Consider the following 56977-nt stretch of genomic DNA (forward strand, 5'->3'; position numbering starts at 1 on the left):
AGGCATGCATATCACCCTTTCGACGGAGTGACGGACGATGCGTGGAGACGACCTGCGGCAGGACATCCTGTTCAGCTCCCTCTCGCCCGAGGCCCGGGTACCCCAGAATCATCCCCTGCGCCCCATCCGCCAGCTGGTGGATCGCATCCTGGCGGCACTGTCGCCGGCGTTTGCCCGGCTCTATGCCCGGACCGGACGGCCTTCGGTGCCGCCCGAGCAGCTGCTGCGCGCCTTGCTGCTGCAGGTGCTCTACACCATCCGCAGCGAGGGCTGCTGTCGGACGAGCACTTCACGGTGGACAGCACGTTGCTGGAGGCCTGGGCCAGCCTGAAGAGCTTCCGGCGCCGGGATCAGGAACGCCCCTCCCCGCCGGACGACCCGGGCAACCCCACGGTGGACTTCCGTGGGGAACGGCGCAGCAACGCCACCCATGCCTCGACCACGGACCCCGAGGCCCGTCTGGCGCGGCGGGGCGACGGGCGAGAAGCACACCTGGCCTACCAGGGCCACGTGCTGATGGAGAACCGCCATGGCCTGGTGGTGGCAGCATGCGTCACCCCAGCCGCGGGCACCACGGAGCGGGAGGCGGCTGTGGCGCTGGTCCAGCAGGTGGCGGGCCGAGGCCGCATTACCCTGGGGGCGGACAAGAGCTACGATACGGCGGCGTTCGTGGCGGCCCTCCGCCGGCTGGAAGTAACCCCGCATGTCGTCCAGCAGACCCGAGGACGAGCCAGCGCGATCGACGCCCGAACCACACGCCATCCCGGCTATGCCGTCAGTCAGCAGAAACGCCACCGGGTGGAAGAGATCTTCGGCTGGCTGAAGACGGTGGGGCTGCTCCGCAAGGTCCGACACCGCGGGAGAGCCAAGGTCCACTGGCTCTTCGTCTTCGCCGCCGCGATCTACAATCTGGTCCGCATGCGCAACCTCGCCGAGGTGGCCGCATGAGGCGGACCACGAAGGGAACACACGGTCAGGAACTGCAGACCACCCCGCAGAGACCGGGGAGCAACCCCGGTCGGCGAGGCATGCCCACACCGCGGAGATAACCGAGGAGGCTGGGATGGCAGCAAGCTCGTGCATCAACATTCGTTCTTCAGCACCCTGTTAGGTACGAATTCCAACCTATTCAGCCTTTGGGCACTTCGCCAACTTGCCTTTGTTTGTACTGCTCTACTGTCTATGGCTACTTTGGCTCCTCTTTCTCCTCTTTAAAGACTCAGGCTCAAGAAGGAAGCGCTGGGAGAGTTTGGCCCTAATCTGCGTGTTCGCGCTGGTCTTCTCAGGCTACTGGACGGTCACTAGCGCGAGTTCATATCCCCGCCAGCTGGGGATCTGGCAGGGCGCGATCGTAAGAGACATTGAAGAGCGGGGCCACGTTGAGTTTGGCCGTCCTCCAGTAGCTTACGAGCAGTTTCCTGCCAGCCACCTGTTTGTGCTTGCACTATTGATGGCTGTATAAGTAATGCCCTAGGGCGGCGCCGTCAAAAAAGGAGCTTGGCATGCCGGAAGAAGCTCTGGAGCAACCGGGGCCGACGTTTGAGGTGGCGCACTTCTTGGCGGGGCGCGCGGTGAATGTCGGTCACATGATTGGGCGTGAAGTTCGGGAGGCGGCCGTACTTGAGATACGCCCAGAGGTGGTCGACGGGATTGAGATCGGGAGCGTAGGGTGGGAAACATTCGACGTGCCAGTGGGCGCGGGCAGCCAGCCACTGGCGGACCTGGCCGTGCCGGTGCGGGCGGGCCCGGTCCCACAGCACGACCACCGGACCCCGGAGGTGGTTGAGGTGGCGGAGCACCTGGAGGATCTGGGGCCCCCGGACATTTTCCCGGGGATAGAGCGCCAGGTAGAGGGTGAAGCGTCGGCGCCGGGGCGACACGCTGAGCACGCCGAGGCCGGAGACTTTCTCGTGGGACCGCGTCCGGATGGGCAACCGCGGGGGTACCCCGCGGAGAGCCCAGGTGCGGCGCAGGACCGGGGCCATCAAGAAGCCCGTTTCGTCCAGGCAGAGCAGCCGGGCACCCAGGCGAGTCAGTTTTTTTTGATCCGTGGCCAGTCGTGCCGCAGCCAGCAGCGGACGCGGCGATCGTCGCGCTCCTTCGCGGTCCGTTGGGGCCGTTGCGGCGTGAGCCCACAGGCGCGCAGGAGGCGTCCAATATGGTCCGGATGATACGCAACGTGGAACCGCTCCCGGATGAGCTGCGCTATCCGCGCACACGTCCACAGCGCGGTGCGGAAGCCGCACGCCTCCGCCCCCTGGAGAATCCAGCGGACCAGGGTGCGGCGCTGCCGCGCGGTCAACTTGGGTGGACGGCCCGGCGCGGGGCGTGCCTGCAATCCGGCACGACCCTTCCGGCGGTAGGCACGCTTCCATCGACGCACCGACCGGCGATCTACCCCCAGGCGCTCCGCGACCTCGTGCGGGAGCAGCCCCTTGTCGAGGAGGGCGATGGCGCGGAGACGGCGGCGTTCCAGTTCCGCGGGACTCCCCTGTGGACGCATGCGCAGCACCTCCACAGCGATTTTAGGACATTACTTATGCAGGAATCAATAGCTTCAACATCAGGTCTGAGTAATATGTTGTCCGTCAGTATGGAACACCTCGCTTGGGGCGTTAGTAGAACGGGTCTCGCCCCCTGGGTCATCGGACAAGCCTACAGATGGGTTCCCATCACCCTCCTCAAATCCCATCTTGACAGATCCCTGCGCAGGCCCCCCAAGGACACAGCCTTGACCTACGCCATCGGGCACATAGTCCTCAGGAAAGAGCCCTGGGTCATTGAACTATACAATGTGACGGACCCGATCGGGCCCTACCCCGCCCACTTCCGTCGTTTTAGAGGCACCATTGAGAAGGCTTTCGCTTCCAGGTGGTGCAGAAAGGTCGTGTGTATTTCCGAGCACGCTAGGAGGACAGTCCTGGAAAATTTGGACTGCTCTGCCTTCGCCCACAAGGTAGAGGTGCTGTCTCCAGCCATCGCCGCGAAGAGCGGCATCAGAGACTACAGCGATAACGGAAAAGTCCGGCTCCTCTTCATGGGCTCGGCCAACATGTTTGGCGAGTTTGCCGTCCGGGGCGGCAGGGAGGTGTTGGAGGCCTTCCGGATCCTGTGTCAGCGTTATCCCAACCTGGAGCTAACGATAAGGTCGGAGGTCCCTCCCGATGTGAAGAGACAGATCGTCAACAATAAGGCCATCAGGCTACTCGACAAGATATTGCCTTTCGAGGAGTTACAACGGGAATGGTCGAAGAGAAATATTTTTCTTTTCCCTGCCTACTATGGTGCATGGCGCATCATCCTTGAGGCGTTCAGCTATGGGTTGCCCGTTATTGCCACCGATGTTCACGACAATTCGGAATACGTGGCCGATGGCCGAACCGGGTTCCTCCTCTCGAGGCCGAGCCATCTACCCGAATACCAGGGGCTCCCCGTGGCGGGTCTCACTGCCGAGTTGAGGAGGGCTACCGCAAAGCCGGACACCAAGCTAGTGGAGGATCTGGTTCAGAGGACGGCCACCCTTATTGAGAACCCAATTCTACGCCGTCAGATGGGCGAAGCGGGCCGCCGGGAGGTAGAGAACGGCAAGCTCTCTCTCCAGCGGCGCAACGAGAAGCTCAAGCGCATCTTCGACGAGGCTATTGGTGCTGACAGGTGATCACCGCTGCCGCACCTGCTAGGACTGAGAGCCCACGATCTCTGACCCCAAGATATCGCCCATTCTTGTGGGCAGGACTGGCTACCGCGACGGCAGCCCTGCTTTCCTTTCCCACCCACTTCGCGCTGGAATACCACCCCGTCCAGTCGATCCATGTCTTCGACAACCTACCTCTCTTTGGCGCTCTCTATTATCTCTGGACTACTCTGCTACTCTCCGTGCTGCTAACCACTAGGGAAGAGCATAGGGCGGTACGGGAAGGGGTAGCCATCGCCGCCCTGTTCACGCTAGTGTTCGTCGGGTTCTGGTCCCTCGTGGGCGGCGGAACGGTGCCCGGAAGAGATACCCCCGTGCAGGCCGCCTCGGTGCGCCACATCGTCGAGGCTGGGCATGTTACGGACGATCTGGCCAACCCAAATCTGTACCTCAACTTTCCCGGCTTGCCCCTCATCCTAACCACCACGATCCGCGTCACGGGGCTAAGCATCCATACAGTGATCACCTTAGTCACAATAATGGCCAACGCCCTCTTCGCCGCTCTTCTGTATCTCCTTGCGATCGGGCTCCTCGGCTCCGTGTATCGGGCGGGGCTTGCAGCCATTCTGATAGTCCTCAGTAGCCCCTACAGTGGGCTAATGTCGGATCTCTACCCAGGCAGCTTTTCCCTGGTGTTGCTGACGCTTCTTTTATGTCTGACACATAAGTTGGAGGGCGAGGGCCGGCAGCGAAGCACGAACACTTTCCTGTTCTTGCTTGGCATCGGTATCCTCGCGCTCGCCATGACTCACATGGTCACCTCATTTGTGTTTGTAGCAGTTGTTGCAGCTTTTTCCGTATTGAAATGGTTGCGTCACCATGGCAAAGGGAGGGGCGCCGGCTTCTCCGTGCTACTTATCGCCGTTGTTATCGTTCTTTCATGGCAATTGTTCTACTCGACTGCCATTCTGAAGAACAGCACTATCCTGGTTAGGAATTCCTTGACATCCATTGATCGCTTCATAGAATACATCGGTACGATCTTCGAGACCCAGCTCGGAGCCAGGGTGCCCGGCTGGGCCACATATACCCAGTATTTCTGGCTCCTGACTGTGTTTGCTCTGGGCACTCTCCTGGGACTAACCAACGTGGCCCGTGTCCGAACCCTCCATCCAAACGACGTCCTTCCCACGGCCGGGGTCGTAGGAACGATAAGCCTCACCTGGGCCGTCACGTTGGGGACGGCCGTTAAGGGAGGCGCCGAGTATTATCGCTTCCTCATGTACGCAGGTATCTTTACCGTGCCTCTCATCATATCGTTGTTCTCAGGCTCAACCCCGACACCCGGAGCGGGATTCACCATTAACCGACGCGGTGGAACTTTAGGATCTATCCTATTGGTCGTCGCTGTTGGCATCCTCTCTCTTCCATCATTCCTCTCTTACAACAAGATCGCTGCCTTCGCGAGGGTCTATCCATTCGAGTTGTCCGCTGGTGAGTTTCTTGAGGCGTCATATGGCGACAAAGAGGGGGTAACGTTGTACTCGGACATAGCGTCGGCACTCGCAATAGCAATCTACAGCGCGCCAAAGGCTACATTCGTGTTCGAAGGAGAAGCGGTGGAGTCGAAGAGCAGCGCGCAGCTCTGGAAGAAAGTGGAAGCTCTGCTCGATAGTTTCGAGAGCCGGGGGATCACAGAGGGCCCGTCTGTGTTCTTGCTTTGTCTGCCGAGGATGCAGGGCACTTATGCCTACTTTTGGCAGATAGACGCCTATGACCCTCACTGGGAGATGGTCGGTCGGAGGATGAGTCAGCAGAGTCTCATCTACAGCAACGGGGACACTCAGGTGTATGCACCATCCCGCTGAGGGGATATTCCCGGTCAGTACACAACCACCCGGTGAGGACCAAGCCGCGGTGAGGGGCCAGGAGAGAGGTCGGACGGCAGAAGAGAGTCCCAAAAGGAAACAAGGCGGGCGACGTTTGTCCTGGGAAGAACTTAGCCAAGCATTCCGCCCGTGTGTCCCCTTCACGGCGCTAAACACCGTCTGGCGATACCTGGACGGCGAGGCGAAGAGCATCCTGGATGTCGGCTGTGGGAGAGGACGCCCCATGGCCTTCCTTAACCGCAATCGTCGCCTTCTTGCTGTTGGTGTCGACGCCTTCTTTCCCTATCTTCAGGAGGCAAGAGCTCTGGGCGTCTATGCCGCCCTTGTGCTGGCGGACGCTCGCAATCTGCCCTTTCGCCCCCAATCCTTCGATGTCGTACTCATGATGGAAGTGTTGGAGCACCTGGACCGGCCTGATGGGGTTGCGCTGTTGGCCGCAGCAGAGGAGATTGCCATCCGGCAGGTCATCATTACGACACCGGTCGGTCACTATGAGCAACACGAATACGATGGCAACCCACTTCAAGAGCACCGACATATCTGGGAACCGGGCCAATTGCGCGCCCTGGGTTATCGGGTGTATGGTCACGGGTTGCGCAATCTGGGCGGACTTTCAGGAGTCCAGTCTCCCCTGCCGCGGGCTCTGCGGCCCCTGGTGGATGTCCTGTGGGTAGCTGCTGGGCTTGTTACACGCCGAAGACCGGATTGGGCAGGAAACGTGGTGGCTGTCAAGAGGCTTGTATGAAGGTGTAAGGTGTGAGTTTCGCACACTCAGGGCCTCTATTGGCGAGATGCGTGCCCCGGCCATCTGTCCGATGCTATGTGACCGAAACCAAAGGAGAAGCGAGTCGCCCAAGTGCGTGGGTTCTGTGGCCGAGGAGTGCAAACAGGAGATGAAGCTGAAGCTCGCCAGATGGAGAGTTGAGTCCCCAATGGACGCCTGCATGCAATTCGGAGGAAGCCGTTAACAGGGCTCAGCCGATGCAGTCGTTCATGTGATGATGCCTTCCACCAAGTTACAAGTCTCCGTCATCATCTGCACGCTGAACGAGGCAGAGAATCTTCCTCACGTGCTTCCCAGGATCCCTGGCTGGGTGGACGAGGTGATCATTGTTGATGGCCGGTCGACCGACGGAACCATTCAGTTGGCCGAGCGGCTCTGCCCCCGGGCTCGCATCCTTATGCAGCCCGGACGGGGCAAGGGCAACGCCCTCCGTTACGGAATCAGTCAGGCCAGCAGCGAAATCGTCGTCACGTTGGACGCGGACGGCGAAATGGACCCAGCTCTCATTGGAGCCTTCGTGGACGCGCTGCGGGCTGGTTACGACTTCGCCAAGGGCTCGCGGCTGGCGTCGGGAAAGCCCAGCCGCATGTCGTCATTTCGCTACCTGGGGAACCGGATACTGACGCTGGCCTTCAATCTCCTTTACAGCACGAAATTTACTGATGTCTGTTCAGGATACAATGCCTTCTGGCGGGAAGCCTTCCTGCGTATCCCACTGACCTACGACGGCTTCCACATGGACCAACAGCTACTAGCTCGAGCCATGAAGAGCGGCCTGCGTATCATCGAAGTCCCCCATCACAGTGAGGGCCGGATTGCCGGGCGCAGCAAGACCATAGGCCTCAAGCAGGGGGTCATCGACCTGTGGGTGCTCGTGAGGGAGCGTCTCTGTGCGTAGCCTCCCTCCTCTCCTCTCAGTGGTCGTGACGACCTACTCCAAAGACCGGCTACCCGATCTCTTCGCGCTCCTGGAGAGCCTTAAGGTCCAGACCTATCCTCATCTGGAGATCCTCTTTGTCGGTGAGGGCTCGGAACAGCTTTGCGAGAAGGTACAGGACTATACTGAACACCACACCATGCCCAACGTCACTGCTCTGTTCAACAGCGGCGAGCCCGGCCTCTCATCGGCGCGCAACATCGGCATCCGCCGCGCCGCCGGCGAGATCATTGCGTTCCTTGACGATGACACACTCGCCTTTCCCGACTGGGCTCATCACACTGTCGCGGCCCTGGCCCGGGAAGCCGTAGCCGGTATCACTGGGCCCGCGCTGCCCCTGTGGGAAGACCCGCAGATGGACTGGTTCCCTGAAGAACTCTACTGGATCCTCTCCTGCACGGGATGGAGCGGCTGGGATCAAGTGCGCGATGTGCGCAATGCCTGGGGGATGAACTGTGCCTTCCGCCGGCAGGTCTTCGAGACAGTCGGACTGTTTCGGACCCAGACGGGCTACCACAAGGGCCTGTTCGCCGAGGACAACGAGTTCTCGCTCCGGGTCCGCCTGCGGACTGGGAAGCGGATCCTCTATGTCCCGCACGCAAGGGTCTGGCACCGAGTTAGGCGTTATCGTCTGAGTTGGTCCTTCATGCGGAAGCGAGCGTACTGGATCGGGCGTTCTCGGCGGCACCTCCTGCAGGTCTTCGCCCCCCACCAAGAGGGTCCGGCCTTTCTGCATCAAGAACACGAACTGCTGCAGCGGATCGTCAGGCGGCGCATCCCGACAGATCTGGCCAATGTCCTGTCGGACCCATCCCGCGCCATGCGTCGTCTTGCCGTCACCGCCTGGGCCCTCCTCTTCGTGGGGCTGGGTTATTACACACCCACCAGGGCAGATGGCGCCCAGCTTCAGCCGACCTGATCCCGGGAGGTCAGAGTCTATGAGGTGTCTTGTGACTGGCTGCGAGGGATTCCTTGGGTCCCATCTCGCGGATCTGCTCGTGGAGAAGGACCTGTCGGTCTGCGGCATGGTTTACGCCGATGCCGCCAGTCTCCGGCACCTCGAGCACCGGATGACGACGCTCTCGTGTGATCTTCGCGATCGGCACCAGGTCCGAGCCATCATCGACCAGACCCGCCCAGAGATGGTCTTCCATCTAGCGGCGCAGAGCTTCGTCAGCGTCTCCTGGGAAGACCCGGAGGAAACGCTGAGGACGAATGTCTTCGGCACCTTCTACCTCCTGGAGAGCCTGAAGGATCTGGGGCTCAATCCCACCACTCTCATCGTGGGATCGAGTTCCATGTACGGCCCCTCGACCCAAGAGGAGATGCCGCTCGGCGAGGACACGGCCTTCCGGCCCACCAGCATATACGCGGTCAGCAAGGCGGCGGAAGACCTCCTGGGGTACTTCTACGGGAAAGTCTACGGCATGCGGATCATTCGCATCCGTCCCTTCAACATGACTGGACCGCGCAAAGTCGGCGATGCTTGCTCGGACTTCGCCAAGGGCATCGCGGAGGTCGAACTGGGAAGGCGGGCTGTGCTCGAGGTGGGGAACCTTGCAACGACCCGAGACTTCACCGATGGACGCGACGCCGCGCGGGCTCTGTGGACTTTGGCAGAGCGGGGTGTCCCTGGCGAGACCTACAATCTGTGCTCCGGCAAAGCCTACACCATGCGGCAGGTGCTGGAACTGCTTATCCGGTTGGCGGGCCGGTCAGTGGATTACCGGATAGACCCCGCCAGATTCCGCCCATTCGACGACCCGATCTACGTCGGAGACAACTCCAAGCTCCGGGCTCTTGGCTGGCAACCCGAGATCCCGTTCGAGCAAACGTTGACCGACATGCTGGACTACTGGCGGACCATACTGCGTGAGGCAGGGACTCCGGTCCCGTCGGGAGATTGAGCCGTGAGTACGGCCACTGATAGCTTCTACGAGCGGCGATTCAACACGGGTGGCCTGGACGAGGAACGCGTGCGACGGTGCCTGAGGATCTTCCAGCGATTCCCCTGCAAGACAGTGCTCGACGTCGGGTGCGCCGATGGGGAGATCACTGCGGCCATCCAGACGGTGACGCGGGCCCGGGAGGCCTACGGTGTGGAGATCGCCGCACCGGCTGTGGCTATGGCCCGCGAGCGCGGGATCAAAGCCGTGCAGATAGATGTGAATCACGCGGACCTTCCATTCGACCGCGAGTTCTTCGACGGCGTCTACTGCGGGGAGATCATCGAGCATCTATTTGATCCCGGCCATCTCCTGCGAGAGATCCGACGCGTCCTGAAGCCAGGTGGCATCTGTGTCCTGACAACGCCGAATCTGGCGGGCTGGCCCAACCGCATCGCGCTCTTCCTGGGCTACCAGCCCTTCCCGACCGCCGTGAGTCCAAACCACGAGTGGGCCGGAAAGCTCCTCTTGAAGAGTGAGGAAGGACAGTGGGGCCACATTCGAGTCTTTACCCTGAGAGCGCTCGAGGAGCTGGTAGCCCTTCATAACCTCAGCATCCTCTCCGTCGAGGGATGCCCCGTGACCATCAACACGCGCCATTGGTCGGCGGGGGTCATCACACGTATCGACCGGTGGCTAGCCAGATTCCCTGCTGTGGCGAATCGTGTGATCCTGGTGCTGAGAAAGCCATGACGCTAGCCGGGAAAGTCGCGATCGTGACCGGTGCCGGGCGGGGAATCGGCAGGGCGATTGCCCTGGCTCTGGCTCGCGAAGGCGCCGATCTGGTTCTGGGATCCCGTACGCTGGCTGAGACGGTTGCTGTTGCCGAGGAGGCCCGGGCAGTTGGTCGGAGGGCTGCGCCACTGAGTGTCGACGTCGCCAACCATCACGACGTGCAGCGGCTGATCGCCACGGCCGTCGGGGAGTTCGGCAGAGTAGACATCCTCGTGAACAACGCTGCGGTCCAGGGCCCCATTGGGCCTCTGTGGCAGAACCCTCCTGACGAGTGGGCGCGCACCATCCAGATCAACCTTGTCGGCGTCTTCTATTGCTGCCATGAGGTGATCCCGGTCATGCGGCGGCAGGGGGGAGGCAAGATCATCAACCTGTCCGGCGGAGGGGCCACGGCGCCTCGGCCGTACTTCTCCGCGTACGCCGCGTCCAAGGCGGCCGTGGTCCGGCTCACGGAAACCCTGGCCGAGGAGCTCAAGGAGGACAACATCCAGGTCAACGCCATCGCCCCGGGCGCGGTCGCCACGCGCATGACCGACGAGATCCTGGCGGCGGGCGACGCCGCGGGCCCGCGCGCGGTCAGCCAGGCGATGGCGACCAAGCGCGACGGCAGCACTCCAGACAACGCCGCTGCCTTGGCCGTCTTCCTGGCCTCGGAGGCATCGGGGCGCCTGACGGGTAAACTGATCAGCGCGGTATGGGACGACTGGCGGTCGTTTCCCGCGCGCCTGGAGCAGATCATGACCACAGACCTTTACACCCTCCGGCGGGTCATCGAGGCGCGGCCATCGCAGGGGTAGCTGTGTGAAGACCGTGGTCACCGGCGGAGCCGGGTTCATCGGCTGTCACCTCGTGCGTCGCCTTCTCGACCAGGGGCGCGAGGTCGTGGTCGCCGACGATTTCTCCCGCGGGGACGCCCGCCGCCTCCGCGAGTTCAGCGTCGATCTAGACCCGCGCCCCGTGGACCTGCGAGACTATCACCAAACGCATGAGGTCATTGCTGGAGCCCAATCGGTCTTTCACCTCGCGGCTCGGGTCGGCAGCGTGGAGTTCCTCCATGGGACCGACCGGGCCGAACTGGTGGCTCTGCAGACCAATCTGGTCATTGACGCCAACGTCTTCAGGGCCTGCCTGGAGCACAACGTACCGACCGTTGTTTATGCATCCAGCGTCTCCGTCTACCCCATCGCTCCCCAGCAGTCCATGGGTGCTGTGTTTGCCGAGGACGATGCCGCGTCCGTTGACCCCGAGGGCGGCTACGGTTGGGCCAAGCTCATGGGTGAGATTCAGTTGCGGTGGATGACGGGGATTCGGAGCGGGATCGCGCGGCTCTTCAGTGTCTACGGCGAGGGCGAGGAGCCTGACGAAACGTCTCATGTCGTTCCGGCGATCATCCGTAAGGTGATCCTGACCCCCCGCGGCGACTTCCCAGTCTGGGGCGACGGCGCCCAGACCAGGGACTTCCTGCACGTGGCCGACGCGGTGGAGGCCTTGATCCGGCTGGAGAGCGCGGCGGCGTTTCCTCCCGTGGTAGTCAACATCGGCTCGGGCGCTGCGGTGTCCGTCAGGGAAGTGGTGGACAAGATTGTGCAGATCTCTGGAAAGGATGTCAGGCCGGTCTTCCTGGGCAGCGGGCATGTCGGGCCTCGAAGCCGGACGGCGGACATTACCAGGATGAAAACCATCTTGCACTGGCAGCCACGGGTGAACCTCGACGACGGGTTGCGGCGCACCTATACGTGGATCGAAGAGCGACTCGTCCAGCCTCTCCAACCGTGAGAGGCTAGTGTGCCACTGCTTCCTCCATCCAACCTCCTCGAGGCCGTGCGCAAGGCGGGGCTGGATCCCGTGGTGGTGGTCGCAGGGTCCAGCTCGGAGCATGCTCCCACTGCGGATCAGGCTCCAATTCGCGAGGACCATCCCTTGCTGCCCGACAGTCCGTACGGGGCGAGCAAGGTAGCGGCGAGTCTCCTGGCTTTGCTGTACCACCGTGCGTACCGGATGAGGGTGATCGTGGTCCGGCCTTTTTTCGTTATTGGGCCCCGGAAGGTGGGCGATGTGTGCTCCGACTTCGCCCGCCAGGTCGTCGCCGTGGAACGGGGGAGGCAGCCGTCCTTGCAGGTGGGGAACGTCGAGGCGGTGCGGGACTTCCTGGATGTGGGGGACGCGGTGCGGGCGCTCTGGCTCCTGGCCCGGAAGGGAGAGCCGGGAGGAATCTACAACCTCTGCTCGGGGACGGGCACGAAGGTCCGGGGCGTGCTGGAAATGTTTCTGGCGATGGCTTCGCGGCCTATCCCGGTGGAGCAAGACGCCGGCCGGTTCCGCCTGGTGGACAAGCCGTTTGTCGTGGGGGATAACTCTCGTCTGCGGGCCCTGGGGTGGGCCCCGCAGGTGGCGCTGAGACAGTCGGTGGCAGCGATCCTGGACTACTGGCGCAGCCTGTCGTGAGGTCCTAGGGTAGGCTATGGCCGTCCTCCGCTCGCTGGGTTTGACCACACCGGCCCTTCCGTGGCGCTCTGCCATCTACAGGGATTCCTTCTTCCTGATGACGGCGAACGTGGCGAACGCCGGGTTCGGGTTTCTGTTCTGGACGGCGGCGGCCCGGTTGTACCAGTCGCGGGAGGTGGGGTTCGCGGCGGCGGTCATCTCGGCGGTCGGGCTGCTGGCCATGCTGGCCGTCCTGGGGCTGGATTACGCGCTGGTCCGGTTCCTCCCTCACAGTCCGAATCCGCACGCGATCATCAGCTCGTCGCTGACGATTGCTGCGGCCGGAGGGCTGGTGCTGGCGGCGGTCTTCATCGGAGGCCTGGGGGTCTGGTCGCCCGCGCTGCTTCCGGTACGCGAAAGCCCGGCGCTCGCCGCCGGCGTAGCCGCTGGGGTGGCGCTGACGGCGGTTGCAGGGCTCCTGGCCTCCGTCTACCTGAGCCGGAAGCGGGCGGGGTTCGTGCTGGCGCAGGCGGCGGTGTTCGGCACGGGGAAGGTCGTGGCCGCGGTCATGTTCGCTGTCATGGGGCTGCATGCGGTTGGGCTGGTGGGCGCGTGGGTGGTGGGATCGGGGGCGCTGGCGGCGGTGGGGCTTGGTGTTTTCCTGCCGCGGGCGTTGGATGGGCAGTACCGATTCCGGCCGATGGTGGCGCGAGAGGTCGTCAACGACATGGCGCACTTTGCGTTTGCGAACTATGTCTCCGCGGCGTTGTGGAGCGCGCCGACGTTGCTGCTGCCGATCCTGATCACGAACCTGAAGGGTCCGGAGACGAACGCGTACTATTACGTGGCCAGCAATGTGGGGGGATTGCTGGTGATGATCCCGACGGCCATCGCGATGTCGTTGTTTGCGCACGGGTCGCATGATGCGACGGACCTGGTGCGGCGGGCCGTGGAGGCGGGGAAGGTGTCGCTGGCGCTGCTGGCGCCTGCGCTGGTGGGGGTCTTCCTGCTGGGGGAGAAGGTGCTGTTGATCTTCGGCCGGGCGTACTCGGTGGAAGGGACCAGGCTGCTGTGGGTGCTGGCACTGAGCACACTGCCGCTGACCGTGAACTTCCTCTACTTCAGCGTGCGGCGGGTGCAGCAGCGCATGGCCGGCGTGGTCGCCAGCACGGTGTGGATCCTGGTCGTGACGCTGGGGCTCAGCGTGGTGCTGCTGCCCAGGCTCGGGTTGCCGGGGGCCGGGGTGGCGTGGTTCGCGGCGCAGGCCTCGGTCGCCGCGGTGATCCTGGGGCGGTTTGCCCTCAGCCGGTGAGAGCGGTCTTCCTCGACCGAGACGGGGTGCTGAACCGGGCGCCGGTTCGGGCGGGGCGGCCCCTGTCGGTGCGCGGGCCCGAAGAGGTGGAGCTGCTTCCGGGGGTGCCCGAGGCGTGCAGGAGGCTGCGCGAGGGAGGGTTTGCGCTCATCGTCGTGACCAACCAGCCCGACGTGGCCCGGGGGGCGCTTCGGGTGGAGGCCGTCGAGGCCATCCACGACCTCTTGCGCGCCCGGCTGCCGCTGGATGAGGTGCGGGTCTGCTACCACGACGACGCGGACGGGTGCGACTGCCGCAAGCCGAAGCCCGGGATGCTGCTGGAGGCGGCCCGGGCGCGGGGGATCGACCTGGGCCGCAGCTTCATGGTGGGGGACCGCTGGCGCGATATCGAGGCCGGCCGGCGGGCCGGATGCCGGACGGTGTTCATCGACTACGGCTACGACGAGCCGCGGCCCGAGGGTGCCGACTTTCGGACGGACTCTTTGTTGCAGGCTGCGGAGTGGATCCTTCACGATCGATCATCTTGACTTCGGCATCTAGGTCAGGCGTTCGATCTGCAGCCCGCGGAAACGACGGAAGTCGCGGTCCTCGGTGAGCAACACGCGGACGCCGTGCTCCCGGCAGAGCGCCGCGATCTGCGCGTCGAAGGCCAGGTTGCCCGTGGCGCGCGCTTCGCGAGCGATCTCCCGGAACAGCGGCCAGTACGCTTCGCCGGGAGTCAGGACCAGGAGGCTAGGGCTGGCGAGTAGGGCCTCAAGGGCGCTGAGCGCTTCTTCCAGGGGAGAGGGTGGTCTCAGCACCCGCGGATGCGTGACGACGCGGACAAATTCGCCCAGGCAGAAGATCGGCAGGCCCCATGAGGACGGTCCCTCGGCCAGTTCCGTCAAGCGCCGGAGCGCTGCCGCATGCAGCGGGAGTTCCTCTCGATGAGCATAGATGAGGATGTTGGTATCGACCGCGATCAGCGGCGCCCCTCCATCGCTTCCAGGAGTGCGTCACGGTCGGCGATGTCCACAGCAGGGGGGGCTTCCCCGCGGCGAACCGGCCACTGCAGCCGGTAGGTCCGACGGTGCCCACGCCGGGACAGGAAGATTCTCAGCGCTTCTTCGAGCAAAGAGGTGAGGGTGCGGCCTTCCCGGGCGGCCCGCTTCTTCGCCTCCCGGATCAGGCTGTCGTCGAGATTGAGCGTGGTGCGCACGATTCCCTCCGGCTCCGGTGTGTAGGCACATACGAGCATATCATTTCATGCATAGGTCTGCAAGCTGCGGACGGGAATGCGAAGATACATATCATCAGCGCGGACAGGCACCTCGATGTGATCGAGGGCATTACGCGCGTCGATCCTCAGGAGGCGGTAGAGCGGAAGCGCTGACCGCAGCCTCTCTGGCCCTGGTTGTCGCCGGCCTGGTTCTCCTCCCTGCGGCGCCCGCACAGACGGCGGAGGGGGGCGAGCTGGCGTACGTGCCGCTGGAGCACCGGTCGTACCGGGTGCTCGAGCGGATGGCGGCGCTGGGGCTGGTGCCGCTGCGCGCGATCTCGGCGCGGCCGATCACCCGCGAGGAGGCGCGCAGGCTCGTCGAGGAGGCCTGGCTCAGCCTCCCGCGGATGTCGCCGGAGGTCGCGCGACTTGTCCGGGACGATCTGGAGGCGCTGCGGCGGGAGTTCGCCGCATCTCCGGCGGTCGAGGCGCGGATCGGCGTCGGCAACTCCTCCTCTCTGGCCGCCCACTATCCCCTGGGCGGTGTCCTCTTCAGCGGGCGGCTGGCCACGGACAGCCCGGCCGGCGTACCGAGGTCGGAACTGTATGCGTCGTTCCGGCTGGGTTCGGTCGAGATGCAGCTGGGCCGGGCTTCGGTCTTCTGGGGGCCGAGCCTTCGGACCGGCCTGCTGCTCTCGGATGCCGCCGGGACCCTTCCGCTGTTCCGGCTGACGGCGGATCTGCCGCGGGCCCGGCTGACGAAGGTCCTGGCCTGGCTGGAGCGATCCGGTGGGACGCCCGCCGGCGACGTGGCGTTCTTCGCGACGCGGCTGGATTACGACCTCAGCCCGGCATTCCGGCTGGGGTTCAGCGAAGCCGTCGTCACCCCCTGGGGCGGGCCCCTGACCTTCTACCATCTGCTGCAGCCCATCCCCGTGCTCTCAGGGGTCATCGCCTCCTACGACCTGCACGACGCCCTGGGGCAGAGCCGGAATATGTCGGTGGCGGTGGACTTCGACTGGGTGCCCCGGGTGGGCGTCCGGCTCTACGGGGTCGGCTACATCGACGACGCGCCGGAGCGCATCGCCGAGCGGCGGGCCCGGGTCGGCCTCCTGGGCGGGGTCTCCCTGGCGGACCCCTTCAGGAACGGACGGACGAGCCTGCGCCTCGAGTACTCGGCCGTCACCAACGGGACGTACAGTTACGCCCTCGGTCTGGAGCACGCCTATCGCGGACGAAGCCTGGGGCACTGGCTGGGGCCGGACGGCGACGACGTCTACCTGGAACTGACGCACAGGCTGAATCCGGCCACGGACCTGCTGGTCTCCTTCGCCTCCAGCCGGCACGGCGAAGGGCGGATCGGTCAGAGCCCGCCCCCGCCGGAGGCGTGGTTCCTCTCCGGCGTCGTCGAGCACCGTCAGACGCTCGGCCTGCAGCTGCAGAAGCGATACGGTCCGTCCCTGGAGATGAAGTACCGCGCGGAACTGTCCCGCGTGGCCAACCGCGGCAACCGCTCCGGCGAGGAGGCCTGGGAGGGGCTGCTCGGGGTGGAGTTCACGTACCGGTGGCCGGCCGCCGCGGCCCCGTCGTCGCCCGCGTCGGCGCCCGGCCGGCCGCTGTCCGTTGACGCGCCGGCGACCTCGATTCAACTGCGCAGCTGGTCGGCCGCGACGGCATCGCGGGGGCCGCTGGCCGGTCCTCCGTCCAGTAGAGGATACGCGGGCCTGACCGTTCGCCGGCCGCTCGGCACCTTTGCGCTGACGTTCGATTACGACGGGGCCGAGGGGGAGGCGTTCTGGTCGGCCGAGGTCCACTACCCGGTTGCCCGGTTCCGGGACGGCGCGGTGTCGGTCTTCGCGGGGTGGGGCGGCCTGACGAGCGGAACCGTCGCCGCCTCCGGCCCCCGGCTGGGCGCGGCGTTTGACTACCGACTGGCCTTCGGGGATCGCACAACACCGCTCTACGTCAGCGGCTCGCTGTCCTCGCCGCTGCTGCGCGGGATCTGGGCGCCGCGCGAGGGCGGGGCGCCCTTCTACCTGTGGACGTACTACGCGGGCCTGGGTTGGCGCGCCGGGCGGTTCAACCTCGAGGCGGGCTATCGGGGCGCCGTGGCCGAGCGGCGCGTGGGAACGCCCGAACTGACGGTGATGCGGTGGGACGGCTACTACGTGTCGCTGCAGTACGGGATTCGGTAGCTTCCGGCTCCGGTCAGGGGACCAGCACGAAGCCGGCCGTGACAAAGTGCCGGTCGAAGCCGAAGGCCTGCGTGATGCCCGTCCGCCGCATCGCCGCAAAGCTCACCGCGTCCGTGGACGAGAAATCCTGGTCGCTGTATTGACGCAGAAGGTCCCGAGCGTCCCCTTCCAGATCCGCGTCGGCGGAGATCAGGGCCAAGCGGGGAGTCCACTGCAGCCGCTCCAGCAGCGCCCAGGCGACAGGGAATCCCACGGCGCGGCGCAGGAACGTGTAGCTTTCGGCGATCACCAGGTTCGTCGCCACGACGCGGCGGAACCGGCGGAGGATATCCGGCCAGGCGGCAATCGCCCGGCCATGGTGCGTGTCGTCCCGGGACACCAGCGCGATCCAGCCGCCGGTGTCCACGAAGATCTCAGCGCCTGCGGCCTTGTGGACTCCGCGCTTGGGTGAGGTAGGCATCGTGTCGCTCGGCTCCGTCTCTCGGGCCGCCGGAGGCGGCCAGAGTGGGCAGTTCCATGAGCGGATCGTGTTCAGGAGGCAGGGCTTCCCGGATCACGCGGTCCGCCCCGTCGCGAAGCAGGCGGGCCACCGAGACGCGGCGGCGGCGGGCGATCTCGCGGAGCACCCGGTGCTGATGCTCCTCCAGGTAGACTTGGACAGGCTTCTTCCTTGGCGACATAATCGCGCCCCTATGGATGCTACGTCAAATCATTGGATATTACAAAACGTGCCAGCACACTTCGCGGCCTGCCGGCGCCCCCGTGGTCTGCCGTAATCTGCTGCGCAGGAAAGCCCGGACCGCCCTGACCGTCGCCGCCGTGGCCCTGAGCATCGGGGCGACGGTGGCGCTGCTGGGGATCAGCACCGGGCTGGTGCGGCAGGTGGCCGCGGTGGTGTCGGAAGCGGGCAGCGAGCTCACGGTCGTGCAGCGCATCCCCAAGGGGCTGACCTTCGGCTACGTCGGCACGCTGCCCGAGGCGATGGTCGCGGAGCTGGCGGCGACGGAAGGCATTGCGCGGGTCGGCCCGGTGCTGTTCATCCCCGGCGCGCTGACGCGCGACGTCATCTTCCTCATCTACGGGGTCGAGCCCGGCGGACTCGAGTTGCGCCGGGCGCGGCTGCTGGTCGGCCGCACGCTGCGCGAGGACGACGGATCCGCCGTCCTCCTGGGGGCCCGGGCGGCGGAGGGGATGGGCAAGGGGGTAGGGGACAGCCTGGAGATCGCCGGCAAGACGCTGCCGATCGTCGGCATCTACCGGACGGGCGTCAACCTGGAGGACGGCGGGGCGATGATGAGCCTGCGCGGGGCGCAGGAAACCTTCGGCGCGCTGGGGCGGGTCTCGCTCATCAAGGTGAAGGCGGCCGATCGCGCCCGGGTGGAGGCGCTGCGGGCGGCCATCGAGCGCCGCTATCCCGAGGCCTCGGTCCTGACCTCGGAGGAGTTTGCCGCCGACCGCCTCAACCTGGAGGCGGCGGTGCAGGCCGGGTGGGCCGTCTCCCTCATCGCCGTCCTGCTGAGCGTCTTCGCCGTGGCCAACACCATGGCGATGAGCGTCCTGGAGCGCGCCCGGGAGATCGGGATCCTCAAAGCCGTGGGATGGGGCCGCGGCCGGATCGTCCTGCTGTTCTTCGGTGAGTCGCTGGCTCAAAGCGCCGCCGGCGGACTGGCCGGGGTGGGCCTGGGGCTGGCGGCGCTGCGCCTGCTGAGCAAGACCTACCTCACCCTGCCTCTCCCCACCGCGGCCAGCCCTGCGCTGCTGGCGGGAGCCCTGGCGCTCGCCCTGGCCGTGGGGGCCGTCGGCGGACTGCTGCCGTCCTGGCGCGCGGCGCGGCTCGATCCCGTGCAGGCGATCCGCCAGCTCTGAACTGGGGTTCTGGGGGAGGTAGCCCTGCGGGGCTATACTGATGCCGAATCCGCTCGTCGTCCTCCGCCGGGTCACGAAAATCTATCCCCGCGGCATCGTGGCGCTGCAGGAGGTGGACCTCGAGATCGGCCGCGGGGAGTTCGTGGCGATCGTCGGGCCCTCGGGCAGCGGAAAGTCCACGCTGCTGCACCTGGTGGGCGGGCTGGACCGGCCGTCCTCGGGGGAGATCCGGGTCGGCGGCATGGTCCTGAACGGGCAGCGCGACCTCACCCTGTTCAGGCGGCGGATGGTGGGGTTCGTCTTCCAGTCGCACCATCTGATCCCCGTGCTCACGGCTCTGGAGAACGTCGAGCTGCCGATGGTCGCCCTGCGTCTGCCGCCGGGGATCCGGCGGGAGCGGGCCGCCCACCTCCTGGCCCGCGTCGGGTTGAGCCACCGGATGGCCCATCTACCCGGCGACCTCTCCGGCGGAGAGTGCCAGCGCGTGGCCGTGGCCCGGGCCCTGGCCAACGACCCCGCCCTGCTCCTGGCCGACGAGCCCACCGGAGAACTGGACAGCGAGACCGGCCGGGCCGTGGTCGCGCTGCTGGAGGAACTGAACCGGGAGGGGCGCACCGTCCTCCTCGTCACCCACAACCCGCAGGTGGCCGCCGCCGCGCGCCGGGAAATCGAGTTGCGCGACGGGCGCATCGCGCGCGACGTGAAGAAGGAGGCGGCCCGTTTCGGGCCGGGTCTGCGTGTCTAGCGCCCGCCGACCGCGAGGAGCTCGATCCGGTCGTCGTGCAGGGTGAGGCGGCGGATGCGCAGATCCAGCGGGTACCGGGAGAGATCGAGGACGGGATTGACCTTCAGGAGTTCCCGCTCCACCGTTGACTCCGGGACCGCGCCGCCGGCGACGGTCATCGCGGTCACGGCGACCCGCACGATCCGCTCCCGTTCCACGATGACCCGGCCGCGCGCCTCGGTCGGGTAGAGCCGGTCGTCCCGCCGCACCGTCGCCGTGATCGTGAACTCTCCGGCGTGGAAGCGGATCCGCGGCTCGATGATCGCGGAGGAGATCCGGGCCAGGGCCTGGGCCATCGCCGCGGCGGTGCTCCCGGCGACGAGGGTCGCGCCGCCGACCCGGCGCACCCGCGCCTGCTGCTGCGCCAGCGCCGGCGCCTCCAGGGCGAGGTCGGAGGCCTGGAGCAGGAACTGACCCTCGATGCCGCGCAGAAAGACGGGACGGCCGCCGACGGTCAGGCTGTCCAGCACCAGGAGATCGCCGGTCACGCGGGCGCCGGTCACAGAGACGGTGAAGACCGAGGGCGGATCGAAGTAGCGGAGCAGCAGCGCCCGAACGAGCTGGGCCGCGGCGTCGTCGGAGAGGGGTTGCGACCGCCCGGTGGAAGACGCCGCGGCAACCAGCAGGAGCAGGAAGAGCCCGCCGATCAGCGCCGCCGGCCTGACCTTCATATTTCCCCCAGGCGGAGGGCGCCTCAATGGTTTCAGACCTTTCACGTCGAGGTGGATGATGATCCGATCAGCAACGGTCCTCGCCCTGACCATTTTTCTCATGGCCGTGACGGTTTCCCCTGCCGCGGCCCAGTACGCCGCCTCGGGGGGGAAGAACGCCATCCTGGGGATCTACCTGACCGCCGGCCGGATGGTGACCCTGGCTCCCTGGACGACCCTGACCCTCGGGGCGACCTATTCGGAGACCCTGGGCACCGAGCCGCTGGTCTCGCTGGGGTACTCCCGCCCGCTGTCGCCGGGTTGGCACATCGCGTTTGTCGCGTCCTCCGGCGGGATCGGAGGAGACTACCGGGTGGACCGCCTCCCGGAGATCAGCCTCTCCCGGGGGGCCCGGCTTCCCGGCACCGGTCTCTCCTACGGTCTGGAACTGGGGGTGGGAAACTACACCGTCCGGCCGAACGGCCTGACCGGCTACCGACTCCACGCCGCGGCCCGGCTCAGCACGCCGGCCTATCCCCTGGGACGCTTCGCCAGCACGGCCGTCGAGATCGGCTACCGGCAGTTCGCCTACACCGCCGCCGCTCACGGCGCCGGATGGGGAACGGCCCGCCTCACGATCACGCCGGCCCCGCCCCTCTCGCTGACCTTTTCCTACCTGCGGCAGATCCCGTCCGGCTCGAGCCCGCTGCTGTTCGACGCGATGGGAGAGGAGAGCACGCTGAGCGGCAGCGTGTCCTTCCGGGTGCTGCCGGCGGTGACCCTCAGCCACACCCAGGCCTACAGCTACCTCAGCGGGGCCGTCGTCGACCGCATCTACGGGCTGTCCGTGACGGTGCCGCGAGGCCCCACGATTTCGGTGAGCTGGGACACGGTGGATCAGACCGGATCGCTCTCCTTCTCCTGGTAGGCGTGTTAAGGCATCGGTACTCAACAACAAAGAGGGACTGCGCGACCGCGTCGCGAACGCCTCACAACGGCGGGTCTGTCTTCAGCGGGTCTGTCCTTATCCGAAGGCACAGCAGTCATTCGAGGCGTCTATGGACTCTTTCAATGTCGCGGCCTCGCTGCAGTGGTTTGCCGTACACACGAAGCCCCGCGAGGAGGGGCGCGCGGCCCGGCTCCTGGGTCTCAAGGGCATCACGACCTTCCTGCCCCGCCTGCTGGTGAGCCACCGCCACGGCTCCCGCCGCTGGCAGGCCGCCGAGCCGCTGTTCCCCGGGTATCTCTTCGCCAGATTCCTCTCCGACGCCCAGGTCCTCTCCGTCGTCCGCTGGACGCCCGGAGTGAAGTACGTGCTGGGCGACGGCAGGAGTCCGGCGCCGGTGCCCGAGGACGTCGTCGCCTACCTGCAGGCTCGGGCCGGCGAAAGCGGAGTCATCGTCCCTCAAATGCGGTTTCGTCCGGGAATGCGCGTGCGCATCCGCGCCGGGCCTCTCGAGTTCCTGGAAGGGATCATCGATCGCCCCGTCCCGGGCCGTCAGCGCGTCCGCGTGCTGCTCGAACTGCTGCGGACCGTCGTGTCGGTGGAGGTGGACGTCGACGATCTGGAAGAGGTCTGAGATTTTCGCCGTTCCCCGCGCGGGGATCAGCGACCCGCGAGGGGGATGTCGCGGACGATGGCATATAATGATGGGGACTGTATCCGGCGCGCCGGGTGGTCGGGCCTGATCGTCCACCCGGCGCGGCGAAGAGACCTGAGCTCACTCAGGTCGGAGAGATCCGAGCGGGACGGTTCGGCGTGCGCAGCCTCAGGCGGATGGTGCTCTCTCTGGCGGTCTTCGCCTGCGTCTCATTGTTCCCGGCGCGCGTGCAGTCCCGCAGCGACCCCGCGCCGCCCTCCTTCGAGGAGATCATCTTCAACCTGAAGGCCGCCAACACCGGGCTGGACACCTTCGAGGCGGAGCAGGTCATCGAGGTGCGGCTGTGGCTGCTGCGCTTCCGCGTCCTGACCACGGTGTACGCCGCGCGGCCGGGCCGCTACCGCATCGTCGTGCGCGAGGCGCCGCGGTTCCTGCGTCCGCTGGGCACCGTCTTCCAGCACCTGGGCAGCCCCGACGACCTGCTGGCCCTCTATACGCCCGAGGCGATCGCCTACACCGACGACGGCGAGCGCCGGCTGCTGCGCGTGGCCGTCGTCCGAGGGTCCCGTCCGGCGAACCCGCCGGCGGGGGAGATGGTGGTCGATCCGGTGCGCTGGCTGGTGGAACGCCTGCGGCTGCGCTACGACTGGGGCGACGTCTTCGCCGAGTACGTCTACGGCCGGATCGAGGGCTACTGGCTGCCGCTGCAGGTGCCGGTGCGCATCCCGCGCTACGGGATCGAGGCGGTGGCCACCTTCCGGAACTACCGCCTCAACGTGCCCATCCCCGACGCCGTCTTCACCTCCGCCCTGCCCTGAAGGTCCCCGCGACCTGATCCCACCGGAGACCCGATCGCGCGGTCCCTTAGAATCGGAGATCTCTGAGCAGCGGGATCAGGATGGCGGTCAGGATGAGGGCGAGGAGCCAGGAGAACTGCGTGTCCATCCGCCGGTGCCGCGCGCCCAGGTTGGCGCGCAGACCCGACAGCTCCGAGCTGACCTCCGCGCGCAGGGCGGCCAGTTCGCGCTCGACGCCGGCCAGGCGTGCGTTGATCTGCTCGTAGGCTCCTTCGAGCCGTGCCATCCTGACCTCGAGCGCGTCGAGCGCCATGGCTGCGGAAGGTCACCCGTGTCCCACGATAGCACAGATCGGTGGGGGGCCGCTCTGCCGCCCAGAGGTCAGCCGGGGAGCCGCCGGACCGCCGCGCACCGGCCGGGCGGGGGGATGCTAGACTTGAACGGGAACAACGATGGCTCCCCGGATGGCCGTCCCCGTCGAACTCGGCAGCGTGACCGACAGCCGGTTCTGGATCGTCTGGTCCGACGGCCACCGCTCGACCTACACCTGGCAGCGCCTGCGCCTGGCCTGCCCCTGTGCGCGCTGCAAGGGTGAGTGGGGCGAGCGGCCGGATGGGCCCACCGAGGCCCAGATCCCGGCGACGATCCGGGCGATGCGCATCAGCCGGGTCGGGGCCTACGCCCTGCGCTTCTCGTGGATGGACGGTCACGACACCGGGCTGTATCCCTTCCCCCTGCTGCGCCACGAGCTCTGCGAGTGCGAGGAGTGCACCGCCCGGCGCGCCGGCGCCTCGCGCCCCGATTGAGGCCCGCGCGCCCGTCGCTGGCCGCCGGCGACGGCGCTGTGTTAGCATGAGGGGTGACATCGCCCGAGGAGACCGCCCGTGTTCCGACGCGACGCCCAGCCCACGCCCGAGCAGGTGCGCGAGGCCCTGAAAGACGTCCAGGATCCCGAACTGCGCCGCAGCATCGTCGAGCTGGATATGGTCAAAGCGGTGGCCGTCACCGACGGCCGGGTGCGGGTGGAGGCCCTGCTGACCATCGGCGGCTGCCCCCTGCGCGAGACGATCGTCGAGTCCATTCGGGCCCGGGTGGCCGCCCTGCCCGGCGTGCGGGACGTCGAGGTGCACCTGGGCGTGATGAGCCAGGAGCAGCGCCAGGCCCTGATCGCCAAACTGCAGGGCGGGGCGGCGGCGGCGGGGCCGGGCTCGTTTCTGGGTCCCGACTCGCCGACCCGCGTCATCGCCGTGGCCAGCGGCAAGGGCGGGGTGGGGAAATCCACCGTCACCGTGAACCTGGCCGCGGCGCTGCGGGAGCTGGGGAGCACGGTGGGCATCCTCGACGCCGACGTCTACGGCTTCAGCATCCCGAAGATGCTGGGCGTGCACGGCCGGCCCACGCTGATCGACCAGATGATCATCCCCCTGGAGAAGGACGGCATCCGGGTCATCTCCATGGGCTTTTTGCTGCCCGACGAGGACCAGGCCGTCATCTGGCGCGGGCCGCTGCTGCACAAGACCCTGACCACCTTCATCGGTGAGGTGCACTGGGGCGGCGACCTGGACTACCTGCTCATCGACCTCCCGCCCGGCACCGGCGACGTCTCCATCACCATCGCCCAGACGCTGCCCCAGGCCTTCATGGTGCTGGTGACGACGCCCCAGGAGGCGGCCGCGCAGGTGGCGCGGCGGGCGGCGAGGATGGCGGAGAAGGTGAACATGGAGGTCGTGGGCGTCGTGGAGAACATGTCTTTCTTCCAGCCCGCCCCCGATGCTCCCCCGATCTATGTCTTCGGCCGCGGCGGCGGCGCACAACTCGCCCGGGAACTGGGCGTGCCGCTGCTCGGTGAGATCCCGCTGGATCCGGCCGTGCGCGAGGGCGGCGACACCGGCCGCCCCATCGTGCTGGCCCGACCCCGCTCTCCGGCGGCGGCGGCCTTCCGGGCCGCGGCCGAGAAACTGCGCAACGCCGTCCCGGTCCCCGCCCGGGCGTAGGAGGCAACAAGCGATGGCGACCGTGGCACCGCAGGTGTACCGCAACTACGTCAACGGGAAGTGGACCGACGCCCGCAGCGGGCAGACGATGACCTCGATCAACCCGGCCACCGGCGAGACGCTGGGCCTGGTGCCCCGCTCGGGACCCGAGGACGTCGCCGAGGCGGTGGCCGCAGCGAAGGCGGCCTTCGAGAAGTGGCGCAAGGTGCCGGCGCCGCGGCGGGCGGAGATCCTCTTCCGCGCCGCGGAAGAGCTGGTCCGGCGGAAGGAAGAGTTGGCCCGGCTGATGACCCAGGAGATGGGCAAGGTCCTGGCCGAGACCCGCGGCGACGTGCAGGAAGCGATCGACATGACCTACTTTATTGCCGGGGAAGGCCGGCGGCTGCACGGCTACACCACCCCGAGCGAGATGCCGAACAAGGCCGCCTACTGCATCCGCGTCCCGGTGGGGGTGGTGGGGGTGATCACCCCCTGGAACTTCCCGATGGCCATCCCCTCCTGGAAGATCGTCCCGGCGCTGCTGTGCGGCAACACCGTGGTCTTCAAGCCGGCCACCTACACGCCGCTGGTGGGGATCCGCTTCGCCCAGATCCTCAACGAGGCCGGGCTGCCCCCCGGCGTGCTCAACGTCGTCACCGGCAGCGGGGCCACCGTCGGCGACGCCATCGTCGAGCACCCGGACGTGGCCATCATCTCCTTCACCGGCTCCACCGCCACCGGGCTGGCCATGGCCGAGAAGTGCGCGCGGCTGGGCAAGCGCATCTCGCTGGAGATGGGCGGGAAGAACGCGGCGATCGTCATGGAGGACGCCGACTTGGACCTGGCCACCGACGCGCTGATCTGGAGCGCCTTCGGCACCACCGGCCAGCGCTGCACCGCCTGCAGCCGGATCATCGTCCAGCGGGGGGTCCGCAAGGAGCTCACGGACCGACTCGTCGCGCGCGCGCGGGCGCTGCGCCTGGGCGACGGGCTGGAGCCGACCACCGACGTGGGGCCGGTGGTCAGCGACACGCAGCTGGAGACCATCCACGGCTACGTCGAGGTGGGACAGCGGGAAGGGGCCCGGCTGCTCACCGGCGGCCGGCGCGTCACCGACGGGGCGCTGGCGCGGGGCTTCTTCTACGCCCCGACCATCTTCGACAACGTGCGGCCCGGCATGCGCATCGAGCAGGAGGAGATCTTCGGGCCGGTCACCGACCTGATCGAGGCCGCGGACCTGGAGGAGGCGGTGCGCATCCTGAACGGCGTGCAGTACGGGCTGTCCGCCTCCATCTTCACCCGCGACGTGAACACGGCGATGCGCGCCGTGGACGACATCTTCACCGGCATCGTCTACGTGAACCACGGGACGATCGGCGCCGAGGTGCACCTGCCCTTCGGCGGCACCAAGCACACCGGCAACGGCCACCGCGAGGGCGGCAGCCAGGTCCTGGACGTCTTCTCCGAGTGGAAGGCCGTCTACATCGACTACAGCGGAAAACTGCAGCGGGCGCAGATCGACAGGGACTGATCCCCGGCGGGCGCGGGGCTCCCGCGCCCGCCGCCGATTCCCGGTGCGACTGCTCGCCGCGCTCGTGATCTTCGGCTCCGTTGCCGTCGGGGGTGCCGCCGCCCCCGTCGCCGGCGCCGCGGCGCGGCCGGCGCCGGATGTCTTCGAACTGCAGGCCGCGGAGGTCGTCGTCAGCGGCGGCGGCCGCCTCATCGAGGCCCGCGGCGACGTCCGGGCCACCGACGGGAGGACCACCGTCCGCGCGGGGGCGGCGCGCTACAGCGCGGCGGAGCGCCGCGTCCACCTGAGCGGCGGCGTGGCCGTCGTCGGTCCGGAAGGGTCGCTGCGCGCGGCGACGGTGATCCTCGCGCTGGATGCGGACCGCCGGATCGGAGCGGTAGACGCCGTCGGCGGCGCGGAGCTGATCACCGGCGGGCGCGTGCTGCGGGCCGACCGCATCCGCTACGCCGTGGGGAGCGCGGAGGTCACCGCCACCGGGAACGTCACCGCACTCCTCCCGCCGGATCTCTCCGCCGCAGGACGGCGGCTCGCGCTCCGCCGCGGGGTGGCCACCCTCACCGGCCAGGCGAGGCTGCGGCACCGCGACGGCGTCCTGGAGGCGGACACCCTGGAGGTGTCCGAGGCCGACCAGGTGGCGCAGCTGCGGGGCAACGTCCGCAGCCGGTGGCAGGAGGTCTCCATCACAGCGCAGGCGGCCACGCTCTATCACCGGGAGCGGCGGGCCGTCTTCCGCGATCGGGTCACCGTCACCTCCCCCGGACGGACGCTGCGGACCGCGCTGCTGACCGTCTACTACGCGCAGCGGCGGATCGTCGCCGAAGGGGAGACGACGATCCGGCTGGAGGAGGAGGGCCCACCGTGAAGGCCATGGTCTACACCGCGCACGGCGGACCGGAGGTGATCGAGGCCCGGGAGGTGCCCGAGCCCGCCGTGGGGCCCAACGACGTGCTGGTCCGCGTCCGGGCCGTGGCGCTCAACCACCTGGATCTGTGGCTGCGCCGGGGCCTCCCGCGCCTGCGGCTGACCTTCCCGCACATCGCCGGCGCCGACGCCTCCGGGGTCGTGGTCCGCACCGGCAGCGCGGTGAGGACGGTGGAGGAAGGGCAGGAGGTCGTGATCGCCCCCGGCATCAGCTGCGGCGTCTGCCGGGCCTGTTTGGCCGGCGAGGACAACCTTTGTCCCCGCTACTCCATCCTGGGCGAGCACCGCCCCGGGGCCCTCGCCGAGTTTGTGGCCGTGCCCGAGGCCAACATCCTGCCCAAGCCCCCGGGGCTGACCTTCGAGGAAGCCGCCGCCGTCCCCCTGGTCTTCCTCACGGCGTGGAACATGCTGGTCACCAACGCCCGCGTGGGGTTCACCGACACCGTCCTGTTGTGGGGTGCCGGCAGCGGCGTGGGCAGCGCCGGGCTGCAGATCGTCAAATGGTTCGGGGCGCGGGTCATCGCCGTCGTCGGCGCGGCGTGGAAGGTGGAGCGGGCCCGGCAGCTGGGCGCCGACGAGGTGATCGACCACCGCCGGCAGGACGTCCTCGAGGAGGTCCGCCGGCTCACCGCCGGCCGCGGGGTCGAGGTCGTCTTCGACCATGTGGGGGCGGCGACGTGGGAGACCTCGATCCGCGCCCTGGCCCGCGGGGGGCGCCTGGTCACCTGCGGGGCCACCAGCGGCGCCGAGGCGACCACCGACATCCGCTACCTCTTCGGCCGCCGGCTGACCATCTTCGGAACCTGGATGGGCACCAAGCGCGAGCTGCACCAGGTGATGGCCCTGGTCGCCCAAGGCCGGCTGCGCCCGGTGGTGCACACGGTGCTGCCGTGGGAGGAGCTGGCCCGGGCCGAGGAGATCCTGGAGCGCGCGGAACAGTTCGGCAAGGTGGTCCTCCGCCTGGCGACGTAATATAACGCTGAGATAAGACGACGCTCCCCCCGGACAGGCAACTTCCGGCATGCCGATCTACGAGTACCGATGCCGACAGTGCCGCAGGCGGAGCAGCGTGCTGCTGCTGAGCTATAAAGAGCGGGTCGACCCCGTCTGCCCCCACTGCGGGAGCCGCGACCTGGCGCGGATCATGTCCCGCTTCGCCACCGTACGTTCGGAAGAGGCCCGGCTGGAGTCGCTGGCCGACGACCCGGAGCTGGCCGACGTGGACGAGAAGGATCCGCGCAGCGTGGCCCGCTGGATGCGGAAGATGGGCCGCGAGTTCGGGGACGAACTGGGCGACGACTTCGAGAGCGTCGCCGAAGAGGCGGCCGCCGCCGCGGAGTCCGGCGACGGCGCAGAGGAGGCGCCCGGCGAGGAAGGACCGGGGGGCTAGCCGGCCGGCTCGGAGCCCACCCAGACTTCGCCGCCCTCCCAGACTTCCTTCTTCCAGATCGGGACCGTCTGCTTGAGGGCGTCGATGGCGAACCGTCCCGCCTCGAAGGCGTCCCTGCGGTGCGGGGCGGAGACGGCGATGGCCACGCTGACCTCGCCGACCTGCAGCACGCCCAGCCGGTGGACCATCGCCACGCGCAGCACCGGCCACCGCGCCGCGGCCTCCGCGGCCACGCGCCCCATCTCCCGCAGGGCCAGCGTCTCGTAGGCCTCGTATTCCAGGTGATCGACCCGCGCGCCGCGGCGGTTGTCGCGGACCGTGCCCAGGAACAGCACCACGGCGCCGGCCTGAGGATGGCGCACCGCCTCCAGCACGGCGGCGAGGTCGATGGGCCCCTCCACCAGGGCCAGGTGCGGCGCCGGGCCTTCGCCCCCGCTGACGGGCGGGATCAAGACCAGCTCGTCGCGCTCCCGCACGACGGTGTCCCCCCCGACATAGGCGTCGTTGACGGCGAAGGCGACGGGCCGGGGCAGGCGGGCCAGGGCCGGAAAGCGCGCCTGCAGCAGCTCCCAGACCTGCGCGGCGGTCGCGCCGGGAGGGATGTCCAGGACCACGTGCTTCTGCCCGATCGCCTCGCGGTAGGAGGCGAAGGCGCGGACGGAGATCTGCACACCGGCATTGTAGCAGAGAACCGCAGGACCCGGGCGCGGCTTGACCGACGTGAGGGCCGCCGGCTACAATGCAAAGTAGAGACCATCAAGGGAATAAAGTCCATAGAAACCAGTCACAGTCGCCGACGGCGCCGGGGGGCGCGCGCCGGTGCCTTTGGAGGTCGGTCGTGGAGCGCGTCAGCATGGTGGAAGCCAAGCGGGACCTCTCGCGCCTGGTGAACAAGGCGGCCTACGGGCACCAGCCCGTGGTGCTGACCTCCCGGGGCCGGCCGAAGGCCGTGCTGGTGGCGCATGACGATTTCCAGGCGCTGCTGGGAGAGCGGGGGGGACGGCTCCTCCGGCTGGGCGGACGATGGCAGGGCACGCCGCCCGTCTCGGCCCAGGACCTGCGCCGCCTTCGGGGGGAGCTGTGGGGGAGGCTCTCCCGGTAGGCCCGATGTACACCACCGACACGCACGGGCTCCTGTGGCACCTGCAGGAATCCAACGGGCGGCGCGGCCGGACGCGCCGGCGGTTGAGTCCCCGCGTCCGCAACATCTTTGCCCGCGCCGACGAGGGGCGCGAAACCATCCTGATCCCCGCCATCGTCCTGGTCGAGCTCGTGTACCTGGCCGAACGCGGGACGGTCCCCGCGGCGCTGGTTGATCAGCTTCTCGCCGACCTGGGCCGACCGGTCGAAAACTACCGGCTGGCGCCCCTGGACCTGTCGGTGATCCGCGCCCTCCGGGAGATCCCGGCCCTGCAGGCGCCGGAGATGCCGGATCGGATCATTGCCGCCACCGCCCGAGCGACCTCGTCCCGTCTGTTGTCTCGCGACGAGTCCCTGCGCAGGATCGCCGGTCTGGAGGTCGTCTGGTGAGCGGGAACCGTCTTCCCGTCTCCGGCGTTTCCCGAAGGGGAGGCCCCGGATCGGGATGGCGTACACGATGCGCTGGATGCTGAAGACGACTCCGGCCCTCGTCGGCGCGCTCCTGGCGCTGGCGGTCGTCGGCGCCCTGGCCGCGCCGGCCGCGGCGGCGTTCCTCTCCACGGGGCAGGAGATCCGCATCGGGCGGGAGGCCGCCGCGCAGCTCGAGGCCGAGGTAGGCGTCGTCCGCGACCCCGTGCGCACCGCCCAGATCGCGGCGATCGGCGCGCGCCTGGCCGCCGCCAGCGGTCGCCCGGAGCTGCCCTGGACGTTCAAGATCCTGAACACGAACCAGATCAACGCCATCTCCCTGCCCGGGGGGTTCATCTACGTGACCCGGGGGATGCTCGGATTCGTCAGGTCCGAGGACGAGCTGGCCTTCGTCCTGGGGCACGAGGTAGGCCACGTGGACCGCCGCCACCACGTGGCGATCATCGAGCGCGACTTCTTCTTCGGGCTGGTCCTCTCGCTGCTGTTCGGGGGTGATCCCACCAGCGGCCAGATCGCGGCCCTGCTGCACACCCTGCTGCGGCGGGGGTTCAGCCGCGAGGCGGAGTTCGAGGCCGACGAGACCGGGGTGCTGCTGACCCACCGCGCCGGGTTCAACGCCGGCGCGGGCCTTGTGTTCATGGAGCGGCTGCGGGCCGCGGAGGGCCGCGACCCCTCGCAACTGGAGGTCCTCCTCAGCACCCATCCCGCCCTGGCCGACCGCCTGGCGCGGGTGCGGGAACAACTGCGCCGGCTCGGCTACCGGGTCGGGATCCTGCGGGCGGCGGCGTGACCGTCCTCGATCCGTACACCGGGCCCGGCACCTACCGCAAAGCCCAGCTGCACTGCCACACCACCGCTTCCGACGGCCGGTTCCGGCCCCGGGAACTCCTGCGGATGTACAAGGAGTCGGGGTATGCCTTCGTCTGCCTCACCGACCACAACCGCGTCACCCGCGAGGCCGGCCTGGACGACGACACCTTCCTGGCCGTGCCGGGCTCGGAGGACACCGTTTCGGCGGCGACGATCTTTCCGCTGACGCTGCTCGGCCCGCACCTCGGCCGGCTGTTCGTGGACGCCCCGACGCGCCGCGGCACCGCCCAGCAGCGCATCGACGCCACGGCGGCCGCCGGCGGCCTCCTCTCCCTGTGCCATCCGTCCTGGACGGGCAACCTGTGGACGGGCCGCTGGCCGCTGGCCGCCGCATCCGGCCTGCGCGGCGTCCACCTCGTGGAGATCTGGAATCCCCACTCCGATTCCGCCCGCGACCTGGAGCTGTGGACGGCGCTGCTGCGGCAGCGGGGACCGCAGGCGCCGCTGTGGGGGGTGGCGGTGGACGACTGTCACCACGCCCGGCAGTTCAACCGCGGCTGGATCATGGCCAAGGTCTCCGCCGTGACCGCCGCCGCGCTGCGCGACGCCCTGCGGCGCGGAGCCTTCTACGCCACGACCGGCGCGACGGCGGAGTTCGGGGCGGAGGAGGGGACGGTGTGGGCCCGGGGGGTGAGCCCGGCCGGCGCCCGGGTGCGCTTTCTGGACGCACGGGGGGTTCTGCGGGCCGAGGTCGAATCACCAGAGGGTCGCTACCCCGTCCGGGCGGATGAGGAGTTTATCCGCATCGAGATCGTCGGCCCCGCGGGAGCGCGGGCGTGGTCGCAGCCGTTCTGGGTGTGTCAGGGAGGGAGGCCGTGATGCGGGTCGTGTTGGGGATCGTGGCCGTGCTGAGCCTGGCCGTCGGCGCCGCGGCGCAGGCGCAGGTGACCGTCAAAGGAGACGCCCGGGCCTGGCAGGAGGTGGCCGCCGCCTACGAGCGGTTGGCCAGGCTGCGGACCTACCGGATGAAGATGAAGGTCGAAGGACAACCGATGACGATGGTGGTCGAGCACGTCAGCCCCGACCGGACGCGGACGCTGATGCAGGCCGAGGGGTTCACCATGGAGATGGTGAGCGTCGGCGACCGGATGCAGTACCGCACGGTCACCGGCGGGACGTCCGGGCCCTGGCAGTGCCAGAAGCCGCCGACCGCCGCGCCGACGGCGGAGGACGCCAGGAACGCGCGCGGCGAGGTGACGATCAGCCGGCTGGGTGAGGTGACGGTCGAGGGCGTGCGCACCCAGGGCTACGACTACTCCTGGACCAGCCAGGGGAAGACGGTGCGCCAGCGCCTCTACGTGGCGGGAGACGGGCTGCCCCGGCGCCTGGTGGTCCTCGACGACGCGGGCAAGCCGCAGATGACCATCGACTACTACGACTTCAACGCGCCCATCACCATCGAGTTCGCCCGGTGCGGGTAGCGTCTCATCCGGCCGGCGGGAGGGCAGGTACCGGAGGGCACATCCCAGACAGATCGCGAGGAGGGAACCCCGTTGTTCGTCGCGGAGATCGCCTACATCCTGTTGGGCTTCATCCTGCTCGTCTACTTCATGCGCCAGGCGGGAGGATAACCCCCCGCTCCGCGCCGTCTCGATCCGCGGGAATGCGGCCGGCCCATCCGGCAAGGACCGGTCTGGATGCGTGGGAGATCGTAGAACCGGTCGAGGCATCCGACGCCCGGTCTCCTGAGACGCCTACCGGGCCGGGAGGAGGCGGGTCACCTCCTGCGCGATCTTCTCCACCGCGCCGCCTCCGCCCATCCGCTCCCGCCCCACCGCGCCGCGGCGGGCCGCTTCCTCGGGGTTGAGCAGCAGCCACACCGCCGCCCGCGCCGCGTCCTCCCAGTCGAGGGCGTCGACCAGCGCATCGCCGAGCAGCCGTTTCTGCAGGGCGAGGAACCGCGGCGTGTACTGCACCGCCCCGTCCAGGGAGAAGGCCACCACGGGCCGACCCAGGCCCGCCGCCTGCTCGTTCGCCGTCCCGGCCAGCCCCACGACGATCGTCGCCGCCCGCACCGCCGCCCCGAAGTCCCTGGTCAGGAGCACCCGCGTCTCCGCCCGTTCGATGAATTCGCCCGCCGCCTCCCATCCGGCGGCCTGCGCCCGGCGCACCGCCTCCACCACGGGGATGGTCTGGGAGAGCGCGCAGACGAAGCGCGCGCCCACTTCGTCGTTGATCTGCACCGCGACTTTGAGCACCTGCGTCAGGTTGTACAGGGCATCGCTTCGGCTGCCCGGCAGGAGCAGGACGACCGGGGCGCCGGGGGCCAGGGGCAGGGCTCCCCGCGCCGGAGGGATGCAGTCCATCAGCGGATTGCCGTCGTAGCGCGCCCGCACGCCGCGCCCGGCCAGGGCCTCCGCCGTCTCCCGGTCGCGGGTGAAGACGACGGCGGCGCGACGGCGCATCTGCCAGATCTCCAGCAACCTGTGGGGTTCGGTGCGCTGGGACTTGGCCGTGGCCACGAACACCGTGGGCGTCCGCGCCCGGGAGGCCATCCACAGGCAGAAGACGTCGCCCACCGCCACGGTCACGGCGTGCCGGCCGGCCTGGCCCCGCAGGGTCCGGCGCTGCGCGGCCAGCAGTTTCGCCCCGCCGGCGCGGAGGTCGCCGGCCAGGTCCCCGCCGCGCAGCGCGAAGCCGCCCGAGGGCAGGGCCTGTCGCGGGTCGAGCAGAGGGACGTCGCCGTAGACGTCCCCCGTCCCCACGAGGGGGTAGGCCGCAACCGGGGCGGCCTCCGCCAGCGCCTGCGCGAGGGCGGCGCCGACGGCGTCTTCGCCGCGGCCGTTGCTCACGATGAGCACCGACCTGACCAGACCCCGGGGTCCTGTGGGGTTCGTCATGTGTCCGCGCCGGACCGGCGCAGCGCGGCGAAGACGCCGTCGTAGTAGGCTTCCCACAGCAGGTAGTTGTAGCACTCGCTGCAGATCCACAGGTGCTCTCCGGCTTCCGCCCAGGGGAGGACGGCGCGGATGACCTTCCCCAGGACCCCGGTCCGGTAGACCAGCCACTTCAGCGGCAGCAGCAGGGGGTGGATCTCCAGGAAGAAGCCGAGGCCGGTCCGGCGGTTGTGCTTCCGCCAGAAGTAGACCGCGCCTTCGCCGGCCTGGCGCAGTTTGGCCCGCGTGCGCTCCAGGGTCTCCACGTCGTCGTGGTAGCCCAGGGCCTGGGGATCGTAGAAGAACCGCACCCCGCGCGCCCGCAGGCGCAGCCCCAGTTCGATGTCCTCCCACCCGTATCCCGGGAACCCCTCGTCGAACCCTCCCGCGGCCCACAGGTCCTCGGCGCGGAGGGAGAGGTTGCGGGTGATGACGTGGTAGGGGGAGAGATCCCGCCGGCGGCGGAGGGTGAGATCGGGCACGAGCTCTTTGGTCTTCATGAAGGGGGTGCGCTTGGCGTCGGGGTGGATGAGCGTGCGGCCCTGCACGCCGATGGGTCGCGCGGGATCCGTGTAGTACCGGGCGTGCCGGGAGACGAGATCGGGGGCGGCCAGGATGTCCGAATCCAGATAGAGGATCACGGGCGCGGAGGCCAGCCGCGATCCGGCGTTCCGCGCCGCGGCGCGGCCGCGGTTGGGCTGCCACCGATAGGTGAGCTTCACGGGAGAGGCCAGGGAGCCCACGAACTCGTCGGTGCCGTCGGTGGACCCGTCGTCGAGGACGACGATCTCGAACCGCTCCGGCGGGTAATCCTGGGCGAAGAGGTGCTGCAGGGCGCGGGCCAGCACCGGCCGGTTGTTGTGCGTGGGGATGACCACGCTGAGGTCAGGCACGGCCGCCTCCGCGCGCGGCGAGGATCCCGATGACCAGCCACATTCCGGCCCCCAGGTGCACCGACAGGAGGGTGCCGTCGAAGAGCTGGTGGGTCATCATGGCCAGGAACACGGCGATCACGACCGCAGACAGGATCCGCGCCTCTTCGGGGGCGCCCCGCCACCAGCGAAGGCCGCAGCGGAGGGCCTGGATGACGACGGCGACGAAGAGCAGCGCGGCGACGATGCCGCCTTCGGCGGCCATGTTCAGGAAGATGTTGTGGGCGAAAGGCGCGCCGGGCGGGTTCGGGTCGCCCGGGAGGCGGTAGCGCAGGGTCATCTGGGAAAAGGTGTTGAGGCCGGTGCCGAAGACGGGGTGGTCGGCGATGATCAGTCTGGCGGTGCGCAGGAGGTAGATGCGGTTGAGATTGACCTGGGGGTCGGCGACCGTCAGCGCTCTCCTGACCAGCGCCCCCCGCTCGGGGCCGGCCGACACCAGGACCGCCGCGACCAGCGCCGCACCGAGGAGGAGCGCACGAACGGCGTGCCGCCGGCCGGCCAGCACCGTCAGCGCCAGGAGGCCCACCCCTGCGCCGATCCAGGCCCCGCGGGTGTAACTTGTCACCAGCGCCGCCGCCGGCGGGAGGGCGAGGAGCAGCGCCAGGTACCGTCTCGTGCCGGCAAAGAGGAGGGCCAGCCCGAGGGCGATGAGGAGCGCCGCCATCGCCGTCGTCCCCACCGCGTTTTGTCCCAGTTCGGGCAGCGCGGCCGGGGCGCTCCGGCGCAGGTGCAGGAGGAAGGCCGCCGCGCCGGCCGCGGCGCCGCCGGCCAGCCACGTCCACAGCAACGGCCGGAGGAAACCAGGATCGCGGAGCAGGACGCGGGATGCTCCCCCGAAGGCCAGGTAGATTGTCAGCGCGGCCAGCCCCGTCGAGCCTACGGCGATCGCCCGGAACTCGGAGAGGTAGCCGGCCAGCAGGAACCAGCTGACGAATCCTGCGACGACGCCGTCCAGCGGAGTCGTTGTCCACGGCAGGGTGTGCGTGAGCACTCCTTCGGATGCCACCGCCACCAGCATCACGACCAGTCCCCAGGTCGCGTAGCCTCCCGAGAACAGCGCGACGGTGAGAAGCAGGGCGGCTCTCTGCAGGCGGTCAGGCCAGCGCGGCGGCATGGCGGTGCAACGCGGAGGTCAGCGCGCGGTAATAGTGGAGGTTCAGGACGCCGCGCACGACGACGTGGGCCAGCCCCCGGCGGCCCCGGCGCTCCAGACGGCGGGCCAGCTGCAGGGCGCGCGCCGGATCCAGCGCTCCGCCGAGGGCGGCCAGCCAGTAGACCGCCCCGTGCAGGGGGGTGGCCTGGATCAGCCACCGGGTCTGCGGCGTGGGGTGCTTCCGCCAGAAGTAGACCGCGCTGCGGGCGCGCTCCTCCTCCCTGGCCAGCAGCTCGGGCAGCAGGGCCGCATCGGCCACCGGCTGGATGTGGAAGGCCACGGCCTGCGGGCAGAAGACGCGCCGCAGCCCCAGGCGCCGCAGGCGCACGCCGAGTTCGAAATCCTCCCAGCCGTAGCCCGGGAACCCTTCGTCGAAGAGGCCGGCCTCCTGCAGCGCCGCTTTCGGCAGCATCGCGTTGGCGGTGTCCAGATACGCCGGGGAGGCGGCCAGGCGGGGCGCGCGGGCGGCCGGCAGATCGCGCAGGTCCGAGATCAGCACCACCGGCCCGCGGGAGAGCACGCCGCCCCCGTGGGCGGCCAGCGTCTTCAGGTGCCAGCGCAAGAACTCCGGTCCGACCACGATGTCGCTGTCCACGAAGGAGATGTACCGGCCGCGCGCGGTCTGGATTCCCGCATTGCGGGCCGCGCCGCGCCCGCGGTTGGCCGGGAGGCGGAGCACCTGGAGCGGGAGCCGCCCCTCGGCGAACCGCCGCAACAGCGCCGGGGTCTCGTCGGTGGAGGCGTCGTCCACCACGATCACCTCGAAGCGGCCGGCCTCCAGCGTCTGCCGGGCCAGGGCCTCCAGGGCGTGCGCCAGCACGGCGGCACGGTTGAAGGTGGGCACGACCACGGAGATCTCCGGCGCCATCGGCTACGGCACTTCCACCAGCTGCAGCCCGGCCAGACGGGCGTAGACGCCGCCCCGGGCCATCAGGTCGTCGTGGCGGCCCTGCTCGACGATCCGTCCCTGGTCGAGCACGACGATACGGTCGGCCTTGCGCACCGTGGAGAGGCGGTGGGCGATGATGAAGGTGGTGCGGCCCTCCGTCAGGCGGTCCATCGCTTCCTGGATCAACCGCTCCGACTCCGGATCGAGGGCGGAGGTGGCTTCGTCCAGGATGATGATCCGCGGGCCGGTCAGCACCGCCCGGGCGATGGCCAGGCGCTGGCGCTGGCCGCCCGAGAGCTGCACGCTGTCTTCGCCCAGCACCGTGTCGTAGCCCCGGGGCAGGGCCGCAATGAAGTCGTGGGCGTTGGCGATGCGGGCCGCGGCGATGATCTCGTCCAGCGACGCCTCGGGTCTGGCGTAGGCGATGTTGTCCCGCACCGTCCCCGAGAACAGCACCGTCTCCTGGGGGACGAGCCCGATCTGCCGCCGCAGGGAGCGCAGGGTCACCGAGCGCACGTCCCGGCCGTCGATGGCCACGGCCCCCGTGGTGGGATCGTAGAAGCGGGGCAGGAGGTTGATGAGCGAGGTCTTCCCCGCGCCGCTGGGGCCGACGATCGCCACACGCTCTCCGGGCGCGACGTCCAGATCGATGTCGCGCAGCGCCCAGGATGCCCCGTCGTAGGTGAGGGAGACGCCGCTGAAGCGGACGGCGCCCCGGACGGGAGGGAGGGGCGCGGCGCCCGGGAGGTCGGCGACGTCATCGACCGGGCGCAGCAGGTCGGCGATCCGGTCCAGCGCCCCGAGCCCCTGGCGGACGGAGGCGTAGGCGCGGCTGAGCGAGACCACCGGCTCGACGGCCAGGCCGGCGTAGGTCAGAAACGCCACCAGGCTCCCCACGGTGAGGACGCCGGAGGCGGCCATCCGCCCGCCGAACCACAGCACGGCCACCAGGCCCGCCGCGGTGAGGAGGCTCACCACCGGCACCTGGGCGGCGATCAACTGGCTGATGCGGAGGTTCTCCCGGAAGGTCCGTTCGTTCTGGCCCCGGAAGCGCCGGACCTCCCGTTCCTCCTGGGCGAAGGCGCGGATGATGCGCGAGGCGGTGAAGGTCTCGCGGATGGTCGCGGCCAGGTCGGCGGTGCGCGCCTGGGCGCGCTGCGAGGTCCGCTGAATCTCATGGCCGAAGGCCCGCGCCGCGCCGATCAACACCGGGATGACGACGAGGGTGAACAGGGCGAGGTCCCAGCGCAGGACAAAGAGCATGACCAGGATCCCCGCCACCGTCAGCGCCACGCCCAGCAGGTCGAGGAGGCCGACGAGCAGGGTGGTCTGGACGACCTGGGTGTCCTGGAGGCTGCGCGAGATCAGGTCGCCGCTCGTCCACCGCGCGAAGCGGGCCAGCGACCACCGCTGGACCTGCTCGAAGATCCGCTCGCGCAGGTCGGCCACCACGCGGTGGCCGAGGTAGAAGCCGCAGAAGATCTGCCCGTACAGCAGCACGCTGCGCAGCGCCAGCGCCCCCAGGATGACCATCGCCGCCGAGTTGAGCACGGCGAAGCTGTCTGCGGCGGCGATGGCGTCGATGGTCAGCCCGACGTACCGCGGGATGAAGAGCTGCGTTCCGGTGACCAGCAACAGGCAGGCCACGCCGGCGGCGGCGACCGGCCAGTACGGGGCGATGAAGGGGATGATCCGTCTCACGATGCCGTCCCCGATGCCGCGGCCAGCCGGAGCGCCTCCGCGGCGATGCATCCGGCGGCGCCCGGACGACCGAGCGCCAGGTCCCGCAGGGCGCGGGCGATGGCGGCGCGTCCGCCGGCGTCGGAGAGCGCCTCCGCCATGTGCCGGCCGACATCCGCGGCGCTCAGCGGACCGATCCATTCGGGAACGACGGCCCGGCCGACCCGCTGGTTGGGGATGGCGAGAAACCGGTGGCGCGCCAGATAGCGGTGCAGCGCGGCCCGCCGCAGCCATCCGCCCAGGCCCGGCAACCTGGCCACCCACTCCCAGAGTCCTTCCACCGCCGCCCGGTCCATGAAATCGGTGGGCACGACCACGGCGAAGGGGACGCCGGCCAGCGCCAGTTCCAATGTGTTCGTGCCGGGAATCGTCACCACGAAGTCGCTTCGCGTCACCGCCTGCCAGCCCTCTTCCAGTATCCAGTGGATCTGTGCCCCGTTCGCGGCCTCGATCCGCCGGCGGACGGCCTCCACCGTCGCGGGGGTCAGGAACTCCGAGACGATGAACTGGAAGCGCGTTGTGGGATGGGCCCGGGCGGCGACGGTTGCGGCCTGGTGGAAGAAGGGAGCGAGCACGGTCAGGAAGCGATCGCGGCTGCCGGGCAGAAAGGAAACGACGGATACTGATCGGTCGCCCGACGGGACGTCGGGCGACGACTCGGGCGACGGCATGGCGAAGGCGTCGGCCCGCGGGTCGCCGGTGACCACGATCTTTTCCACCGGCACGCCGCGGCGGCGCAGATCGGCGGCGAGGGCATCGGTGGCCGCGAAGACACGGGCGAAGTACCGGTGCCGGGTGGCGACCAGCGGCGTCTCGGCGAAGGCGGCGGCGGGGATCCCTAAGCGTCTGGCCAGTCGGCCGGAGAGCAGGAGGTCTCCGCCGAGGTGGACTAGCGCGGCCGGCCGGGTGACGGCCACCCCGCTCAGTCCCAGGGCCGTCCGCACCGTCGTCGCCGGGTCGAGGATGCGGTCGAAGAGACCCCACCTTGCCACAACCTCATGCTCGCGCCCGCCCGCAAACTGCGAGGGGGTGAGGGCCAGGGTCAGCGTCGGCAGCGGGCCCTGATCGGCGGCCCGGACGCGCAGCTGCCGCGCCACGGGGCGGATCCACCCGCGCAGTTCTCCCGGCCCGTTGCCCGCCAGCACGATCTCGGCCGCATGGCTCATCTCAGGCCAGGCCCTCCGCGCGGGCCGCCTCGGCCAGTCGGGCGTCAAAGGTCAGCACCCGCAGCGCCGGCAGCTCGCGCTGCAGGGTCTTCGCCGCGCCCAGGTGCCAGAGGTCGGCTCCCCGCAGCGGCCACCTGGAAGCCAGAGCGCCGACCTGCCGCCAGTCGGGAGCAACCGTCACCCGCCGCCACGGGCCGTGCTCCAGCGTTTCACGCGCCGCCTCCACGAGGACCCCGGCGAGGACCTGTTCGCGCGCGATCCGCGCGATGACGGCGTGGACTTCCGCCCACGCCAGCGACGAGAGGAGGTGGAGACCGGCGGTGCGGGCCGCCGCGGCGGCCCGTGCGCTGTGGCGGTCCTTGAACAGCGCGGACAGGATCGCCGAACTGTCCCAGTACACGACGGCCTGAGCCGGCGAGGTCACGCCTCGCGGTCCTCCCGCAGCCACCGCTGCGCCAGTCCGTCGGGGAGCGGCAGAGGCGGCGGAAGAGGGCGGGAGGATCCCGGCGGCGCCGGCTCCAGGACGCCGGCTTCTTCCAGCCTTCGGATACGTTCCTCCAGCGGCAGGTCCGCGGCGCGCACGGGGATCAGTCTGGCCACCGGCCTGCCGCGCTCCGTGATCACCCACTCCCTGCCGCGCCGCACCTCCCGGATCAACCGGCTGAGATGGGCCTTGGCCTCCCTGATTCCCGCGCTGCCCGCCTGCATCGCCCGACCCCCGCAAGGACGTCGTCAGGGATATTGTGACTACAATTCGATGTGGTTTCAAGGCCTACAACGCCGGGCACCCCCGGACAGGGTCCGCACCCGCGCCGTCTCCTCCCCCGGAGACCAGGAAGCCGGGCGGGCGATGGGAAAGAGGCACATGGCCTCATGATCTGGACACTCCGCCCGTGGATTCCTCCGATCCTGGCCTGTCTCTTCGTCGCCGCGCTGGCCACAGCGGCGGCGGCGCAGGCCGAGGCTCTGGTCGTCGAGGCCGACGAGGTCGTCTACGACGAGCAGAGCCGGCAGGTGCAGGCGACCGGGAACGTCCGGTTGCGCTACCGGGGGATCCGCCTGACCGCGGACCAGGCGCAGTTCGACCTGGCCCGGGAGGTGGTGACCGCCCGCGGGCATGTCGTGCTCACCGACGCCTCCGGGCGCGAGCTGCGGGGGGAGGCCCTCACCTACGACGTCCGCCTGGAGCTGGTCGAGGTGCAACGGGGGGAAGGGGTCGTGGACGGGTTCTTCGTGCGCAGCGAGCGCCTGCGGGCGCAGCCGCGGCGCATCGTAGCCGAGGAGGCGATGCTCACCCCCTGCGACCCGGCCCGTCCGGCGATGCGGATCACGGCCCGGCGCGTCGAGCTCGTCCCCGGCGAAGATCTGGTGGCCAGCCAGGCCAGCCTGTGGCTGGGCAACCGCCGCCTCCTCACCCTGCCGGTCTACCGGTCGTCGCTGCGCGGCGGAGAAGAGACCGCCCGCAGTTTCCCCAGCGCCGGCTACCAGACCCGCGACGGGTTCTGGGTGCAGTACCCCTTCGGCTACCGGGCGGGGAAGCTGTCCGGGGAGTTGACCCTGAAGTACGGCACGCTGGCCGGCGTCATCGCCCGCAACCGCCTGACCTACCGCCGGCCGACCTTCGCTCTGGAGCTCACCGCCGGACGCAACCAGGACATCGAGCGGCGCATCTACGACCAGGCCGAGCTCGCGCTGCATCTGGCCGAAAGACGACTGGGTCCGCTCCCGCTCTTCGCCTCCGCCGCCGTCCAGGGCGGGTGGTTCGAGGAGCAGGCCACCGGGGTGCGGACCTCCCGTACCAGGTACACTGTGGCCGCGCGCCTGCCGACTCTGGCCCTCGGCCCGCGGACGTCGCTCGCCGCTTCCGCGTCGTGGACGGACGGGTTCTACGGAACGGGAGACCGCTACGGCGTCCTCCGCGGAGGGCTTGGCCTCAGCCATGAGCTCAGCGGAGCAGAAGTCCTCTCCTTCACCTACAGCCTGGTCAGCCCGAGCGGGGTCACACCCTTCCTCTTCGACGCCGTCCCCGCCGACGAGCTCGTGCACCGCGGCACGGTGCTCTACACGCGGACCGGGCAGCGGGGGCCGGAGACGACCACCTTCCAGGCCGGCGCCGGATACGACTTCCTCGTCTCGTCGCCCTTCGTGCTCCTGGGCTACGGGCGGCGCCTGCCGGAACGCTCGCACTGGATGCTCACCGGCGAGTACAATCTGAGTACGACCGACGTCAAGCTCACCGCCGACGCCGGGATGGCGGTGGGCACCGGGACCTACGCCACGGTGCAGGTCGTCTACCACACGCTGACCGGCGCCTACGAGGACGTGGACTACCTCCTCAGCGCGCGCCTGTGCGACTGCTTCGAGGTGCGGGTGAAGTACCGCCAGGTCCGCCGGGAGCTGTGGCTGGAGATCGGGCTCGCCCCGCGCCCCTGACGAGACGACCCCCCTGTAGGCCGGCGGCGCGGGGGAGAAACGTTGTGGGCGGACGATGATCGAACCGACGATGTTCCGCGAGTACGACATCCGCGGGGTGGTGGGGAAGGACCTCACCCCGGGCGTGGCCGAGGCCGTCGCCCGCGGCTACGCCGCCTACCTCCGCCGACAGGGAGCCGCGGAGGAACCGATCCCGGTCGTGGTGGGCCGGGACAACCGGGAGAGCTCTCCGGCGTTGCGCGACGCGGTCGTGCGCGGGCTGCTGGCCTCGGGCTGCCGGGTCGTGGATGTGGGCACGGTGATCACCCCGGTCTTCTACTTCGCCCGCGTCCACCTGGGGATCGACGGCGGCATCATGATCACGGCCAGCCACAACCCGCCGGAGTTCAACGGCTTCAAGCTGGCCCACGGCTTCGGCACCCTCTACGGCGAGGAGATCCAGCAGATCCGCCTGCTCGCCGAACAGGAGCGCGGCCGTCCTCCGCGGGGCGGCGGGAGCGCCGAGACCGCCGATGTCGTGCCCGCCTACCGAGCGATGATGCGGGAGAAGATCCGGCTGGGGCCCCGGCGCCTGCGCGTGGCCCTGGACTGCGGCAACGGCACGGCCAGCCTGATCGCCCCCGACGTCCTGCGGGAATTGGGCTGCGAAGTGCTGCCCCTGTACTGCGACTCCGACCCCCGCTTCCCCCACCACCACCCCGACCCGGTGCAGGCCGAGAATTTGCAGGACCTGATCGCCCTGGTCCGCAGCCGGCGGGCCGATGTCGGGATCGGGCTGGACGGCGACGGCGATCGGATCGGCGTGGTGGACGACCAGGGCGGGATCATCTGGGGCGACCTGCTGATGATCCTGTTCTGGCGGGAGATCCTGCCGAAGCACCCCGGCACGGTGGGGATCGTGGAGGTGAAGTGTTCCCAGGCGCTGTACGAGGAGATCGAACGCCTGGGCGGCCGGCCGATCTTCTATCGCACCGGGCATTCCCTGATCAAGGCCAAGATGCGCGAGGTCGGCGCCGTCTTCACCGGGGAGATGTCGGGGCACATGTTCTTCGCCGACGAGTACTTCGGCTACGACGACGCCGTCTACGCCGCCGGCCGGCTGCTGCGCATCCTGTCGCACGCCGACCGCCCGCTGTCGCGCCTGATGGCCGACGTCCCGCGCTACAACAGCACGCCGGAGGTGCGGGTGGACTGTCCGGACGAGGCGAAGTTCGGCGTGGTGGAGACCCTGGTCCAGCGCTTCCGGCGGCACCACCAGGTCATCGACATCGACGGCGTGCGCGTGCTCTTCGGCCACGGCTGGGGGCTGGTGCGGGCCAGCAACACGCAGCCGGCGCTCGTCGTGCGCGCCGAGTCCCGCACCCCCGCCGGGCTGCGGGAGATCAAGCGCTCCATCGAGACCGAGCTGAGCACCTTCCCCCAGGTGGGGCCGATCCGGTGGTGACCGCACACCCCTCCGGTCATCATCGGCTCCTGGCCCTGGGGGAGAGGGAGTGAGCACACACCAGAACGTGCAGATCCACGGCCGCCTGATTGCGCGGAATGCACTGCTCAACGCGCTGGTCCAGGTCGCGACGATGCTCGCGGCGCTGGTATTCCTCCCGACAATCGTCCGGGGGCTCGGCCCGGACAGGTTCGGGCTGATCACCATTGTCTGGGTCCTGGTCAGCTATGCCAGCGTGCTGGACCTCGGGCTGACGCGGGCCCTGACGAAGTTTGCCGCCGACGCGCTGGGAACAGGGGAGACGAGGAGCGTCCGGGGACTGATCCGGACCGCCGTCGCCGGGCAGGTCGTCCTCGGTCTGATCGGTGCCGCGGCTCTGCTGGCGCTGACTCCGATCCTCGTCCGGGACATCCTGCGCGTTCCCGCACCGCTGGCCGGAGAGGCGGGGGCGACACTCCGAGTACTGGCGCTCGGAATTCCCGTGATCCTCGTCTCGGGATCCCTCAGGGGAGCCCTGGAAGCCACCCAGCGCTTTGATCTCGTCAATGCCGTCCGCTTCCCGGGGGGGCTCTCCCTGATCCTGATCCCCGCGGCGGGTGTGGCGCTGGGGCTCAATCTCCCGGCGATGGTCGCAGGGCTGCTGGCGGTCCGCCTGATCCTCATGCTGGTTATGGCCGTGATGCTGGCAGGACTCATCCCCGCCGTCCCGAGTCTGTCCGGCGGGCGCCGGGGGCTCAAGGATCTGCTGGCCTACGGCGGATGGGTGACGGTCTCAAGCGTTATCGACCCCATCTTGGGGTACCTTGACCGGTTCATCATCGCCCGGCTGCTCACGGTCGCCGCCGTCGGCTACTACGCCGCGCCCTTCGAGATCGTGGCACGCCTCTTGATCATTCCCGCCAGCCTCACCTCGACCTTGTTCCCCGCGTTCAGCACGATGATCCGGCGCGGCGAGGGCGATCGATTCCGGTCTGCGTTCACGGCGGCCGTCAGGTACCTCATGCTGGCCGTCGGCGTGGCGGCCGCCGTGCTCATCGCCTACGGCCGCGCGTTCCTCCACCTCTGGCTGGGTCCGGATTTCGCCCGGCAAAGCGGATGGGTCATCCAGATCCTTGCCCTGGGCACCTTCGTCAACTCCCTGGCCTACATCCCCTATGCCCTGATGCATGCCCTGGGGCGTCCGGACCTCACCGCGAAGTTCCACATGATCGAACTGCCGATCCACCTTCTCTTCCTGTGGACGCTGGTCGGGGCCTGGGGCATCACGGGCGCGGCGGTCGCCTGGGCGACACGGGTCGCGATCGACGCGCTGCTGTTGTTCATCGCCGCGTCCCGCCACGGCGCCATCTCTCCGCGCTGGGTGCTGGCGGGGGAGGCGTCGCGCGCCTGGCGTTTTCTCATGGTGCTGGCCGGTCTGCTCCTCGCGTCCAGCGCGCTGACGGCTCCGCTCTGGCTGCACGGGTTCATGGTCGCAGGCCTCCTGGCGCTGGCTGCGGTGTATGTCTGGCGCGTCCTCTTCGAGGATGCCGACCGTGCCCGGATCGTTGAGCTGATGCGCTCGGTGCGTGTACCCGCGGGGGCTGCCGGATGACGATCCCGATCGGTGCTGCGGGGAACGGGGGATCCAATCCGCTGGTGTCCCTCGTCACGCCGGCCTACAACCAGGGGCCGTTCCTGCGCGAAGCCGTCGAGAGCGTCCTGGCCCAGACCTACCCGGCCGTGGAGTACATCGTGATCGACGACGGGTCAACCGACAATACGCGCGAGATCCTGAGCGCATACGGTGGTCGGGTCCGCTGGGAGAGTCAGCCCAACCGAGGCCAGGCCGCGACGCTCAATCGGGGATGGTCGATGGCGCGGGGCGATCTCCTGGGCTACCTCAGCGCCGACGATGTCCTGCTTCCGGATGCGGTTGAGGCGGGCGTGCGGATGCTGATGGGAGACCCCCGTCTGGTGGCCGTCTATCCCGACTTCTACCTGATCGATCGGCGTTCACGCCTCATCAAGGAGGTCCGCAGGCCCGACTTTGACTATCGTGACCTCGTTCTTCGGGGCGTCTGCCACCCCGGCCCGGGTGCGCTCTTTCGGCGTACCGCCTACCTCCGGGCCGGTCCGTGGGACGAAACCCTGCGTCAGGCGCCGGATTACGAGTTCTGGCTGCGGCTGGGGCTGCTGGGCGGCTTCGGCCACATCCCGCGCCCTTTGGCCAAGTTTCGCATCCATGGAGGATCCCAGTCCCGCGGGCCGGCCCCGCCGGCCCGATCGGATGAGATTATCCGGATTATCGCCGAGTTCTATGCGCAGCGGAGCGATCTCCCGGCGGAGATCCTCCGCGGCAAACGCCAGGCCCTGAGCACAGCGTATCTGCTTGCGGCGAGGTCGCACTTCGGCGCCCGCCGGTACACGACGGCCATGCAGCGGGTGTGGCGGGCCGCCGCGCTCTACCCGCGGCACCTCCTGTCCCCCGGCACGTACCGCCTCTTGCTCGGCGGACTGACGGAACGCTGGCGCTACCAACTCCCATGAGCGTCCGGGCCGCAGGTGACCGGCGAACGGTCCCGCGGGTGCTCGTGCTCGCCGCCGTCGTGCTCCTGGTTGCGGGATCGCTGCCACGCTACCCGGGGAGTTTATGGGTGCTCGTCGCCTTCCATCTGGCATTTTTCGTCCTGGCGATACTGGCCGTTCTGCCTCCCTACGTGGACGCCTACGTGTTTCTGACCGGGTTCATGGTACTGGGTTTCTGGGTGAAGCTCATGGCCCATCTGCTCCTCGGATTTCGCTTTGCGGAGCCGGTGGGGGCCTTCGACTACTCGCCCGCGCAGTGGGACAGGGCGCTCACCGCCGCCGCCGCCGCAGCCGCCGGGGCGGCTTTGTTCAGGCTCGGGTACCTCCTGGCCGTCCGCCGCAAAGTGGTGGGCGACGCGCCGCCGTCCGCCGGACCCGGCTGGTATCACGGGCGTCCCGTCGAGATCTGGGCCCTTGCCGCTTTTCTGACCCTGATCCTCTATCTGGTGAACTTCCGGTTCGCCTTCTTCCAGATTGGTGTGGTCCCCAAACTCACCTTGCCGCCCGGCCTGAACGCCGTCGTGGCCTGGATGGTCTTCGCCGGCGGGCCGCTGGCCTGGACGTTGCTGGCGGAGTGGGAGCTGGCCCGCCGCCCGGAACGATTTGCACCACTCGTCTGGAGCGTCTGCCTCCTGGCCCTTGTCGCCTCCGTCTCCACGGCGAGCCGGGGAACCACCATATTCTTGTTCGCGGCCTACGGGTGCGCGCTTGCCCTGCACCGCCCGGGCCAGCTGAGGAAGCTGGTGCAGACGTGGCGCTGGCGGCTCCCGGTTGTGCTTACGGCCACCCTGGCGCTGAGCCTGACGCTGGTCTCGGTCTTCAGAATGACCACGTACGTGCTCCCTCGGGGAACCCTCGACGGCAATGAGATGGCCCGGCAGGTGCTGACACTGCCTGTCGCCCGATGGGTGGGCCTGGAGGGCCTGCTCTCGGTGTCCGCGAGCACCCAACGCAGTCTCGCCCTGTTGGTCGAGGGCATACGGGAAGACCCCAAACGAGGCGTGCACTCCATCTACCAGAAACTGGCGGGTTCACCGTACGAAGCTCGGGACGGTTTCATCTACCTGACCCTGCCGGGAGCCCCGGCGATTCTCTATTACAGCGGGTCGGTCGCGATCGTTCTGGCGGGCATGTGCTTCTTCACGGCGGCGTTGACCGCCGTCGAGGCTCTCGCGGCGAGGGTGACGAGCAGCCGGTTCCTCGTCGCTCTGCTCGGGGTGCTGACGGCAAACGCCGTCAGCCAGATGAGTTTCCCCTACCTCTGGATGGTGTTCATGGCGGAGACCCTCGTGGCTCTCGGCGCCTTCGCGCTCGTGCAGTCTGCGCTCCGCCTGGCTTGGCGGCAGGGCGGAGTCCGGCACAAGGGCAACCCCCTCAAGCCGTTCACGGGGCGGGAATAGCGCCGCGGCAGGACGGTGGATCCTTTGCAGTCCCGAGGAGTTGATCGCTCAGGCTTCCGTCCCCTGCGGGTGGGGATCAGCGCGCTTGCCACGAAGGGCGGCGGGGGATTCACTTACCTGGCCAACCTCCTGACGCACTTTTCCCGCCTCCCCGCGCCGCCGGAGTGCGTCGTCGCCGCTCATTCGCAGGTCCTCGCCCGTCTGCGGGGAAAGGATCGATCCTTTGAGGCGGTTCCGCTGGATCCGCGCGGTCTGGCCCACCGGATCTGGCTCGAACAGCGCACCCTCCCCGCGCTGTTTGCCCGCCGCCGCGTGGACGTCATCCTCGCCCCCAACAACGTCGGCCCGCTGTGGACGGAAATCCCGACCGTTGTTACGATTCAAAACGTTGAACCGCTGGTCGGCCTGGAAGGCGAGATGCCGTGGTCGTATCGGTTGCGGCTGCGCGGCCTCGGCGCGCTGACCGCCATGTCCTTGCGCCGCGCCAGCGCTGTTATTGCGGTCTCGGGATTCGCCAGGGACCTCATCCGGAGGCGGGTCAGGTCAGACGACCGGCCCGTGGACGTCATCCCGCTCGGCGCGCCGGATGATCGAGAGACCTCCCCGCCAGCTGAGGGGGAGCAGTGCCGTCGGGCGCTCGGGGTCCGAAGCCCGTACCTGTTGGCGGTCTCCGCGGTGAAGAGCACGAAGAACTATCCGCGGTTGATCGAAGCCTTTGCCCGCGCCGAGCTCCCGGACGTGATCCTGGTGGTCGCCGGCGGGATCGAACAATCCTGGGCGGGGCGGGCTGTCGGCGAGGCCATCGCCCGTCATGGGGTCGCGGACCGTGTCCGTCAGGTCGGCTACGTCGAAGGCCCGACGCTGCGCGCGCTGTACGACGGCGCCCTGGCCGTCGTCATGCCGTCACTGCTGGAGTCCTTCGGGCTTCCGGCCCTCGAGGCGATGGCCTACGGGCGGCCGGTGGCGGTTGCGCGGATCCCGGCGCTGCTCGAGGTCTGCGGGGACGGGGCCGCATATTTCGACCCTTATGACGTCACCGCCATCTCCGGGGTCCTCCGGACGGTGGCCACCGATGAAGGTGTGCGACGACATCTGGCCGAAGCGGGTCGGCGTCGGGCCGAGGCGTTCCGATGGTCGGAGGTGGCACGGCGGACGCGTGAGGCCCTGGCCACAGCGGCAGAGCGTACGACGAATTGAGGAGAGCGGTTGACCGAATGGACACTCCACGACTGCTCCAGGGAGATGTGGCCGTCGATGACCGGGGAAAGGTCGGATTCGTAAACGACTTTTCCTTCGACGGCGTGAAGCGCTTTTACATGGTGAGCAACCACGCGGCCCGGTTCGTCCGCGCCTGGCACGGCCACCGGCGGGAGGCGAAGTACGTCCTGGCGGTGCAGGGTGCGGCGGTCGTCGGCGCGGTGGCGATCGACAACTGGGAAAAGCCCTCGCCCGAAGCGAAGGTCTGGCGCTACGTGCTCTCGGCGCAGAAGCCGGCCGTGCTCTACATCCCGCCGGGATATGCCAACGGCTTTATGTCGTTGACCGACGATACCACGCTGCTGTTCTTTTCCACGGCGACGCTGGAGGAGAGCCGTCACGACGACATCCGATTCCCGGCGCGGTACTGGGATATCTGGACGGTGGAGGAGCGGTAAGATGACCCATGTGCTGGTTCTGGGGGCTTCGGGCATGCTGGGGTCGATGGTCACCGATGTGCTGGCGCGTGCGCCGGATCTGGCCGTGACCGCCACGGTGCGCGACGAGGGGCTGAGGGCGGCGGCGCAGGAGCGCCTGCCTTCGGTGGAATGGCTCCGGTTCGATGCGGCGACGTGGGATCCGCGCCGCGCGCCGCTGCCCGGGCAGCGGCCGGGAAGCTGGGTCATCAACTGTATCGGGATCACCAAGCCCCTGATCCGCGACGACCATCCGGCGGAGGTGCTGCGGGCCCTGCAGATCAACAGCCTCCTCCCGTATGCCCTTGCCGAAGCGGTGGCCTCGGCGGGAGGACGCATGATTCAGATCGCCACGGACTGCGTCTTCTCCGGCAGGCGCGGCGCCTACACCGAGGCGGACCCCCACGATCCGCTGGACGTCTACGGCAAGAGCAAGAGCCTGGGCGAGCCCCACCTGCCGGGTGTGCACCACCTGCGGTGCTCGATCATCGGGCCGGAACCGAAGGACTACAAGTTCCTGCTGGAGTGGTTCGTGCGCCAGCCGAGGGGCGCGAGCGTGCAGGGGTACCGGAACCACCGCTGGAACGGGGTGACGACCCTGCACTTCGCGCGGGTGTGCCTGGGAGTGATCACTTCAGGTCTTCCCCTCCCCCCGCTGCACCATCTCGTCCCCGGCGGCGCGCTGACCAAGGCCGAAATGCTGCACGTCTTTTCCGAAGTGTACGGCCGACAGGATATTGCCATCCGTGAAGTCGATGCGAAGGACGTGATCGACCGGACGCTGGCCACGACCGACCCCGCGACGAACGCAGCGCTGTGGGCGCAGGCGGGATATGTCACCCCTCCGACGGTGCCGGAGATGATCCGGGAACTGGGGCGTTTCGACTACCGGCTGGCCGGCATGGTGGCCGTCCCCCAGCCGACGCCGTCGTAGCGGTGTCCGGCGGACTGGCCGTCGTCCTGGGGATTCGGCCTGATGTCATCCGGGCCAGCCTCATCCTGGAGTTCCTGCGCGAGCGCGGCGTCCCGTACACCTTCATCTGGTCGGGACAGCACTACTCGGACAACCTGAAGGATGTCTTCTTCCGGCAGCTCCGTGTCCCCGCGCCCGATATCGAGCTCGGCATCTCCGCCGAGCACGACGCCGAGCTGGTGGGCCGTCTGGTGATCGCCCTTGCGCCGGTCCTTGAGTGGCTGCGCCCGGAGGCCGCGGTCTTCCTGGGCGACACCAACACCGTGATGGGGTGCCTGGCCGCGGCCCAGCTCAACATCCCGGTGGTGCACATCGAGGGGTGTATGCGTTCCTACGACTGGCGGATGCCGGAGGAGAAGTACCGGACCATCGTGGACCATCTGGCCGACGTGATCTACGCCTACCTGGAAGAATACAAGCGGCAGGGCGAGCGCGAGGGGTTGAGCCCCGAACGGATCGTCGTGACGGGCAACCCCATCGTGGACGTGCTCTCCCGCTACTACTTCGGTCGGCGGGAACATTTCGAGGCGGTGGCCTCCCCGGGATTCTTCCAGGCGCGCGGTCTCCGGCGCCATCACTACTATCTGATGACCTGCCACCGGCGGGAGAACGTCCAGGACAGGGCGGCGTTAGCGCGGGTCCTGGCCCTGGCCGGCGCGGCCGACGCGCCTGTCTACTTCGCCGCCAGCTATCGGACACAGCGCATGATCAAGACCTTCGGGCTGACGCTGCCGGAGACCGTCATCCTGGCCGATCCGATCGGCTACGAAGAGTTCCTCACCCTGATGACGAACTCGCGCGGTGTCTTCACCGATTCGGGCACCGTGGTCGAGGAGGCCTGCATCCTCCAGGTCCCGTCGGTGCAGATGCGTCGATCCACGGAGCGGCCCCAGGTCTATGACGTCGGGGCGTGCGTGAAGTTCGATCCGGGCGATGCCGCCGGGTTTTCGGTGGAGGCGGTCCTCGACCGGCTGACGCGCCTCCGGGGGAAGACCTGGCCCAACCCCTTCGGCGACGGTCGGGCCTCCGAGCGGATTGTCGACGATCTGGCGGCCAGGCTCTCCTCCGGGAGGTTCGCCGGCCATCGCCCGCAGGATTACCCGATGGATGTGAGCCGGGCCTACCGTGGGGATGGGCTGTAGATGCGGGTCATCATCCTCACCCAGCACTACAAGCCGGAGCCGCTGCCCAAAGCCCACGAGCTCGCCGAGGGACTTGCCGTCCGCGGTCACCAGGTGACGGTCATCACCGGCTTCCCCAACTATCCTACAGGCCGGCTGTACGACGGGTATCGGATCCGTCCCTGGACGGTTCAGACGATCGACGGCGTGCGCGTCGTCCGGCTCGCCCTCTATCCAGATCACAGCGCCTCGGCCCTGCGCCGTCTGGCCAACTACGGATCGTTCATGGCCATGGCCGCCGTACTCGGTCCAATTTTCGCCGGGCCGGCAGACGCGATGTTCGTCATTCATCCGCCGCTGACCATCGCCATCCCGGCGTATGTCATCGGACGGCTGCGCCATGTGCCCTACGTCTTCGCCGTGGGCGATCTCTGGCCCGAGGCAATCGTCGCCGCGGGTATGCTGCGCGAGGGCCTCCCCGTGCGGATGCTCCGGCGTCTGGCGCGGTTCGCCTACCGGCACGCCGCGGTGGTGGCGCCGGTGACTTCCGCGATCGGAGAGCACCTGGCCGCAGCGGGCGTCCCCCGCGCCAGACTCCGGGTCATCCCGGACTGGGTAGACGAGGTGCTCTACCGGCCCCTCCCGCCGGACCCGGCCCTGGCGGCGCAGCTGGGCGTGGCCGGCCGATTCACCGTGATGTTCGCCGGACAGATCGGGATTGTGCAGCACCTGTCCACGGTGGTCGAGGCCGCCGCGCTCCTGGGCGATCATCCGGACGTGCGGTTCGTGATCGTCGGGGACGGCGTGGACCGGGCCCGCCTGATCCGAGACGTGGAAGCCAGGAGACTGACGAACATCACCTTTCCCGGACAGCGGCCGCCGGAGGAGATGCCGCGCCTGCTGGCGCTGGCCGACGTGCTGCTGGTGCATCTCAGCGGAGATCCGATCTTTCGCCTGAGCGTGCCGGCGAAGGTCTACGCCTACATGGCCTGCGGCAAGCCGATCCTGGCTGCCCTCGACGGCGCGGGCGCCGAGGTCGTGCGCGCCGCCGGAGCCGGACTGGTCTGCCCGCCGGCGCAGCCGCGCGCCCTGGCTGATGCGGTGCTGGAATTCCGCCGCCTGTCTGTGGCGACGAGACAGGAGATGGGACGGCGCGCCAGGGAAGTGTTCCTGGGCCGGTATGCCCGGCGCGTCGTCCTGGATCAGTGCGAGGCGCTGCTGGCGCGCGTGGCGCGGGACCGACGACAGGCGGTGACGGAAAGTTGACGATGCGCAGACTCAACCGGGGGACCGTGCTGCGGCTGCTGGCGGACACGCTGCTGGTGAACACCGCGCTGGTGCTGGCTTACACGTTACGCCTTGTCATTTACGTGCTGGCCGTGAATCCGCCCGGGGTGCGGTGGCTGATCACCGAGGAGGCACGGCACCTCGCTTTCCTGAGCCCGGTCCTCACCCTTTTGGCCCTGGCCATTTTCGCCCTCAGCGGTTTCTACACGTACGGCCGCGTCTACCGGGGCCGGTACAAGGCCGTCGTCGTCGCTCAGGCGGTTACCCTGATTTACATACTGCTGGCCTTGTTGTCGTACTTGCGGGTGGTCCCGGCCGTTCCGCGCGGAATCTGGATCGGCGGGTGGCTGCTGACCCTGCTGTTCGTCGGCGGGGCACGGGTACTCGCGGTCGCCTGGGCTGAGGTGTCGCACCGCGAGGCACGGCTGCTCCGGCTGCGGGAGGATGCGTCCGTCCGGCGGGTGCTGGTTATCGGCGGAGCCGGGTACGTCGGCTCGGCGCTGGTGCGCCAGTTGCTGGACCGTGGGTATGGCGTTCGTGTCCTGGACATGTTGCTGTACGGCGATCAGGCGATGCGCGAGTTGCGGGCGCACCCCAATTTTGAGTTCCTCCAGGGTGACTTCCGCAATGTGGAGGCGGTCGTTCGGGCCATGCAGGATGTGGACGCCGTGGCCCACCTCGGAGCGATCGTCGGGGATCCGGCCGGAGACCTGGAACCCCAGGTCACCCTCGAGGTCAACGTCGCCGCGACGCGGCTGATCGCCGAGGTGGCCCGGGGCGTTGGCGTCCGGCGGTTCGTCTTCACCTCCACCTGCAGCGTGTACGGAGCGAGTGACGGCCTGCTGGATGAACGGTCTCCCGTTAACGCCATCTCCCTGTACGCCAAGTCGAAACTGGATTCCGAGGCCATCCTCCTGGGCATGACCGACGGACAGTTCTCACCGGTGATTCTGCGGCTGGGGACCCTCTACGGCCTCTCCTATCGCCCGCGCTTCGACCTGGTGGTCAACCTGCTGGCGGCCCAGGCCGTACTGGAGCACCGGATCACCATCGTGGACGGCGACCAGTGGCGTCCTTTCGTGCACGTCGAGGACGCGGCACGCGCCATCCTGCGCTGCCTGGAAGTGCCGGCCACGCTGATCGCAGGGCAGGTGTTCAACGTCGGGGCCACGGCGGAGAACTACCAGATCAAGGATCTCGGCGCCATGATCATGGCTCTGGTCCCGGGCACCGAAGTGCGCACGCGGGAAAGCGGGGGGGAACGGCGCAACTACCGGGTCTCCTGCGACAAGATTGCCCGGACCCTCGGTTACCGACCGCTGCGGACGGTACGCGACGGAATCGCGGAGATCAAGGGCGCGATCGAACGAGGCGAAATCCAGGATTACACGGCCAGCGAGTACAGCAACTACAAGTTCCTTTCCCAGGCCCGCGCCGCTTTGGTGCGCACCGAGGGGGCGCCCCCGGCGCAGGTCGGTCCGTGAAAGCGATCATCCCCGTGGCCGGGTACGGCACGCGGCTGCGGCCCCATACCCACACCCAGCCCAAGGCCCTGATGCACGTGGCCGGCAAGCCCATCCTGGCCCACATCATCGACGAGCTGGCCGCCGTGGGCGTGGACGAGATCGTCCTCGTCGTGGGCTACCTGGGGGAGAAGATCGAGGCCTTCGCCCGCCAGCGGTACGGCCACCTCCGCCTGCACTTCGTGGTGCAGGAGGAGCCGCTGGGCAACGGCCATGCCGTCTACGTGGCGCGGGCGCACCTGGACGGCTCGCCCGTGGTCCTGATCTTCGGCGACACGATCATCAAGGGCGACCTGGCCGGGCTCCTCGCCCGGCGGGAGTCGCTGGCCGGGGTAAAGCCGGTGGACGATCCCCGGCGTCTGGGCGTGGTGGAGGTGGACGCGCGGGGCCGGATCAGGCGGTTCATCGAGAAGCCCGAGCACCCCACCTCCAATCTGGCCCTGATCGGCGTCTACCACATCTGGAACTCCGCGGCGCTGGCCGCGGCGCTGGAGCGGCTGGTGCGCGAGGACCGGCGGGTCCGGGGGGAGTTCTGGCTGGCCGACGGATTGCAGCTGATGGTGGACGCCGGCGAGCCGATGGGGACCTTCCCCATCGACCACTGGTACGACTGCGGGACGGCGGAGTCGCTGCTGGCGGCCAACCACGAGCTGCTGGAGATGGTCCCCCCGCACCCCCCGCGGGCCGCCGACGCCACCGTGGTCATCCCCCCGTCCTATGTGAGCCCGGCGGCGGAGATCAGCGGGTCGGTCATCGGCCCCTACGTCTCCATCGCCGAAGGCGCCCGCGTCACTCACTCGGTGATCCGCGACTCCATCGTCAACGCCTACGCCGAGGTGGCGGACGCCCTGCTGGAACGCTCCATCGTCGGCGAACGGGCCGTGGTCAAGGGCCGGCCCGCCCGGGTCAACGTCGGCGACTCCTCGGCCATCGAGCTGACCTGAGCGCCCGCTGTCCGGGCGCGGCGCTCCCGGCGCCGTGGTAGACTGATGCCACGGTCGGGCGCGACGTGGCTCAAGGGAGGCGGTGTCATGATCTCCGAAGATCACTCTAATGCCCGGGCGCCGCTCCCAAGGGCGGCAGAGACGGACCGGGCGCTGGCCGAGGTGGCGCGGCGTCACGACGTCCGCCTCGTCATCGCCTTCGGCTCACGGGCGAAGGGGAAGGTCCATCCGGGTAGCGATCTTGATCTCGCCGTGCTGGTGGACAGACCTGCCGACCACAGGGAAGAGGATCTGGGCGCCGACCTGCAGGCGCTCTTTCCCGACCGGATCGTCGACGTGGTCTGGTTGCATCGCGCAGACCCCCTGCTGGCGTGGGAGATCACGCGGGCTGGCCGGCTGCTCTACGGAGAGCGGAGCGAGTGGACACGGTACGCTATCTACGCCTGGCGCCGATTCGTGGACTACATGCGGTTCTTTGACCTCGAGGCCGACGCCGTAGAGCGGGGCGTCGCCCGCCTGCGCCATGCCCGTTGACCGGATCCTGGTCACGCGGAAGATCGCCCTGATCCTTGAAGATCTGAAAGATCTGGAGCCTCTGCGCAGGCTGCCGGCAACGGAGTTCCTCGCCAGCAGGACGCATCGGCTGGTAGCCGAGCGACTGCTCGAGCGGATCATCGGCCGCATGATCGACATCAACTATCATCTGATCACCGAGGTGGCCGGGCTGCCGCCGAAGGATTTCTACGAGTCGTTCGTCAGGTTGGCCGCCCTCGGCGTCCTGTCACCGGACCTGGCCGCCGCCTTGGCCCCGGCGGCCGGTCTGAGGAATCGCCTGGCCCACGAGTACAACGAGATCGACTATCGGAAGATCCATGAGGCGATCGGCCGCATCCTGGAGCAGGTCGGGCCGTATCTGGAGGCGGTGCGGGGGTTCGTGGAGGGTTTGTCTGATTGACAGCGCCTTTCGCCCCACGGTAGAATGGGCCGTTGCCATGAAAACGATGTTGCCCCGGGAGTACCGCCGGACGCGGCGCTGGTACGTCGTGGACGCCGACGGGCAGGTCCTCGGCCGGCTGGCCACGCGGGTGGCCGCGTTGCTGCGCGGCAAGCACAAGGCGCTGTTCACGCCGCATCTGGACGCCGGCGACGGCGTGATCGTGGTAAACGCGGAGAAGGTCCGGGTGACCGGGCGCAAGGCCGAGCGCAAGATCGTCTACCGGCACAGCGGCTATCCGGGAGGGCTGAAGGCCCGGACGCTGGGCAGTCTGCTCAAGACCAGGCCGGAGCGGGTCATCACCGACGCGGTGCGGGGAATGCTGCCCCAGACGCCGCTGGGCGACCGGATGATCCGCCGGCTCAAGGTCTACCGGGGCGCCGAGCACCCGCACCGGGCGCAGCAGCCGGCGATGGTTTCGGAGACGAGGTGAACTGACGTGGCCGTGGAGACGGTGGCCAGCGGGACCGGACGCCGGAAGAATGCCGTGGCCCGGGTGCGCCTGCTCCCGGGCAGCGGCAAGATCATCGTCAACGGCAAGACGGCCCAGGAGTATTTTTCCCGTCCGGCGCTGCTGACCATGCTGGAACAGCCGCTGGTTGCCGCCGAGGCCCAGGGCCGGTTCGACGTTGTGGCCACGGTCGTCGGCGGCGGCATCTCCGGCCAGGCCGGCGCGCTGCGCCACGGGATCGCCCGGGCCCTGGCCGCCTCCGACGGCGCGCTGCGGTCGCCGCTGCACAAGGCCGGGCTGCTCACCCGGGATCCCCGGATGAAGGAGCGCAAGAAGTACGGGCGCAAGCGCGCGCGGAAGGGGTTCCAGTACTCGAAGCGGTAACTGTCGTCCTGCGGGAGAGGTGG

General features: G+C 68.7%; 60 protein-coding genes and 1 pseudogene. 46 read left to right on the forward strand and 15 right to left on the reverse strand.

Translation table 11 applies throughout. From position 1 onward, the window contains the following. Window positions 1-37 precede the first annotated feature (37 nt). A pseudogene (locus tag QN141_11300) lies at window positions 38-948 on the forward strand (IS5 family transposase). 536 nt (window positions 949-1484) lie between these two features. Here QN141_11300 and QN141_11305 read toward each other — a convergent pair. Continuing rightward, the gene (locus QN141_11305) at window positions 1485-2375 is read right to left on the reverse strand and encodes a transposase (protein MDR7559060.1); all 891 of its coding nucleotides are present in this window, start codon (window positions 2373-2375) and stop codon (window positions 1485-1487) included. 44 nt (window positions 2376-2419) lie between these two features. Here QN141_11305 and QN141_11310 point away from each other — a divergent pair, with 44 nt between their 5' ends. From QN141_11310 to QN141_11365, 12 genes are all read left to right on the forward strand, one after another. Continuing rightward, complete coding sequence (locus QN141_11310; GenBank protein MDR7559061.1) at window positions 2420-3658, forward strand: glycosyltransferase family 4 protein; 1239 nt, start codon at window positions 2420-2422, stop codon at window positions 3656-3658. Beyond that, entirely contained in the window at window positions 3655-5502 is a 1848-nt protein-coding gene (locus QN141_11315) for a hypothetical protein (GenBank protein ID MDR7559062.1), read from the forward strand. Before QN141_11310 ends, QN141_11315 begins: the two co-directional genes overlap by 4 nt. Beyond that, the gene (locus tag QN141_11320) at window positions 5486-6268 is read left to right on the forward strand and encodes a class I SAM-dependent methyltransferase (protein ID MDR7559063.1); all 783 of its coding nucleotides are present in this window, start codon (window positions 5486-5488) and stop codon (window positions 6266-6268) included. Before QN141_11315 ends, QN141_11320 begins: the two co-directional genes overlap by 17 nt. A 256-nt stretch (window positions 6269-6524) precedes the next feature. Continuing rightward, window positions 6525-7205 (forward strand): glycosyltransferase family 2 protein, encoded by a 681-nt coding sequence (locus QN141_11325; protein ID MDR7559064.1) that lies wholly within the window; start codon window positions 6525-6527, stop codon window positions 7203-7205. Continuing rightward, window positions 7198-8163 (forward strand): glycosyltransferase, encoded by a 966-nt coding sequence (locus tag QN141_11330; protein ID MDR7559065.1) that lies wholly within the window; start codon window positions 7198-7200, stop codon window positions 8161-8163. Before QN141_11325 ends, QN141_11330 begins: the two co-directional genes overlap by 8 nt. A 19-nt stretch (window positions 8164-8182) precedes the next feature. Then, window positions 8183-9151: a GDP-mannose 4,6-dehydratase gene (locus QN141_11335; protein MDR7559066.1), complete on the forward strand. Its 969-nt coding sequence runs from the start codon at window positions 8183-8185 to the stop codon at window positions 9149-9151. Between the two features lie 3 nt (window positions 9152-9154). Continuing rightward, window positions 9155-9883, forward strand: a complete 729-nt coding sequence (locus QN141_11340) for a class I SAM-dependent methyltransferase (protein MDR7559067.1) — start codon at window positions 9155-9157, stop codon at window positions 9881-9883. Continuing rightward, window positions 9880-10722 carry an SDR family NAD(P)-dependent oxidoreductase gene (locus tag QN141_11345; protein ID MDR7559068.1) on the forward strand — a complete coding sequence of 281 codons (843 nt, stop codon included), beginning with the start codon at window positions 9880-9882 and terminating at the stop codon, window positions 10720-10722. Before QN141_11340 ends, QN141_11345 begins: the two co-directional genes overlap by 4 nt. Window positions 10723-10726: 4 nt before the next feature. Continuing rightward, a complete protein-coding gene (locus QN141_11350; GenBank protein ID MDR7559069.1) occupies window positions 10727-11701 on the forward strand; it encodes an NAD-dependent epimerase/dehydratase family protein in 975 nt (324 codons plus the stop codon). Window positions 11702-11710: 9 nt separating this feature from the next. Then, window positions 11711-12370: a GDP-mannose 4,6-dehydratase gene (locus QN141_11355; GenBank protein MDR7559070.1), complete on the forward strand. Its 660-nt coding sequence runs from the start codon at window positions 11711-11713 to the stop codon at window positions 12368-12370. A 16-nt stretch (window positions 12371-12386) separates the two neighbouring features. Next, window positions 12387-13661 carry an oligosaccharide flippase family protein gene (locus tag QN141_11360; protein MDR7559071.1) on the forward strand — a complete coding sequence of 425 codons (1275 nt, stop codon included), beginning with the start codon at window positions 12387-12389 and terminating at the stop codon, window positions 13659-13661. Continuing rightward, window positions 13658-14188 (forward strand): HAD family hydrolase, encoded by a 531-nt coding sequence (locus QN141_11365; protein ID MDR7559072.1) that lies wholly within the window; start codon window positions 13658-13660, stop codon window positions 14186-14188. The genes QN141_11360 and QN141_11365 overlap by 4 nt, the downstream gene beginning before the upstream one ends. A 9-nt stretch (window positions 14189-14197) precedes the next feature. Here the strand turns inward: QN141_11365 and QN141_11370 are convergent, their stop codons facing one another. Further along, window positions 14198-14626 carry a PIN domain-containing protein gene (locus QN141_11370; protein ID MDR7559073.1) on the reverse strand — a complete coding sequence of 143 codons (429 nt, stop codon included), beginning with the start codon at window positions 14624-14626 and terminating at the stop codon, window positions 14198-14200. Then, window positions 14623-14859: a type II toxin-antitoxin system VapB family antitoxin gene (locus QN141_11375; GenBank protein ID MDR7559074.1), complete on the reverse strand. Its 237-nt coding sequence runs from the start codon at window positions 14857-14859 to the stop codon at window positions 14623-14625. The genes QN141_11370 and QN141_11375 overlap by 4 nt, the downstream gene beginning before the upstream one ends. A 263-nt stretch (window positions 14860-15122) precedes the next feature. On the opposite strand from QN141_11375, the gene QN141_11380 reads away from it, so the two are divergent. Then, window positions 15123-17054: a capsule assembly Wzi family protein gene (locus tag QN141_11380; GenBank protein ID MDR7559075.1), complete on the forward strand. Its 1932-nt coding sequence runs from the start codon at window positions 15123-15125 to the stop codon at window positions 17052-17054. A gap of 13 nt (window positions 17055-17067) precedes the next feature. Here the strand turns inward: QN141_11380 and QN141_11385 are convergent, their stop codons facing one another. Then, window positions 17068-17514: a PIN domain-containing protein gene (locus QN141_11385; GenBank protein MDR7559076.1), complete on the reverse strand. Its 447-nt coding sequence runs from the start codon at window positions 17512-17514 to the stop codon at window positions 17068-17070. 302 nt (window positions 17515-17816) lie between these two features. Here QN141_11385 and QN141_11390 point away from each other — a divergent pair, with 302 nt between their 5' ends. Both QN141_11390 and QN141_11395 read left to right on the forward strand, forming a co-directional pair. After that, entirely contained in the window at window positions 17817-18920 is a 1104-nt protein-coding gene (locus tag QN141_11390; protein MDR7559077.1) for an FtsX-like permease family protein, read from the forward strand. A gap of 40 nt (window positions 18921-18960) precedes the next feature. After that, entirely contained in the window at window positions 18961-19665 is a 705-nt protein-coding gene (locus QN141_11395) for an ABC transporter ATP-binding protein (GenBank protein ID MDR7559078.1), read from the forward strand. On the opposite strand, the gene QN141_11400 is transcribed toward QN141_11395, so the two are convergent. Continuing rightward, on the reverse strand, window positions 19662-20375 hold the full coding sequence (locus QN141_11400; GenBank protein ID MDR7559079.1) for a hypothetical protein: 714 nt from the start codon (window positions 20373-20375) through the stop codon (window positions 19662-19664). The genes QN141_11395 and QN141_11400 overlap by 4 nt on opposite strands. 58 nt (window positions 20376-20433) lie before the next feature. On the opposite strand from QN141_11400, the gene QN141_11405 reads away from it, so the two are divergent. The 3 genes from QN141_11405 (at window position 20434) to QN141_11415 (ending at window position 22773) form a co-directional block, all read left to right on the forward strand. Further along, on the forward strand, window positions 20434-21282 hold the full coding sequence (locus QN141_11405) for a hypothetical protein (protein ID MDR7559080.1): 849 nt from the start codon (window positions 20434-20436) through the stop codon (window positions 21280-21282). 130 nt (window positions 21283-21412) lie between these two features. Continuing rightward, the gene (locus QN141_11410; GenBank protein ID MDR7559081.1) at window positions 21413-21934 is read left to right on the forward strand and encodes a transcription termination/antitermination NusG family protein; all 522 of its coding nucleotides are present in this window, start codon (window positions 21413-21415) and stop codon (window positions 21932-21934) included. A gap of 179 nt (window positions 21935-22113) precedes the next feature. Continuing rightward, window positions 22114-22773 (forward strand): hypothetical protein, encoded by a 660-nt coding sequence (locus QN141_11415; protein ID MDR7559082.1) that lies wholly within the window; start codon window positions 22114-22116, stop codon window positions 22771-22773. Between the two features lie 46 nt (window positions 22774-22819). Here QN141_11415 and QN141_11420 read toward each other — a convergent pair whose 3' ends face one another. Beyond that, window positions 22820-23038 carry a hypothetical protein gene (locus tag QN141_11420; GenBank protein MDR7559083.1) on the reverse strand — a complete coding sequence of 73 codons (219 nt, stop codon included), beginning with the start codon at window positions 23036-23038 and terminating at the stop codon, window positions 22820-22822. Between the two features lie 178 nt (window positions 23039-23216). On the opposite strand from QN141_11420, the gene QN141_11425 reads away from it, so the two are divergent. From QN141_11425 to QN141_11450, 6 genes are all read left to right on the forward strand, one after another. After that, entirely contained in the window at window positions 23217-23558 is a 342-nt protein-coding gene (locus QN141_11425; protein ID MDR7559084.1) for a DUF971 domain-containing protein, read from the forward strand. A gap of 78 nt (window positions 23559-23636) precedes the next feature. Further along, a complete protein-coding gene (locus QN141_11430) occupies window positions 23637-24746 on the forward strand; it encodes an Mrp/NBP35 family ATP-binding protein (protein MDR7559085.1) in 1110 nt (369 codons plus the stop codon). Between the two features lie 13 nt (window positions 24747-24759). Beyond that, window positions 24760-26256 carry an aldehyde dehydrogenase family protein gene (locus QN141_11435; protein MDR7559086.1) on the forward strand — a complete coding sequence of 499 codons (1497 nt, stop codon included), beginning with the start codon at window positions 24760-24762 and terminating at the stop codon, window positions 26254-26256. A 43-nt stretch (window positions 26257-26299) separates the two neighbouring features. Beyond that, window positions 26300-27118 (forward strand): hypothetical protein, encoded by an 819-nt coding sequence (locus QN141_11440; protein ID MDR7559087.1) that lies wholly within the window; start codon window positions 26300-26302, stop codon window positions 27116-27118. Then, window positions 27115-28149 (forward strand): zinc-binding dehydrogenase, encoded by a 1035-nt coding sequence (locus tag QN141_11445; protein MDR7559088.1) that lies wholly within the window; start codon window positions 27115-27117, stop codon window positions 28147-28149. Before QN141_11440 ends, QN141_11445 begins: the two co-directional genes overlap by 4 nt. A 49-nt stretch (window positions 28150-28198) precedes the next feature. Next, complete coding sequence (locus QN141_11450) at window positions 28199-28567, forward strand: zinc ribbon domain-containing protein (GenBank protein MDR7559089.1); 369 nt, start codon at window positions 28199-28201, stop codon at window positions 28565-28567. Here QN141_11450 and QN141_11455 read toward each other — a convergent pair. Beyond that, entirely contained in the window at window positions 28564-29238 is a 675-nt protein-coding gene (locus QN141_11455) for a molybdenum cofactor biosynthesis protein MoaE (GenBank protein MDR7559090.1), read from the reverse strand. The two genes, QN141_11450 and QN141_11455, sit on opposite strands and share 4 nt — an antisense overlap. A 167-nt stretch (window positions 29239-29405) precedes the next feature. On the opposite strand from QN141_11455, the gene QN141_11460 reads away from it, so the two are divergent. Genes QN141_11460 through QN141_11480 form a run of 5 tightly spaced genes read left to right on the forward strand, consistent with a single transcriptional unit; the run spans window position 29406 to window position 32427 of the window. Next, window positions 29406-29669 carry a type II toxin-antitoxin system Phd/YefM family antitoxin gene (locus QN141_11460; protein ID MDR7559091.1) on the forward strand — a complete coding sequence of 88 codons (264 nt, stop codon included), beginning with the start codon at window positions 29406-29408 and terminating at the stop codon, window positions 29667-29669. 5 nt (window positions 29670-29674) lie between these two features. Then, window positions 29675-30097, forward strand: a complete 423-nt coding sequence (locus tag QN141_11465) for a PIN domain-containing protein (GenBank protein MDR7559092.1) — start codon at window positions 29675-29677, stop codon at window positions 30095-30097. A gap of 55 nt (window positions 30098-30152) precedes the next feature. Continuing rightward, window positions 30153-30926 (forward strand): M48 family metalloprotease, encoded by a 774-nt coding sequence (locus QN141_11470; GenBank protein ID MDR7559093.1) that lies wholly within the window; start codon window positions 30153-30155, stop codon window positions 30924-30926. After that, the gene (locus QN141_11475; protein ID MDR7559094.1) at window positions 30923-31825 is read left to right on the forward strand and encodes a CehA/McbA family metallohydrolase; all 903 of its coding nucleotides are present in this window, start codon (window positions 30923-30925) and stop codon (window positions 31823-31825) included. Before QN141_11470 ends, QN141_11475 begins: the two co-directional genes overlap by 4 nt. Further along, the gene (locus QN141_11480) at window positions 31825-32427 is read left to right on the forward strand and encodes a hypothetical protein (protein MDR7559095.1); all 603 of its coding nucleotides are present in this window, start codon (window positions 31825-31827) and stop codon (window positions 32425-32427) included. Before QN141_11475 ends, QN141_11480 begins: the two co-directional genes overlap by 1 nt. Window positions 32428-32700: 273 nt before the next feature. Here QN141_11480 and QN141_11485 read toward each other — a convergent pair whose 3' ends face one another. From QN141_11485 to QN141_11520, 8 genes are read right to left on the reverse strand one after another with little or no spacing between them, the layout of a single operon-like run. Then, window positions 32701-33846 carry a lipid-A-disaccharide synthase-related protein gene (locus QN141_11485; GenBank protein ID MDR7559096.1) on the reverse strand — a complete coding sequence of 382 codons (1146 nt, stop codon included), beginning with the start codon at window positions 33844-33846 and terminating at the stop codon, window positions 32701-32703. Next, a complete protein-coding gene (locus tag QN141_11490; protein MDR7559097.1) occupies window positions 33843-34775 on the reverse strand; it encodes a glycosyltransferase family 2 protein in 933 nt (310 codons plus the stop codon). The genes QN141_11485 and QN141_11490 overlap by 4 nt, the downstream gene beginning before the upstream one ends. Continuing rightward, window positions 34768-35928, reverse strand: a complete 1161-nt coding sequence (locus QN141_11495; GenBank protein ID MDR7559098.1) for an O-antigen ligase family protein — start codon at window positions 35926-35928, stop codon at window positions 34768-34770. Before QN141_11495 ends, QN141_11490 begins: the two co-directional genes overlap by 8 nt. Then, window positions 35909-36835, reverse strand: coding sequence for a glycosyltransferase (locus QN141_11500; protein ID MDR7559099.1), 927 nt, complete (start codon window positions 36833-36835; stop codon window positions 35909-35911). Before QN141_11500 ends, QN141_11495 begins: the two co-directional genes overlap by 20 nt. A 3-nt stretch (window positions 36836-36838) precedes the next feature. Next, entirely contained in the window at window positions 36839-38557 is a 1719-nt protein-coding gene (locus QN141_11505) for an ABC transporter ATP-binding protein (protein MDR7559100.1), read from the reverse strand. Next, entirely contained in the window at window positions 38554-39762 is a 1209-nt protein-coding gene (locus QN141_11510; protein MDR7559101.1) for a hypothetical protein, read from the reverse strand. Before QN141_11510 ends, QN141_11505 begins: the two co-directional genes overlap by 4 nt. Window position 39763: 1 nt before the next feature. After that, complete coding sequence (locus QN141_11515) at window positions 39764-40186, reverse strand: PIN domain-containing protein (protein ID MDR7559102.1); 423 nt, start codon at window positions 40184-40186, stop codon at window positions 39764-39766. Beyond that, the gene (locus QN141_11520) at window positions 40183-40470 is read right to left on the reverse strand and encodes a type II toxin-antitoxin system prevent-host-death family antitoxin (protein MDR7559103.1); all 288 of its coding nucleotides are present in this window, start codon (window positions 40468-40470) and stop codon (window positions 40183-40185) included. The genes QN141_11515 and QN141_11520 overlap by 4 nt, the downstream gene beginning before the upstream one ends. A 165-nt stretch (window positions 40471-40635) precedes the next feature. On the opposite strand from QN141_11520, the gene QN141_11525 reads away from it, so the two are divergent. The 16 genes from QN141_11525 (at window position 40636) to rpsI (ending at window position 56954) form a co-directional block, all read left to right on the forward strand. Next, a complete protein-coding gene (locus QN141_11525) occupies window positions 40636-42195 on the forward strand; it encodes a hypothetical protein (protein MDR7559104.1) in 1560 nt (519 codons plus the stop codon). Window positions 42196-42250: 55 nt separating this feature from the next. Beyond that, on the forward strand, window positions 42251-43639 hold the full coding sequence (locus QN141_11530) for a phosphomannomutase/phosphoglucomutase (protein MDR7559105.1): 1389 nt from the start codon (window positions 42251-42253) through the stop codon (window positions 43637-43639). Window positions 43640-43688: 49 nt separating this feature from the next. Further along, window positions 43689-45230 carry a flippase gene (locus tag QN141_11535; GenBank protein ID MDR7559106.1) on the forward strand — a complete coding sequence of 514 codons (1542 nt, stop codon included), beginning with the start codon at window positions 43689-43691 and terminating at the stop codon, window positions 45228-45230. Then, window positions 45227-46165, forward strand: coding sequence for a glycosyltransferase family 2 protein (locus tag QN141_11540; protein ID MDR7559107.1), 939 nt, complete (start codon window positions 45227-45229; stop codon window positions 46163-46165). The genes QN141_11535 and QN141_11540 overlap by 4 nt, the downstream gene beginning before the upstream one ends. 38 nt (window positions 46166-46203) lie before the next feature. Further along, complete coding sequence (locus tag QN141_11545) at window positions 46204-47604, forward strand: hypothetical protein (protein MDR7559108.1); 1401 nt, start codon at window positions 46204-46206, stop codon at window positions 47602-47604. A 69-nt stretch (window positions 47605-47673) separates the two neighbouring features. After that, window positions 47674-48801, forward strand: coding sequence for a glycosyltransferase family 1 protein (locus tag QN141_11550; GenBank protein MDR7559109.1), 1128 nt, complete (start codon window positions 47674-47676; stop codon window positions 48799-48801). A gap of 17 nt (window positions 48802-48818) precedes the next feature. Further along, window positions 48819-49259, forward strand: coding sequence for a dTDP-4-dehydrorhamnose 3,5-epimerase family protein (locus tag QN141_11555; protein ID MDR7559110.1), 441 nt, complete (start codon window positions 48819-48821; stop codon window positions 49257-49259). 1 nt (window position 49260) lies between these two features. Then, on the forward strand, window positions 49261-50211 hold the full coding sequence (locus tag QN141_11560) for a sugar nucleotide-binding protein (GenBank protein MDR7559111.1): 951 nt from the start codon (window positions 49261-49263) through the stop codon (window positions 50209-50211). A gap of 2 nt (window positions 50212-50213) precedes the next feature. Further along, window positions 50214-51392, forward strand: coding sequence for a UDP-N-acetylglucosamine 2-epimerase (locus QN141_11565; protein MDR7559112.1), 1179 nt, complete (start codon window positions 50214-50216; stop codon window positions 51390-51392). Next, window positions 51393-52637: a glycosyltransferase family 4 protein gene (locus tag QN141_11570; protein ID MDR7559113.1), complete on the forward strand. Its 1245-nt coding sequence runs from the start codon at window positions 51393-51395 to the stop codon at window positions 52635-52637. 2 nt (window positions 52638-52639) lie between these two features. Further along, complete coding sequence (locus QN141_11575; GenBank protein ID MDR7559114.1) at window positions 52640-54142, forward strand: NAD-dependent epimerase/dehydratase family protein; 1503 nt, start codon at window positions 52640-52642, stop codon at window positions 54140-54142. After that, window positions 54139-55125: a sugar phosphate nucleotidyltransferase gene (locus tag QN141_11580; GenBank protein ID MDR7559115.1), complete on the forward strand. Its 987-nt coding sequence runs from the start codon at window positions 54139-54141 to the stop codon at window positions 55123-55125. Before QN141_11575 ends, QN141_11580 begins: the two co-directional genes overlap by 4 nt. A gap of 87 nt (window positions 55126-55212) precedes the next feature. Beyond that, window positions 55213-55659 (forward strand): nucleotidyltransferase domain-containing protein, encoded by a 447-nt coding sequence (locus tag QN141_11585; GenBank protein MDR7559116.1) that lies wholly within the window; start codon window positions 55213-55215, stop codon window positions 55657-55659. Continuing rightward, window positions 55649-56080: a DUF86 domain-containing protein gene (locus QN141_11590; GenBank protein ID MDR7559117.1), complete on the forward strand. Its 432-nt coding sequence runs from the start codon at window positions 55649-55651 to the stop codon at window positions 56078-56080. Before QN141_11585 ends, QN141_11590 begins: the two co-directional genes overlap by 11 nt. A gap of 37 nt (window positions 56081-56117) precedes the next feature. After that, window positions 56118-56552, forward strand: a complete 435-nt coding sequence (gene rplM, locus QN141_11595; protein ID MDR7559118.1) for a 50S ribosomal protein L13 — start codon at window positions 56118-56120, stop codon at window positions 56550-56552. Between the two features lie 6 nt (window positions 56553-56558). After that, window positions 56559-56954, forward strand: a complete 396-nt coding sequence (gene rpsI, locus QN141_11600) for a 30S ribosomal protein S9 (protein MDR7559119.1) — start codon at window positions 56559-56561, stop codon at window positions 56952-56954. Window positions 56955-56977 lie beyond the last annotated feature (23 nt).

It is taken from the genome of Armatimonadota bacterium (assembly GCA_031459765.1).
In the GTDB taxonomy this organism is placed as follows: domain Bacteria; phylum Sysuimicrobiota; class Sysuimicrobiia; order Sysuimicrobiales; family Kaftiobacteriaceae; genus Kaftiobacterium; species Kaftiobacterium secundum.

Excerpts from the sequence above, each read along its gene's own strand:
- QN141_11305 (MDR7559060.1), bottom strand. The coding sequence starts at position 2,375 with ATGGAAGCGTGCCTACCGCCGGAAGGGTCGTGCCGGATTGCAGGCACG.
- QN141_11320 (MDR7559063.1), top strand. The coding sequence starts at position 5,486 with ATGCACCATCCCGCTGAGGGGATATTCCCGGTCAGTACACAACCACCC.
- QN141_11325 (MDR7559064.1), top strand. The coding sequence starts at position 6,525 with ATGCCTTCCACCAAGTTACAAGTCTCCGTCATCATCTGCACGCTGAAC.
- QN141_11335 (MDR7559066.1), top strand. The coding sequence starts at position 8,183 with ATGAGGTGTCTTGTGACTGGCTGCGAGGGATTCCTTGGGTCCCATCTC.
- QN141_11345 (MDR7559068.1), top strand. The coding sequence starts at position 9,880 with ATGACGCTAGCCGGGAAAGTCGCGATCGTGACCGGTGCCGGGCGGGGA.
- QN141_11360 (MDR7559071.1), top strand. The coding sequence starts at position 12,387 with ATGGCCGTCCTCCGCTCGCTGGGTTTGACCACACCGGCCCTTCCGTGG.
- QN141_11385 (MDR7559076.1), bottom strand. The coding sequence starts at position 17,514 with ATGCCTACCTCACCCAAGCGCGGAGTCCACAAGGCCGCAGGCGCTGAG.
- QN141_11395 (MDR7559078.1), top strand. The coding sequence starts at position 18,961 with ATGCCGAATCCGCTCGTCGTCCTCCGCCGGGTCACGAAAATCTATCCC.
- QN141_11400 (MDR7559079.1), bottom strand. The coding sequence starts at position 20,375 with ATGAAGGTCAGGCCGGCGGCGCTGATCGGCGGGCTCTTCCTGCTCCTG.
- QN141_11405 (MDR7559080.1), top strand. The coding sequence starts at position 20,434 with ATGATCCGATCAGCAACGGTCCTCGCCCTGACCATTTTTCTCATGGCC.
- QN141_11410 (MDR7559081.1), top strand. The coding sequence starts at position 21,413 with ATGGACTCTTTCAATGTCGCGGCCTCGCTGCAGTGGTTTGCCGTACAC.
- QN141_11420 (MDR7559083.1), bottom strand. The coding sequence starts at position 23,038 with ATGGCACGGCTCGAAGGAGCCTACGAGCAGATCAACGCACGCCTGGCC.
- QN141_11425 (MDR7559084.1), top strand. The coding sequence starts at position 23,217 with ATGGCCGTCCCCGTCGAACTCGGCAGCGTGACCGACAGCCGGTTCTGG.
- QN141_11435 (MDR7559086.1), top strand. The coding sequence starts at position 24,760 with ATGGCGACCGTGGCACCGCAGGTGTACCGCAACTACGTCAACGGGAAG.
- QN141_11450 (MDR7559089.1), top strand. The coding sequence starts at position 28,199 with ATGCCGATCTACGAGTACCGATGCCGACAGTGCCGCAGGCGGAGCAGC.
- QN141_11465 (MDR7559092.1), top strand. The coding sequence starts at position 29,675 with ATGTACACCACCGACACGCACGGGCTCCTGTGGCACCTGCAGGAATCC.
- QN141_11470 (MDR7559093.1), top strand. The coding sequence starts at position 30,153 with ATGGCGTACACGATGCGCTGGATGCTGAAGACGACTCCGGCCCTCGTC.
- QN141_11480 (MDR7559095.1), top strand. The coding sequence starts at position 31,825 with ATGCGGGTCGTGTTGGGGATCGTGGCCGTGCTGAGCCTGGCCGTCGGC.
- QN141_11485 (MDR7559096.1), bottom strand. The coding sequence starts at position 33,846 with ATGACGAACCCCACAGGACCCCGGGGTCTGGTCAGGTCGGTGCTCATC.
- QN141_11495 (MDR7559098.1), bottom strand. The coding sequence starts at position 35,928 with ATGCCGCCGCGCTGGCCTGACCGCCTGCAGAGAGCCGCCCTGCTTCTC.
- QN141_11500 (MDR7559099.1), bottom strand. The coding sequence starts at position 36,835 with ATGGCGCCGGAGATCTCCGTGGTCGTGCCCACCTTCAACCGTGCCGCC.
- QN141_11510 (MDR7559101.1), bottom strand. The coding sequence starts at position 39,762 with ATGAGCCATGCGGCCGAGATCGTGCTGGCGGGCAACGGGCCGGGAGAA.
- QN141_11520 (MDR7559103.1), bottom strand. The coding sequence starts at position 40,470 with ATGCAGGCGGGCAGCGCGGGAATCAGGGAGGCCAAGGCCCATCTCAGC.
- QN141_11525 (MDR7559104.1), top strand. The coding sequence starts at position 40,636 with ATGATCTGGACACTCCGCCCGTGGATTCCTCCGATCCTGGCCTGTCTC.
- QN141_11530 (MDR7559105.1), top strand. The coding sequence starts at position 42,251 with ATGATCGAACCGACGATGTTCCGCGAGTACGACATCCGCGGGGTGGTG.
- QN141_11540 (MDR7559107.1), top strand. The coding sequence starts at position 45,227 with ATGACGATCCCGATCGGTGCTGCGGGGAACGGGGGATCCAATCCGCTG.
- QN141_11555 (MDR7559110.1), top strand. The coding sequence starts at position 48,819 with ATGGACACTCCACGACTGCTCCAGGGAGATGTGGCCGTCGATGACCGG.
- QN141_11560 (MDR7559111.1), top strand. The coding sequence starts at position 49,261 with ATGACCCATGTGCTGGTTCTGGGGGCTTCGGGCATGCTGGGGTCGATG.
- QN141_11570 (MDR7559113.1), top strand. The coding sequence starts at position 51,393 with ATGCGGGTCATCATCCTCACCCAGCACTACAAGCCGGAGCCGCTGCCC.
- QN141_11575 (MDR7559114.1), top strand. The coding sequence starts at position 52,640 with ATGCGCAGACTCAACCGGGGGACCGTGCTGCGGCTGCTGGCGGACACG.
- QN141_11585 (MDR7559116.1), top strand. The coding sequence starts at position 55,213 with ATGATCTCCGAAGATCACTCTAATGCCCGGGCGCCGCTCCCAAGGGCG.
- QN141_11590 (MDR7559117.1), top strand. The coding sequence starts at position 55,649 with ATGCCCGTTGACCGGATCCTGGTCACGCGGAAGATCGCCCTGATCCTT.
- rplM (MDR7559118.1), top strand. The coding sequence starts at position 56,118 with ATGAAAACGATGTTGCCCCGGGAGTACCGCCGGACGCGGCGCTGGTAC.